At 71.6% G+C, this 45455-nt stretch carries 35 protein-coding genes and 1 tRNA gene; 24 read left to right on the forward strand and 12 right to left on the reverse strand.

The window, feature by feature from the left end:
* Positions 1-4: 4 nt before the first annotated feature.
* Positions 5-196 carry a DUF2795 domain-containing protein gene (locus tag DLJ58_RS09895; protein ID WP_124855029.1) on the reverse strand — a complete coding sequence of 64 codons (192 nt, stop codon included), beginning with the start codon at positions 194-196 and terminating at the stop codon, positions 5-7.
* 128 nt (positions 197-324) lie between these two features.
* On the opposite strand from DLJ58_RS09895, the gene DLJ58_RS09900 reads away from it, so the two are divergent.
* The gene (locus tag DLJ58_RS09900; protein WP_124855031.1) at positions 325-1581 is read left to right on the forward strand and encodes an erythromycin esterase family protein; all 1257 of its coding nucleotides are present in this window, start codon (positions 325-327) and stop codon (positions 1579-1581) included.
* A 99-nt stretch (positions 1582-1680) separates the two neighbouring features.
* Here DLJ58_RS09900 and DLJ58_RS09905 read toward each other — a convergent pair whose 3' ends face one another.
* The 3 genes from DLJ58_RS09905 to DLJ58_RS09915 form a co-directional block, all read right to left on the reverse strand.
* Positions 1681-3882: an MMPL family transporter gene (locus DLJ58_RS09905; protein ID WP_124855033.1), complete on the reverse strand. Its 2202-nt coding sequence runs from the start codon at positions 3880-3882 to the stop codon at positions 1681-1683.
* Positions 3882-4469 carry a TetR/AcrR family transcriptional regulator gene (locus tag DLJ58_RS09910; protein WP_124855035.1) on the reverse strand — a complete coding sequence of 196 codons (588 nt, stop codon included), beginning with the start codon at positions 4467-4469 and terminating at the stop codon, positions 3882-3884. Before DLJ58_RS09910 ends, DLJ58_RS09905 begins: the two co-directional genes overlap by 1 nt.
* Positions 4470-4569: 100 nt before the next feature.
* The gene (locus tag DLJ58_RS09915; protein ID WP_244218864.1) at positions 4570-5004 is read right to left on the reverse strand and encodes a winged helix-turn-helix transcriptional regulator; all 435 of its coding nucleotides are present in this window, start codon (positions 5002-5004) and stop codon (positions 4570-4572) included.
* A gap of 74 nt (positions 5005-5078) precedes the next feature.
* On the opposite strand from DLJ58_RS09915, the gene DLJ58_RS09920 reads away from it, so the two are divergent.
* From DLJ58_RS09920 to DLJ58_RS09940, 5 genes are all read left to right on the forward strand, one after another.
* Positions 5079-6563, forward strand: coding sequence for an MFS transporter (locus tag DLJ58_RS09920; protein ID WP_244218865.1), 1485 nt, complete (start codon positions 5079-5081; stop codon positions 6561-6563).
* A gap of 31 nt (positions 6564-6594) precedes the next feature.
* A complete protein-coding gene (locus DLJ58_RS09925; protein WP_124855048.1) occupies positions 6595-7554 on the forward strand; it encodes a DNA polymerase domain-containing protein in 960 nt (319 codons plus the stop codon).
* A gap of 98 nt (positions 7555-7652) precedes the next feature.
* Complete coding sequence (locus DLJ58_RS09930) at positions 7653-8102, forward strand: helix-turn-helix transcriptional regulator (RefSeq protein ID WP_124855050.1); 450 nt, start codon at positions 7653-7655, stop codon at positions 8100-8102.
* A 5-nt stretch (positions 8103-8107) separates the two neighbouring features.
* Positions 8108-8518, forward strand: coding sequence for a VOC family protein (locus tag DLJ58_RS09935; protein WP_208740974.1), 411 nt, complete (start codon positions 8108-8110; stop codon positions 8516-8518).
* A 29-nt stretch (positions 8519-8547) separates the two neighbouring features.
* On the forward strand, positions 8548-10929 hold the full coding sequence (locus DLJ58_RS09940; protein WP_124855054.1) for an ATP-binding cassette domain-containing protein: 2382 nt from the start codon (positions 8548-8550) through the stop codon (positions 10927-10929).
* A gap of 15 nt (positions 10930-10944) precedes the next feature.
* Here the strand turns inward: DLJ58_RS09940 and DLJ58_RS09945 are convergent, their stop codons facing one another.
* Positions 10945-11571 carry a TetR/AcrR family transcriptional regulator gene (locus DLJ58_RS09945; protein WP_124855056.1) on the reverse strand — a complete coding sequence of 209 codons (627 nt, stop codon included), beginning with the start codon at positions 11569-11571 and terminating at the stop codon, positions 10945-10947.
* Positions 11572-11694: 123 nt separating this feature from the next.
* On the opposite strand from DLJ58_RS09945, the gene DLJ58_RS09950 reads away from it, so the two are divergent.
* Positions 11695-13830: an ABC transporter permease gene (locus tag DLJ58_RS09950; RefSeq protein WP_244218866.1), complete on the forward strand. Its 2136-nt coding sequence runs from the start codon at positions 11695-11697 to the stop codon at positions 13828-13830.
* A 57-nt stretch (positions 13831-13887) separates the two neighbouring features.
* On the opposite strand, the gene DLJ58_RS09955 is transcribed toward DLJ58_RS09950, so the two are convergent.
* Positions 13888-14313: a VOC family protein gene (locus DLJ58_RS09955; protein ID WP_124855058.1), complete on the reverse strand. Its 426-nt coding sequence runs from the start codon at positions 14311-14313 to the stop codon at positions 13888-13890.
* Positions 14314-14421: 108 nt separating this feature from the next.
* Here DLJ58_RS09955 and DLJ58_RS09960 point away from each other — a divergent pair, with 108 nt between their 5' ends.
* A complete protein-coding gene (locus DLJ58_RS09960; protein WP_124855060.1) occupies positions 14422-15444 on the forward strand; it encodes a helix-turn-helix transcriptional regulator in 1023 nt (340 codons plus the stop codon).
* A gap of 9 nt (positions 15445-15453) precedes the next feature.
* Here DLJ58_RS09960 and DLJ58_RS09965 read toward each other — a convergent pair.
* The 4 genes from DLJ58_RS09965 to DLJ58_RS09985 form a co-directional block, all read right to left on the reverse strand.
* A tRNA-Arg gene (locus tag DLJ58_RS09965) sits at positions 15454-15528 on the reverse strand.
* Positions 15529-15620: 92 nt separating this feature from the next.
* Positions 15621-16316 carry a winged helix-turn-helix domain-containing protein gene (locus DLJ58_RS09970; RefSeq protein ID WP_091405941.1) on the reverse strand — a complete coding sequence of 232 codons (696 nt, stop codon included), beginning with the start codon at positions 16314-16316 and terminating at the stop codon, positions 15621-15623.
* Positions 16317-16738: 422 nt separating this feature from the next.
* The gene (locus DLJ58_RS09980; RefSeq protein WP_124855062.1) at positions 16739-17407 is read right to left on the reverse strand and encodes a DUF305 domain-containing protein; all 669 of its coding nucleotides are present in this window, start codon (positions 17405-17407) and stop codon (positions 16739-16741) included.
* Positions 17408-17415: 8 nt separating this feature from the next.
* Entirely contained in the window at positions 17416-18225 is an 810-nt protein-coding gene (locus DLJ58_RS09985; RefSeq protein WP_124855064.1) for a DUF3105 domain-containing protein, read from the reverse strand.
* Between the two features lie 97 nt (positions 18226-18322).
* Between DLJ58_RS09985 and argS the strand changes: the two genes are divergently transcribed.
* The 10 genes from argS (at position 18323) to DLJ58_RS10035 (ending at position 36690) form a co-directional block, all read left to right on the forward strand.
* Positions 18323-19990: an arginine--tRNA ligase gene (gene argS / locus DLJ58_RS09990; RefSeq protein WP_124855066.1), complete on the forward strand. Its 1668-nt coding sequence runs from the start codon at positions 18323-18325 to the stop codon at positions 19988-19990.
* Between the two features lies 1 nt (position 19991).
* Positions 19992-21377 (forward strand): diaminopimelate decarboxylase, encoded by a 1386-nt coding sequence (gene lysA / locus DLJ58_RS09995; RefSeq protein ID WP_124855068.1) that lies wholly within the window; start codon positions 19992-19994, stop codon positions 21375-21377.
* A gap of 8 nt (positions 21378-21385) precedes the next feature.
* Complete coding sequence (locus tag DLJ58_RS10000; RefSeq protein ID WP_208740978.1) at positions 21386-22696, forward strand: homoserine dehydrogenase; 1311 nt, start codon at positions 21386-21388, stop codon at positions 22694-22696.
* Between the two features lie 139 nt (positions 22697-22835).
* A complete protein-coding gene (thrC, locus tag DLJ58_RS10005; protein ID WP_112625875.1) occupies positions 22836-23885 on the forward strand; it encodes a threonine synthase in 1050 nt (349 codons plus the stop codon).
* Positions 23886-24027: 142 nt separating this feature from the next.
* Entirely contained in the window at positions 24028-27303 is a 3276-nt protein-coding gene (locus DLJ58_RS10010; protein WP_124855072.1) for an efflux RND transporter permease subunit, read from the forward strand.
* Positions 27304-27461: 158 nt separating this feature from the next.
* Entirely contained in the window at positions 27462-28280 is an 819-nt protein-coding gene (locus DLJ58_RS10015) for a polysaccharide deacetylase family protein (protein ID WP_124855074.1), read from the forward strand.
* A gap of 11 nt (positions 28281-28291) precedes the next feature.
* A complete protein-coding gene (locus DLJ58_RS10020; RefSeq protein ID WP_124855076.1) occupies positions 28292-29536 on the forward strand; it encodes an MFS transporter in 1245 nt (414 codons plus the stop codon).
* A gap of 64 nt (positions 29537-29600) precedes the next feature.
* Positions 29601-30545 carry a homoserine kinase gene (gene thrB, locus DLJ58_RS10025; RefSeq protein ID WP_124855078.1) on the forward strand — a complete coding sequence of 315 codons (945 nt, stop codon included), beginning with the start codon at positions 29601-29603 and terminating at the stop codon, positions 30543-30545.
* A 297-nt stretch (positions 30546-30842) separates the two neighbouring features.
* Positions 30843-32996, forward strand: coding sequence for a transcription termination factor Rho (gene rho / locus DLJ58_RS10030; RefSeq protein ID WP_124855080.1), 2154 nt, complete (start codon positions 30843-30845; stop codon positions 32994-32996).
* A 199-nt stretch (positions 32997-33195) separates the two neighbouring features.
* On the forward strand, positions 33196-36690 hold the full coding sequence (locus DLJ58_RS10035; protein ID WP_124855082.1) for a phosphodiester glycosidase family protein: 3495 nt from the start codon (positions 33196-33198) through the stop codon (positions 36688-36690).
* 44 nt (positions 36691-36734) lie between these two features.
* Here DLJ58_RS10035 and DLJ58_RS10040 read toward each other — a convergent pair whose 3' ends face one another.
* Positions 36735-37631: a phosphatase domain-containing protein gene (locus tag DLJ58_RS10040; protein WP_124855084.1), complete on the reverse strand. Its 897-nt coding sequence runs from the start codon at positions 37629-37631 to the stop codon at positions 36735-36737.
* 275 nt (positions 37632-37906) lie between these two features.
* On the opposite strand from DLJ58_RS10040, the gene rpmE reads away from it, so the two are divergent.
* Together rpmE and prfA are read left to right on the forward strand one after the other, a co-directional pair.
* A complete protein-coding gene (rpmE, locus tag DLJ58_RS10045; RefSeq protein ID WP_030333150.1) occupies positions 37907-38131 on the forward strand; it encodes a 50S ribosomal protein L31 in 225 nt (74 codons plus the stop codon).
* A 133-nt stretch (positions 38132-38264) separates the two neighbouring features.
* Positions 38265-39353 (forward strand): peptide chain release factor 1, encoded by a 1089-nt coding sequence (prfA, locus tag DLJ58_RS10050; RefSeq protein WP_091405908.1) that lies wholly within the window; start codon positions 38265-38267, stop codon positions 39351-39353.
* Positions 39354-39395: 42 nt separating this feature from the next.
* Here the strand turns inward: prfA and DLJ58_RS10055 are convergent, their stop codons facing one another.
* Positions 39396-40940: a GGDEF domain-containing protein gene (locus DLJ58_RS10055; RefSeq protein ID WP_124855086.1), complete on the reverse strand. Its 1545-nt coding sequence runs from the start codon at positions 40938-40940 to the stop codon at positions 39396-39398.
* Positions 40941-41013: 73 nt separating this feature from the next.
* On the opposite strand from DLJ58_RS10055, the gene prmC reads away from it, so the two are divergent.
* The 4 genes from prmC to DLJ58_RS10075 all read left to right on the forward strand — a co-directional run bounded on the left by prmC (position 41014) and on the right by DLJ58_RS10075 (position 45438).
* The gene (gene prmC, locus DLJ58_RS10060; RefSeq protein WP_124855088.1) at positions 41014-41961 is read left to right on the forward strand and encodes a peptide chain release factor N(5)-glutamine methyltransferase; all 948 of its coding nucleotides are present in this window, start codon (positions 41014-41016) and stop codon (positions 41959-41961) included.
* A complete protein-coding gene (locus tag DLJ58_RS10065) occupies positions 41961-42608 on the forward strand; it encodes an L-threonylcarbamoyladenylate synthase (RefSeq protein WP_091406475.1) in 648 nt (215 codons plus the stop codon). Before prmC ends, DLJ58_RS10065 begins: the two co-directional genes overlap by 1 nt.
* Positions 42609-43220: an arsenate reductase/protein-tyrosine-phosphatase family protein gene (locus tag DLJ58_RS10070; RefSeq protein WP_124855090.1), complete on the forward strand. Its 612-nt coding sequence runs from the start codon at positions 42609-42611 to the stop codon at positions 43218-43220.
* Positions 43221-43326: 106 nt separating this feature from the next.
* Positions 43327-45438, forward strand: a complete 2112-nt coding sequence (locus tag DLJ58_RS10075; protein ID WP_124855092.1) for a transglycosylase domain-containing protein — start codon at positions 43327-43329, stop codon at positions 45436-45438.
* Positions 45439-45455 lie beyond the last annotated feature (17 nt).

Below are 45455 nucleotides of genomic sequence, written 5' to 3' on the forward strand. Positions count from 1 at the left end.
GGGTTTAGGTGGGGGTGGTTAGGGCGGCGTTCAGCTCGTCGGGGGAGTTGAACTGCTCGGGTGGTAGGGCCTGGAGCATCTGCAACATCGCCGTGCTGGCCCCGTTCTCCTGACCCCAGCGGATCAGGTCCTCGCGGGAGACCGGGTAGTCGAGCCCGGCAAGGTACTCCTGCAACTGAACCCCGGTGACGGTCATGTCGGCCGGCTACCCGCTCGCGGTGGTCGTACACCGGCTTGGTTGGGGCCTACGACGGCCCGGCGGCCGGCGTGTCGGCCCGCGAGGCGCGCACGGTTTGCCGCAGCAGCGGCCGGGTAGCCGCTGGCATGCTGGTTCAGCGGCTCGGCGCGCCGAGCGATTTCGACCCGTTGCTGGAGCGCGTTCGGAACGCCAGGGTGGTGATGATCGGCGAATCCACCCACGGCAGTTACGACTACTACCGGTTGCGCGAGCAGCTCACCCGCCGGTTGATCGCGGAGTGCGGTTTCTCCTTCGTCGCCGTGGAGGGTGACTGGCCCGACTGCGACCGGGTGCACCGTTCGGTGACGGCCGCGCCGGGCGGCGCGCTCGAACCGCAGGTCGCACTCAACCAGTTTGAGCGATGGCCGACCTGGATGTGGGCCAATGCCGAGGTGGCCCGGTTCGCCAGCTGGCTGCGTGCCTGGAACGTGGAGCGGCCGGAGGAGCAACGGGCCGGATTCCACGGGCTCGACGTGTACAGCCTCTGGGAGTCGATGCAGGCGATCTTCGACTACCTGGGGGAGGAGGACCCGAAGTCGCTGGAGGCGGCGCAGGACGCGTACCGGTGTTTCGAGCCGTACGGCAAGAGGGTCGAGGAGTACGGCGCGGCCAGTCGGTTCGTCTCCGCCCGGTGCGAGGAGGAGGTCGTCCGGTTGCTCGCCCGGACCCGCGAACACGCCCTCTCCGACGGCCCGGACCGCTTCTCGGCCTGGCAGAACGCGGAGGTGGTGGCCGGCGCCGAGCGGTACTACCGGGCGATGGTGGCCGGCGGGCCGGACTCGTGGAACATCCGCGACACCCACATGCAGGACACCCTGGACCGGCTGCTGGACCGCTACGGTCCCAACGCCCGGGGCATCGTCTGGGCGCACAACACGCACGTCGGGGATGCGCGGGCCACCGACATGGCCGCCGACGGGATGATCAACATTGGTCAGTTGGCCCGGGAGCGGCACGGCGAGGACGCGGTGGCCCTGGTCGGCTTCGGCAGCTACCGGGGCACGGCGATCGCCGCGCCCCGCTGGGGTTCGCCGCCCGAGGCGATGGTGGTGCCGCCGGCCCGGGAGGGGTCGATCGAGCGGCGGCTGCACGAGCTGATGCCGGAGCGGGCGGTGCTGATCTTCGGCGGTGACGACCAGCCGGGCTGGGTCACCGAGACCGTGGACCACCGGGCGATCGGGGTGGTCTACGACCCGTCGTTCGAGTCCTGGGGCAACTACGTGCCGACGCGGCTCGGCGACCGGTACGACGCCTTCATCTGGTGTGACGACACCACCGCACTGCACCCGCTACCGGTCCCGGCTGCCCCCGGCGAGATGGAAACGTACCCGGCCGGGGTCTGACCCGGACCCGTTGCGTCGATCATGGAGTTGTGGTGCCCGACCGATGCCCCGGACCGGGGCACGGCAGACACCACAACTCCATGATCGACCGGGTGGGCGTCAGACCCTCGTGGGGGTCCGGTCGTCCAGGTGTTCGCGCAGGCCCTCGCCCTCGATGTCCACGTTGGGCAGGGCGCGGTTGAGCCAGCGGGGGAGCCACCAGGCGCGGTCGCCGAGCAGGGACATCACCGCCGGGACGATGGTCATCCGGACCACGAACGCGTCGATGGCCACGCCGATGGCGAGCGCGAAGCCCATCGACTTGATGATCGGGTCTTCGAGGAACACGAAGCCGCCGAAGACGGACATCATGATCAGCGCGGCGGCGGTGACCACCCGGGCACCGTGGCCCATGCCGCTGATCGTGGCCTCACGCGCGGTCTCGCCGTGCACGAAGTCCTCCCGCATCCGGGAGACCAGGAACACCTCGTAGTCCATGGCCAGGCCGAACAGGATGCCGATCAGCAGGATGGGCAGGAAGCTGACCAGCGGGGCCGGGGTGTCCAGACCGACCAGGTCGGCGAGGTGGCCCTGCTGGAAGATCGCCACCGTGATGCCGAACGTGGCGGCCACCGTGAGCAGGAAGCCCAGCGCCGCCTTGAGCGGCACCAACAGCGAGCGGAACACCAGCATCAGCAGCAGCACCGAGAGCCCGACGACCAGCAGCAGGTAGATCGGCAGCGCGTCGGAGAGCTTCTCCGAGACGTCGATCCCGATCGCGGTGGCGCCGGTGAGCAGCACCTCGGCGCCCTTGACCCCGCCGACCGCGTCGCGGACGTCGTGCACCAGGGTTTCGGTGGCCTCGTCGGTTGGGCCGGTCTTCGGCACCACGCCGAGCAGCGCGGTCCGACCGTCCGGGCTCAGCTGCGGCGGTGCCACGGCGAGGACGTTCTCGGTGCGCTGGATCATCGCGGTCACCTGCGGCACCGCGGCCGCGGTCGCCTGCGCGTCGTCGCCCGCCACGACCACCGCGAGCCGACCGGTGAAGCCCGGACCGAAGCCCTCGGTGGTCAGGTCGCTCGCCACCCGGGCCGGTGAGCCCTCGGTCGCCGTGCTGGCGTCCGGCAGGGCCAGCCGCATGTCCGGCGTGGGCAGCGCGAGCAGGCCCAGGCCGAGCAGCGAGACCAGGATGACCGGGACCCGGAAGCGGGTGACGAACCGTGCCCAGCGGAAGCCGAACCCGGAGCGATCCTCGACCGGCAGCGTCTCTTCGCCCACCGGCTCACCTGGCGCGGCGGAGTCGACCGTGGAGCGCAGCCGGCGCGGAAGCACCCGGTTGCCGGCGAAGCCGAGCAGCGCGGGCTGGAGGGTGATCGCCACGAGCACGGCGATGGTGACCGTACCGGCGGCGGCGAGACCCATCACGGTGAGGAATGGAATGTTCACCACGGCCAGGCCGGCGAGCGCGATGACCACGGTGGCGCCCGCGAAGACGACAGCCGAGCCGGCGGTGCCCACCGCCCGGCCGACCGCCTCCTCCGGGGACAGACCTTCGAGCAGGTTCTGTCGGTGCCGGGAGGTGATGAACAACGAGTAGTCGATGCCGACGGCGAGGCCGAGCATCAGCGCCAGGATCGGCGCGGTGCTGGTCAACTCGATGACACCGCTCAGCGCGAACAGACCGGCCATGCCGACGCCCACGCCGATCAGCGCGTTGAGCATGGTCATGCCGGCGGCGACCAGTGAACCGAACGTGATGATCAGGACGATCGCGGCGACCAGTACGCCGAGCGCCTCGGTGGAGCCGATCTCCGGCTCACCGCCCAGCACCTCGCCACCCGGGGCGACCTGCCAGCCCTTCGCCTCGGCGGCGGCGCCGACCTCCTCGTACGCGGTGCGCTGCTCGTCGGTCACCTCGTCGCCGCCGGTGGCGAACTGAACCTGGACCAGCGCGTACCGGCCATTGGGCGAGACCGCGCCGACCTGGAACGGGTTGACCGCGCCGACCACGCCGGGCAGTGTCGAGGCCTCCTGGACCAGCTCCTGCACCACGGCCTGGCCCTCGGGCGTGGCCAGTTGACCGTCTGCCGGCGCCTTGACCGCGATGGAGCCGGTGGCACCACTGGCCGCCGGGAACTGGTCGGCCAGCAGGTCGAGCGCGCGCTGGCTCTCGGTGCCGGGCATGGTGAAGTTGCTCGCCGTCGGGCCGCGCAGGGTCGCAGCGGCCAGGCCGGCAACGACGAGTACGACGAGCCAGAGCGCGACGACGAGCCGTCGCCGGCGCAGCGCGCCCCGGCCGAGCCGGTAGAGCAGGGTGGCCATCAGGAGTCCTTGTCCTCGGTCGTGGGTGGATGGGGCATGAGCGTGTCGACGGGTTCGACGGCCCGCCGGACGAGGGTGAGCAGGGCGGAGCGCAGGTCGTCGTCGGGAATGTCGACGAAATCGGCGCACGCCTCGGGAATGCCGGCCAGCAGCACCAGTGCCGTGATCCGGTCGACCGGCCGGTCGGAGTGGCCGGCCAATGCGGCTCGCAGGCGTTCGGAGATCTGCTGGATGTGTGCGAAGGCCGGCTGGCAGAGCAGCTCTGTGAACTCGCCGCGCAGCAGCGCGATCTCACCGCGGAACCGGACCGCGAGGTCGACGAAGCCGACGGCGGCTGCCTGCTGGGCGACCGCGCCGGTCAGCCCGGTGAGCTGATCGTCGAGGTCTTTCAGCACCGCGATCGCAGGGGCCATCAGCTCGGCGAGCAGGGCTTCCTTGTTGGCGAAGTGGTAGAGGACGGTCGCCTTGGAGCAGCCGACCTCGCGGGCGATGTCCTGGAGCGAGGTGCCCCGGTAACCGGTCACCGCGAACAACCGCGCCGCCGCGGCGAGGATCTCGTCGTGCGTCTCGGGTACTGCTCTGGCCATCACCGGTACACCTCCGCAAACCAGCATGCCTGACCGATCGGTCAGACCCTGACCGATCGGTCAGATGGAAGCGGTGGCGTTCACCACACCCCCGGCCGGTTTATCCGGCGTGCTGGGCGTCGTACCTGGTCCGCGCCTCGGCGATGGCCCGGCGGTGCCGCTCGGCCCAGCTGGTCAGCGCGACCAGCGACTCGTAGAGCTCCAGCGCCATCGGGGTGGCGGTGTATTCGACCTTGGGCGGGACGGTCGGGTAGACCGTGCGGTGCAGCAGACCGTCCCGTTCCAGGTTGCGCAGCGTCAGCGTGAGCATCCGGCGGCTGATGCCCTCGATGTGCCGTTCCAGTTCGGTGAAGCGCACCGGCCCGTGCGAGGCGGCCACGAGGATGCCGATGCTCCACTTGCCGCCGACCCGGTCGAGCACCTCGCGGACGGTGCACGCCCGGGCCTGGCCCGGGGTGAACGGCACGTTCTCGGCCGCGCAGGTCAGCTCGGCCTTGACCAGCGCGGACACATCGCTGTTCCTCTGGGACATCAAAGTGCCTCCTTCCGCTCCGGTTCATGGTCACAGACGATGACCTCGGTAACAAACCGTGCACCAAGGAGGGTTTCGTGGAGCGTGTCGTCCCATCCCGTTGGCCGGCGTTGCTGGTGCTCTGCGCCGGCAGCCTGATGATCATCCTGGATGGCACCGTCGTCGCGGTGGCACTGCCCGCCATCCAACGCGACCTGGGCTTCAGCGCCGCCGGCCTGGCCTGGGTGGTGAACGCCTACCTCGTCGCGTTCGGCGGGCTGCTGCTGCTCGCCGGCCGGCTCGGTGACCTGCTGGGCCGCCGCAGGGTCTTCCTGGCCGGCGTCGCGCTGTTCACGCTGGCCTCGCTGGCCTGCGCGGTCGCCACCGGGCCGGCCCTGCTGGTGGGCGCGCGGTTCGGGCAGGGCGTCGGTGGCGCGTTGGCCATGGCGGTCAGCCTCGGCATGATCGTCCGGCTCTACCCCGAAGCGGCCGAGCGGGCCCGCGCCATCGCCGTCTTCAGCTTCACCGGCGCGGCCGGTGCGTCGGTCGGCACAGTCGCCGGAGGGGTGCTGACCCAGGCCGCCGGGTGGCGGACGATCTTCCTGGTCAACGTGCCGATCGGGGCGGCCATCCTCATCGCTGCCGTCCGCCGGCTCCCGGCCGAACGGGGGATCGGCCTGCGCGCCGGCCTGGACCTGCCCGGCGCGCTGCTCGCCACCGCCGGTCTGATGGCCACCGTGTTGGGCATCGTCGGAACGGGAGAGCACGGCTGGACCAGCCCTCGGACGCTCGGCGCGATGGCCCTCGCGGCGCTGCTGCTCACCGGCTTCGCGCTGCGCCAACGTGTGGCGGCGGCCCCGCTGGTGCCGCCCCGGGTGCTGCGCGTCCCGGGTCTGGTGGCGGCGAACGCCGTGCAGTTCCTCATGGTCTGCGCGTACTTCGGGTTCCAGTTCCTGCTCGCCGTGGAGCTGCAACTGGTGCTGGGGTTGGACGCTGCCGCGACCGGCTGGGCCTTCCTGCCCACCCCGGTCGTGATCGCCGTGGTCTCGCTCGGCCTGGCCGGTCGGCTGATCGCCCGCTTCGGTGCCCGGATGGTCCTGCTGGTCGGGCTCGGCCTGGCGACCGTCGGCTTCCTCCTGCTCGCCCGGCTGCCCGCCGACGGCGCCTACGTCGTGGACGTGCTCCCCGCGATGTTGATCTTCGGGGTGGCCGGCGGTCTGACCCTGCCGGCGGTCACCACACTGGCCATGGCCGGCGCGACCGACACCGACGCCGGGCTCGCCTCCGGGCTGGCCAACACCACCCAACAGGTCGGCGGAGCGGTCGGCCTGGCCGCGCTGGCCACCCTGGCCGCCACCCGCAGCGACGGGCTGCGGGCCGCCGGCTGGGCCGAGACCGCAGCGCTCGCCGGCGGCTACCGGACCGCGTTCGCCGTGGCCGCCGGTCTGGTGGCCGCCGCGTGGCTGGTGGCGCTGACCACAGTGCCCCGACGCGCGGCCGGGCCGTCGGCGGCCACCGATCCGTCGGGCCCGGCCGGGGTGGGTGCCGGAACTGATCCGTACCGAAGCGCCGCGTCCAGTTGACCGACGGCAGCGAGGCCGGGAGGGTGGTCGGGTGAGCGAGGCTGACGAGACCCGGGACGGCGTGGCCCTGACCAACCTGGACCAGCCGCTGTCCGACCGCGACGACGCCACGAAGCGTGACCTGGTCGACTACCTCGACGCGGTCCGGGACCGGCTCCTCCCGCAGCTCCGGGGCCGACCCCTGTCGGTGATCAGGGTCCGCCCCGGCCAGCCGCCGTTCATGCAGAAGAACCTGCCCCGCTACACCCCGGACTGGGTCCGCCGGGCGCCGGTCTGGGCGGAGGCGTCGCACCGGGAAATCTCGTACGCCCTCTGCGACGACCGCCGCACCCTGCTCTGGTTCGCCAACCAGCGGGCGGTGGAGTACCACCCGACGCTGGCCACCGTGGCGGATCTGCACCGGCCGACCCACCTGATCCTCGACCTGGACCCGCCGGACGGCGACGGGTTCCGCGCGGCGGTCGACGCCGCCCTGCTGGTCCGTCAGGCGCTCGCCGACGCCGGCCTTACCGGCGCCGTCAAGACCAGCGGCGCCAAGGGCGTGCACGTCTTCGTCCCGGTGACCGACGAACCAACAGCCGAGGAGTTGGCCGCCGCCACCCGGGCGCTCGCCGTCCGCGCCGAGCGGCTCGACCCGGCGCTGGCCACCACGGCGTACATCAAGGAGGACCGGGGTGGCCGGGTCTTCGTGGACGCCACCCGGGCGGGCGGGGCGACCGTGGCCGCCGCGTACAGCCCTCGGCTGCGCCCGGGGATGCCGGTCTCGTTCCCGGTCGACTGGGCAGACCTGACCGAGGTGACCCCCGCCGACTTCACCATCCGGACCGCGCCCGCACTGCTCGCCGACGGCGACCCGTGGGCCGCGCTGATGCCGGCCCCGCAGTCGCTCCCCGCCGATCTGGTCGCCGAGGGCCGGACCATCCCGGTGGCCCGGGTGCAGGCCATGCACGAGGGGAAGCGCCGGGCCCGCGCCCGCCGCGAGGCCGGCTGACCGGCTCGTCGGCCCGGCCCGTGCTCGCCCCCGGCTCGAGACCCCGCTCGCGCCCGGCGGGCGGCCGATTGTCGGTGGGTTGTGGCACGATTTCGCAGGTGAGTAGCAGAGCCGACGCGACCCAGCGACTGGCCGACCTGGCGCGGCTGCGCCGGGTCCGCGACCGGATCGACCGGGAGTACGCGTCTCCGTTGGACGTGGAGGCGCTCGCCCGTGGCGCGCACATGTCGGCCGGGCACCTCAGCCGTGAGTTCCGGCTCGCCTATGGCGAATCTCCGTACAGCTACCTGATGACCCGACGGATCGAGCGGGCGATGGCCCTGTTGCGCCGTGGCGACCTGAGCGTCACCGACGTCTGTTTCGCTGTCGGTTGTTCGTCGTTGGGCACCTTCAGCACCCGCTTCACCGAGCTGGTCGGTGTGCCGCCCAGCGTCTACCGGCGGCAGGCGGCGCAGGCGACGGCGGGGATGCCGTCGTGCGTGGCGAAACAGGTGACAAGACCGGTCAGGAATCGAGAAGCGCGGGCCACCGAGCCGCAACTAGCGTGACCAGCATGGACATCACCATTCACTCCAGTTTCCTTCCGCACACCGATCCGGAGGCCTCGCTGGTCTTCTACCGCGACATCCTCGGCTTCGAGGTCCGCCTCGACGTCGGGTACGAGGGGATGCGGTGGATCACGGTCGGGCCGCCCGGCCAGCCCAGCACCGCCATCGTCCTGCACCCGCCGGCCGCCAACCCCGGCATCACCGACGACGAGCGGCAGACCATCCTTGAGCTGATGGCCAAGGGCAGCTATTTCGGCGTCAACCTGGCCACCACCGACCTCGACGCCACCTTCGCCAAGATCGAGGCCAGCGACGCCGAGGTCGTCCAGGAGCCGACCGAGCAGCCGTACGGCGTGCGCGACTGTGCCTTCCGGGACCCCGCCGGCAACATGATCCGCATCCAGGAAGTGCGCTGAGTCCTGCGCGCCCGACAGATGGAGACACGATGAGCACGGCAACCCAGCCGTCCGCGCCGCACGTCGCCGACAGCCACGACCTGATCCGGGTGCAGGGCGCGCGGGTGAACAACCTCAAGGACGTCAGCGTCGAGATCCCGAAGCGGCGACTGACGGTGTTCACCGGTGTCTCCGGCTCCGGCAAGAGCTCGCTGGTGTTCGGCACCATCGCGGCCGAGTCGCAGCGGATGATCAACGAGACCTACAGCGCCTTCGTGCAGGGCTTCATGCCGACGTTGGCGCGGCCCGAGGTCGACCTGCTGGATGGCCTGACCACGGCGATCATCGTGGACCAGGAGCGGATGGGTGCCAACTCCCGCTCCACCGTCGGCACCGCCACCGACGCCAACGCGATGCTGCGCATCCTGTTCAGCCGGCTCGGGCAGCCGCACATCGGCTCGCCCAACGCCTACTCCTTCAATGTCCCCTCGGTGAAGGCGACCGGGGCGATCACCGTCGATCGTGGTGCCGGCAAGACGAAGACCGAGAAGGCGACCTTCAACCGTCTCGGCGGCATGTGCCCACGGTGCGAGGGCATGGGTGCGGTGACCGACATCGACCTGTCGGCGCTCTACGACGACAACCTCTCGCTCAACGAGGGCGCGATCACCATCCCGGGTTACAGCATGGAGGGCTGGTACGGCCGGATCTTCCGTGGCTGCGGCTACTTCGACCCGGACAAGCCGATCGCCAAGTTCAACAAGCGGGAGCTGCACGACCTGCTCCACCGGGAGCCGACCAAGATCAAAATCGACGGGATCAACCTCACGTACGCGGGCCTGATCCCGTCGATCCAGAAGTCCTTCCTCGCCAAGGACATCGACGCGTTGCAGCCGCACATCCGCGCCTTCGTGGAGCGCGCGGTGACCTTCACGACCTGCCCCGAGTGTGCCGGCACCCGGCTCAGCAAGGAGGCCCGGTCGTCGAAGATCAAGGGTAAGAACATCGCCGACGCGTGCGCGATGCAGATCAGCGACCTGGCCGCCTGGGTGCGTGGGATCGAAGAGCCGTCGGTGGCCCCGTTGCTGGCCGGCCTGCAACACCTCCTCGACTCGTTCGAGGAGATCGGCCTGGGTTACCTGTCCCTCGATCGACCGTCGGGCACCCTTTCCGGCGGTGAGGCGCAGCGCACCAAGATGATCCGCCACCTCGGCTCCTCGCTCACCGACGTCACCTACGTCTTCGACGAGCCGACGATCGGGCTGCACCCGCACGACATCCAACGGATGAACGAGCTGTTGCTCCAGCTACGCGACAAGGGCAACACAGTGCTGGTCGTGGAGCACAAGCCGGAGGCCATCGCCATCGCCGACCACGTCGTCGACCTCGGGCCCGGCGCGGGCACGGAGGGCGGGGCCGTCTGCTACGAGGGCACCGTGGAAGGTCTGCGGGCCAGTGGCACCATCACCGGCCGCCACCTCGACGACCGGGCGGCCCTCAAGGAGACGGTGCGGACGCCCACCGGCAAGCTGGAGATCCGGGGCGCCACGGCCAACAACCTCCAGGACGTGAACGTCGACGTACCCCTCGGGGTGCTCGTCGTCGTGACCGGCGTCGCCGGCTCCGGCAAGAGTTCGCTCGTGCACTCCTCGATTCCGGCCGGCGCGGGCGTGGTCTCGATCGACCAGGGCGCGATCCGCGGCTCACGGCGCAGCAACCCGGCCACGTACACCGGGTTGCTCGACCCGATCCGCAAGGCGTTCGCGAAGGCCAACGGGGTGAAGCCGGCGCTGTTCAGCGCCAACTCCGAGGGTGCCTGCCCGAGCTGCAACGGCGCCGGCGTCATCTACACCGACCTGGGAATGATGGCGGGCGTCGCCGCCCCCTGCGAGGACTGCGAGGGCAAGCGGTTCCAGGCATCGGTGCTGGAATACCGCTTCGGCGGTCGCGACATCAGCGAGGTGCTCGCGATGTCGGTGACGGAGGCCGAGAAGTTCTTCGGCGCCGGCGAGGCGCGTACGCCGGCGGCGCACGCCATCCTCGACCGGCTCGCCGACGTCGGGCTCGGCTACCTGAGCCTGGGGCAGCCGCTCACGACTCTCTCCGGCGGGGAGCGGCAACGGCTCAAGCTGGCCACCCACATGGCTGACAAGGGTGGCGTCTACGTGCTCGACGAGCCGACCACCGGCCTGCACCTGGCCGACGTGGAGCAACTGCTCGGCCTGCTCGACCGCCTGGTCGACGCCGGCAAGTCGGTGATCGTCATCGAGCACCACCAGGCGGTCATGGCGCACGCCGACTGGATCATCGATATCGGCCCCGGCGCCGGCCACGACGGTGGCCGGATCGTCTTCGAGGGCACACCTGCGGCCCTCGTCGCCGCCCGCTCCACCCTCACCGGCGAGCACTTGGCGGCGTACGTCGGCAGGTGAGCCCGTGGACGGCGATCAGCGCTCCGCTCGGCGTGGCCGGCTGATGGGGGCGCTGAGCATTCCGGTGATGGCGTCGACGAGGAAGTCGCCGACCTCGGGCCATCGGGGGTCTTCTCCGTTGCGTTCGGCGAGTGCCTCGACCTCGGCTGTCGCGGTGCTGACGATGCGGGTGATCAGGCGCGCCCGACCGGCGACCACGTCCGGGTCGAGGTGCCGTAGGCGCGCGGCCAGTGAGGCCCGCAGCTGTAGTGCCTGTGGCGTGGTGTCCTGGGCTTCCCGCATGAACGGCTCAGTGGCGGGGTTGTGCAGCACGTGATCGAGGAACCGGGCCCGCCAGCTCGGGCGCGGTAGCTGGTCGAGGACGCGCATGCTCGGTGCCACGAGACCGCGTATGTCGCCGAGGACGGAGTCCTCGGTTGGGGGCATGCCGGCGCGCACTTGCGCCACGTCGTGCACGTGGCGGGCCATCAGCGCCTTGAGCAGGCCCTCGCGCCCGCCGAAGTAGTAGCGCACCGCTGAGTGGTTGGTGTTGCCGGCCGCTTCGGCCACCCTGCGGTCGGAGACCTCGGCGACTCCCGACTCGGCGAACAGCCGCTCCGCCGCGTCGAGCAGCGCGGTGCGGGCCGCCTCGGACCGCCTCATGACCGGCCCCCTCGTGTCCTCGCCCGGATGTGACTCAGGTCAACCTAGCCGGATTCCCGCTCCCGGCATCCGCCGCCTACAGTTTGTAAGTCAGTTGGCGTACAAATATGAGCTGGAGCGTGCATGGATACCGAAGCCGTGATCGAGGCTGCCGACGTGGTGGACGGCCGCCCGCCCGGCGCGGACCGCAAGGAACAGATCATCCGAATGGTCGCCCTGTTCGTGATGCCGTTCCTCATGGTCACGATGATGTTCGCGACCTACATGTCGACCATGCACTCACCGCACCCCCGGGACATGCCGGTAGCGGTCGTCGGCAGCGGCGCCACGGCGCAGGCCCTCGTCGACGGGCTCAACTCGGGCGACAGCACCGAGGCCACGCTGGTGACCACCCGCGACGACGCCGTCGACCTGCTGCACGACCAGGAAGTCGCCGGTGCGCTCGTCCTACCCACCGACGGCAGCGCCAACGCGACCATCCTCACCGCCTCGGCGGCCGGAGCCTCGCAGAACGCCACCGTTCAGCAGTTGCTCGCGCCCGTGGTCTTCCAGAACAGCTTGCAGGCCACCACCGAGGACGTCGCACCGCTACCCGCGGGTGACTCGGCCGGCATCGCGGTCCTGTTCGCGGCGATGGGCATGATGCTGGCCGGTTACGTGCCACTGAGCATCATGGTGATGGGCGTCCCCCACCTGCTGCGGCTGCGACGGTTCCTGCCCGTGCTGGCCGGCTGGTCCGCGCTCACCAGCTCGATCATCTGGCTCATCCTCGGGCCCGTCGTGGGCGCCGTCGACGGCCACTACCTCACCTTCCTCGGCGTCGGCATGCTCGCCACCGCGGCCGTCGGCCTGGCCCAGCTGCTGCTCTCCAAGCTGATCGGGCCCCTCGCGGTGCTGCCCGGCATGCTGCTCTGGGTCGTGTTCGGCATGCCCGCGTCGAACCTGGCCCTGTCCGTGCACAACATGCCCGGGTTCTTCCAGTTCCTGCATGGCGTGCTGCCGCTCCCGGCGGCCGGTGAGGCGCTGCGCTCGGTCCTGTACTTCGACGGCAACGGTCTGAGCACCCACCTGATCGTCCTGGCTGTGTGGATCGTGGCCGCCCTCGCGCTCTGCCTCCTCAAGGAGCGCAGCGCGAGCGGGAACATGATCCCCGGCGTCCCGCCGATCACCGACCCCGACTCGAAGGCCCCCGCTCTGGCCGGCGGGCCGCCGCGCTCCAAGCGATTCCGGTACGTGGCCGCGGCGGGCTTTCCGCTGACCATCCTCGTGGTCGTCGTGGGTGCCATGGGGTTCTCCATGCACAAACCGCAACCGCACGACATCCCGGTCGTCGTGGTCGCCGCCGCCCCTGGGCAGGCTCAGCAGACCGCTGCCGGTCTCAACGCGCAGCTCGACGGCATCCTCGACGTCACCGTCGCCGACACGGTTGCCGAAGCCACCGAGCAGATCCAGTCCCGCGACGTGGTGGCCGCCTTCGTCCTGCCGTCCGCACCGGACACTCCGGCGACGCTGTACTCGGCGTCCGCCGCCAACGCCAGCCAACAGTCCGCGATCCGCGCGATCTTCCAGCCGATCACCGCGGCCCAGGGCCTCCCGCTGACGCTCACCGACGTGCAACCCCTGAGCGAGACCGACACCGGCGGCAGCAACAGCATGTACGTCGGCATGTCCTGGATCATGGCCGGGTTCCTGTTCCTGGCCGTCCTGCGCGGCGGTGCCCCGCACGTGCGCCGCCTGCGCCAGTTCCTGCCGCTGCTGGGCGGCTGGGCGATCGGCATGTCCGTCTGGCTGTGGTTCCTCTTCGACGTCCTCATCGGCGCGATCAGCGGCAACGCCCTGGAGACGATCGCCTACGGCGCCCTGACCATCTTCTCGGTCTCCCTCGCCACCGGAGTGCTCACCCGTACCGTCGGCCTGGCGGGCATCATCCCGATGATGGTGGTGCTGATGATGGCCGGCGTACCCGCCTCCGGCGGTGGCATGTCGGTGTACCTGGTCCCCGAGGTGTTCCGCCCCCTCCAGGACGTGCTGCCGTTGCCCGCGGCGGTCGACATCGCCCGATCGCTGCGGTACTTCGACGGCGTCGGCGTCGGGCAGAATCTGCTGGTCATCGCCATCTGGGGCGCCGTCGGGCTCGTCTTGAACCTCGTGATCGACCAGTGGCTCAAACGCCGCGAGCGCCGCTCGGACTCCGGCGGCCCGGACGCGGGTACGACACCCGGGACGGACCTGAGGTTGGTGCCGGCCGAGGCGCACTGAGCGGCACCGCAGCCCACCGCCGATCCCTCGTGATCGGCGGTGGGCTGTTCCTTCTGGTCAGGCAGGCTTGTACTCGACGGCGACGTCGAGCACCCAGGTGACGCCGAACGGGTCGGTGAGCATGCCGTAGAGGGGAGCCCAGCCGGCGGGCGCCAGGTCGACCAGGACGGTCGAGCCCTCGCTCAGCTTCTTCCAGTAGCCGGTGATCTCGTCTGCGTCGCTGCCCCGGACCGAGACGAAGAACGGGCTCTCGCCCTGGCTCCACGGCCGCGCCGACGGCACGTCGTACGCCATGATCTGGAAGCCCTCGGCGGACGTGACCTGACCCCACATGACCTGGTCGGCCTCGTCCGGGCTCTGCACGTTGTGGGCGTCGGCGTAGGTCACCGCGGCGAGGTCCCCGCCGAAGACGGACCGGTAGAAATCGAGGGCGGCCCGCGCGTTGCCCCGAAGGTTGATGTGCGCGACGGTGTTGATGCTCATTGCTGCTCCTCGTGTGACGTGACCGGTGGCTGGTGCCCCGGGTGCAGCGCCGACGATGGCAGGGGTAGCGGTCAGGTTGTGTCCGCTACCTGGGGCAGACTCGGATGAATGGCCACGACCTCCGCGAGACTGCTGTCGCTGCTCTCGCTCCTCCAGGCCCGACGTGACTGGCCGGGCGGCCTCCTGGCCGAGAGGTTGGACGTGAGCCCGCGAACGGTGCGACGCGACGTCGACCGGCTGCGCGAACTCGGCTACCCGATCAGCGCCTTCAAGGGGCCGGACGGCGGGTACCGGCTCGACGCCGGTGCCCAACTGCCACCGCTGCTGTTCGACGACGATCAAGCCGTGGCCATCGCCGTCGCACTCCAGGTGGCAGCCCTCTCCGGGGCGGACATCCAGGAGGGCGCGGCGCGAGCGCTGAACACCATGCGGCAGGTCATGCCCAGCCGACTGCGGCACCGCATCGACGCTCTCCGGGTCACCGCCGTCGGACAACCCACCACCGGGCCGGACTCCCCGGTCGACCCCACCGTGCTGACAGCCATCGGCGCGGTCGTCCACGCCCACGAGGTTCTGCGCTTCGACTACGCCTCGACGAGCGCCGCCACCCACGCGACGCCGCGCCGCGTGGAGCCCCACCACCTCGTCACCTGGAAGGGGCTCTGGTATCTCGTCGCCTGGGACCTCGACCGGGACGACTGGCGAACCTTCCGTTGTGACCGGGTCAGCCCGCGTACCCCGACCGGACCACGCTTCACCCCACGACAACCACCCATGGGAGACGTGGCCACGTACGTCACGGGCCGCTTCCGAGGTTCCACCGACAGCTCAGCGTGGCCCTGCGTGGGTGAGGTCATCCTCGACCTTCCCGCCAGCGTCGTCGCCGCGTACACCCGCGACGGGCTCGTCGAGGAACTCGGCCCGGACCGCTGCAGGCTCGTACAGGGCTCCTGGTCCTGGGTCGGCCTCGCAGCCGCGCTCGGCAGGTTCGACGCGGACATCGAGGTGATCAGTCCGGTCGAGCTCAAGGCCGCCTTCGCGGGACTCGCCCGCCGCTACGCCGACGCGGCCGGAAACACAAAACCGGGCGCGTGGAGGCTGTATCCCCCTGCACCCGGCAGTGTCGTGTGAAACTTTTCCTGGTGCCCCCGGCAGGATTCGAACCTGCGCCCCCGCCTCCGGAGGGCGGTGCTCTATCCCCTGAGCTACGGGGGCTCAGCGACTGGAGAAGACTAGCAAACCTCCTCCGTGTACGCCGAATCGGTATCGGGTGAGCCGATCGTGTCGGTAACCGGCCCACCCGGTGCTCAGGCCGCCGCGATCGCCCGCCCGCAACTGGGCAGCGGGTGCAGGACGATTCGCCGAGGGAGCCGGCGCGGCCATTCGTTGCGCGGCCAGGAGCCGTCCACGATCAGGTGGACGGTGCGCTGCTCCTCGCCGCTGAGCCGCAGCACGAAGTCGCGGGGGAGCGGCGGGTCCACCGTCGGTGTGGTGATCATGAAGCGCACCCGACCGCGGGACGAGACAGCGGAGATCACGTCGGCGGCCGGCATGGTGCCGCGCAGCCGGACCCGGCCGATCCAGTAGACCTCCGCGAGGTGCTCCTGGGCGGCCCGGGTGATCCCCGGGTACTCGCTGCGGACCCAACGCTCGACCGCGCTGACGCAGAGCCCGCAGGCCCGCTCGCGCGGCTCCCGCGGACCCAACCCCCAGGCCCGCAGGTACGCCCCGACCGCGCCAGTGTCCAGCGGCAGCTCGAAGCGCCGCTGGATGAGCGTGGTGAGGCTCTGCCGCGTCCACAACTCCTCGTCCAGGCCGAACTCGTCGGGATGGACGCCCCGCAGCGTGTCGATCAACTCGAGTTCCTGTTCGCGGCTGAGCATTCCCGGCTCGCCCTGCCGCTGTCCGCGACGGACGGCTGCCACCGCCCCGTCACCGCCAATGGTGTGGCGTCGGCACCAGCTGGTGACCGAACGCCGTGCGTCTCTGAGTGCAACCCCCACGTCTTGGGCAACGAGCCCGAATCGCAACTGGTCACGATATGTGGGGAGAAAACTCTCTAAGCAACGTAATCGCCCGTGCCTCGCGATTGCCCTACAACGGACAAACAAGGGCACTAAGGGCGCGAGCCAACAGGCCGGCCCTTGATCGACTCGGGTTCCTGGAAGTCGGGGTGTCCCGCCCCTGTCGACACCCCAGTTTCCTGAAACCCGAGTCGATCATGGGCGGTGCCGGGCGCGGGCGGGGGTGGGCATGGGCATGGGCGCCGGGCGTGGGCCGATCATGGTCGGGGTGGTACGAGCACGGGCCGATCATGGTCGGGGTGGTACGAGCACGGGCCGATCATGGTCGGGGTGGTACGAGCACTGGCCCGCGCCCCGCCATCGTGTGGCGGTGACGCGGGCCCGGTGTGCCCGTGGGTTGGTCAGCCCTTGGCCTGCGCCTGGAGCTGCCGGAGGTTGTTCAGTTCCGTCTGCTGGGTGGCCTTCATGGTGTTCGCCACCCGCAGCACCTCGTCGTTGTCGGTCTCGCCGAGGGCCGCGTCGATCATGTGGATGCCGCCCAGGTGGTGGTCGTACATCAGGGTCAGGAACTGCCGGTCGACCTCGATGCCCTGAGCGTTGCGCAGGGCGGTCATCTGTTGCGGCGTGGCCATGCCCGGCATCAGGCCGTCCTTGACGGTGGCCCCGTCGGACATCCACGACATCGGCGGCTTCGACCCGGTCGGGCTGAGGCCCCATTCGCGCAGCCAGGTCTGCATCGCGCCGATCTCGCCCTGCTGCCCGGTGGCGATGTCGACGGCGATCTGCCGCACCTCTGGGAGAGTCGCCGACCGGTACGCGATCAGGCTCATCTCCACCGCCTGCGCGTGGTGGGTCGTCATGTCCCGGGCGAAGCCCGCCTCGACCGAGGCGTCACCGGGTCGGGTGATCCGTGGGGTGAGCAGACCGCCCGCGTACCCGAGGAGGAGACCCACCACCAGCATGATGGCGAGCGCCAGCACGCCGTAGCGCGATGCCGGGGCCCGGCCGCCCTCGTCCGGGGCGGCCGGGGTCTCGTCGTACTCGCTGTCGGTGGTTGCCGGAGCGGTCATTGCCGTCCTTACTGGGTGGGCTGCTGCTGGAGCTCACGCGGCGTGGTGCCGGTGGCGGTGATACCCGTGTTGCAGAGCGCCGTCGGGCCCTCGACGGAGGCGTTCACCCGCAGGTCCTTGATGAAAGCGTCGATCCGCGAGTCGTCGGCGTTGTCGACCTTGAGCTGGTAGCCCCAGGCCTGCAGCGAGATCGGCTTGTCCAGGCCCTCGTACGGGCTCATCAGCATCTTCTCGACGCCGCGCACCTTGCCGGCGAGCTTGTCAACCTGGTCCTGGGGCAGATCGGGGCGGTAGGTGATCCACACCGCGCCGTGCTCCAGGCTGTGCACCGCGTGCTCGCTGGCGATCGGGGCGTCGTACACGTCGCCCATGCAGTTCTGCCAGGCGGCGTTGTGCGCCCCACCCACCGGCGGCGAGTAGTTCCAGGTCAGCGGGCCCGACTTGTGCGACTCGTACTTCAGGCTGTCCGGGTCGGACTTGCGGATGTTGGCGATGCCGTCGATGGCGTTGGCCCGCTTGTCCCACGGCTTGGCGCCCTGGAACGACGCCCAGGCGCCGTACCCGATGATGCCGGCCGCGAGCACGCCCACCGCGACGAAGAGCGCGATCGGACCCCAGGCGCGGCCCTGGCTCACCTTGACCGGGGTGACCGGCTTGCGCGGGCCCTTTCCACCGGCCCGGGGGGAGCCTGCCGGCTTGCCCGTCGGCTTGCCGGAACCGGCCTTGGCGCCGGACGCCGGCCGGCCCGCGGCCGGCTTCTTGCCGGTGCTGACCACGGTCGGGCGGCGCTCAGGGCCACCTGGGGTGCTGATGCTCATCGTGCCTCGTCAAGTCGGTCGGTCAGGGGAGTGGCGGGCCGGATGACGCGCAGGGGAGCCGCCGAGTGCCCGAGTCTACCCCCGATAACATGGCAGGGTGACTCCTGCAGAACTAGCCTCGGTCGTCCTTGCCGCCGCCCACGCCGTCTTCGAGCAGCGTGGGCTCGACCGCGGCGCGTTGCCGGCGAGCACTGTGGTGGAGCGACCGCGCAACCCCGAGCACGGCGACTACGCCTCGACGCTCGCGCTGCAGTTGAGCAAGAAGGTGGGCGTCCCGCCCCGGGAGCTGGCGACCGCCCTGGCCGACGAGCTGGGCCGGGCACCAGGGGTCAAATCGGTGGAAATCGCCGGGCCGGGCTTCCTGAACATCCGACTCGACGCTGCGGCGGCCGGTCAGCTCGCGCGGGTGATCGTCGAGGCCGGCGCGGAGTACGGCCGCAGCGACCGGCTCGCCGGCGAGAAGATCAACCTGGAGTTCGTCTCGGCCAACCCGACCGGGCCGGTGCACATCGGCGGGGTCCGCTGGGCGGCCGTCGGTGACGCGCTGAGCCGGCTGCTGCGGGCCACCGGTGCCGACGTCGGCACGGAGTACTACTTCAACGACGCCGGGTCGCAGATCGACCGGTTCGCCAGGTCGCTGCTCGCCGCTTCCAAGGGTGAGCCGGCGCCGGAGGACGGCTACGGCGGGGCGTACATCGCCGAGATCGCCACCGAGGTGCAGGCCCGCCGCCCGGAGGTGCGCTCGCTCGACGACGACGCCGCCCAGGAGGTCTTCCGGGTCGAGGGTGTCGCGCTGATGTTCGACGAGATCCGCTCCTCGCTGCGTGACTTCGGGGTGGAGTTCGACACCTACTTCAACGAGAAGGATCTGCACGACCGGGGTGAGTTGGATCTCGCGTTGAACCGGCTGCGCCAGCAGGGGCACCTCTACGAGTCCGAGGGTGCCACCTGGCTGCGCACCACCGACTTCGGCGACGACAAGGACCGGGTGCTGCGCAAGTCCAACGGCGAGTGGACGTACTTCGCCGCGGACTGCGCCTACTACCTGGACAAGCGCGAGCGCGGCTTCGAGCGGGTCGTGATCATGCTGGGAGCCGACCACCACGGCTACATCGGCCGGATGAAGGCGATGGCTGCCTGCTTCGGTGACGACCCGGAGCGCAACCTGGAGATCCTCATCGGGCAGCTGGTCAACCTGCTGCGCGACGGCGCCCCGATGCGGATGAGCAAGCGGGCCGGCACGGTGATCACCCTGGAGGACCTGGTCGAGGCGATCGGCGTGGACGCCTCCCGGTATGCGTTGGCCCGCTACTCCAGCGACTCCCCGATCGACATCGACATCGAGCTGTGGACCCGGGCGACCCGCGACAACCCGGTCTACTACGTGCAGTACGTGGCGGCCCGGACGGCGGGCGTGGCCCGCAACGCCGCCGAGGTGGGGCTGGTCCCGGGCGACGGGGACGCGTTCCGTCCCGAGTTGCTCGACCACGAGAAGGAGAACGAGCTGCTCAAGGCGCTCGCCGAGTTCCCCGCTGTGGTGGCCACGGCCGCGGAGCTGCGGGAGCCGCACCGGGTGGCCCGTTACCTGGAGGAGAGCGTCGCCGCCTCCTACCACCGGTTCTACGACAACTGCCGGGTGCTGCCGCTGGGCGACGAGGAGGTCACCGACCTGCACCGTGCCCGGCTGTGGCTCAACAACGCCACCCGCACGGTGATCGCCAACGGCCTGCACCTGCTCGGCGTCTCCGCTCCCGAGAGGATGTGACATGCGGGCTCATGAGGCTGGTGCCCTGCACGCGGACATCAGCAAGCAGGGGCCGGCCTGGCTGCGTACCCCGGAGGACGTCAACGCCCTGATGCCGGCGCTGTGGCCGCGCAGCGTGACGCGGGGGGCCGACGGCGCGGTCGCCGTCGCGGGCCTGAGCGTCCGCGACATCGCGGCCGAGTTCGGCACCCCGGTGTACGTCTTGGACGAGGCCGACCTGCGCTCGCGCTGCCGCGACTTCCGGGCGGCCTTCCCGACCGAGGACATCTTCTACGCGGGCAAGGCGTTCCTCTGCCGGGCGGTGGTCAAAATGATCGCCGAGGAGGGCCTGCACCTGGACGTCTGCACCGGAGGGGAGCTGGCCACCGCGTTGTCGGCCGGGATGCCGCCGGAGCGGATCGGCTTCCACGGCAACAACAAGTCGGTCGCCGAGCTGGGCCGGGCGCTGGACACCGGGGTGGGCCGGATCATCGTCGACTCGTTCACCGAGATCGACCGGCTCACCGCGCTGGCCCGCGAGCGCGGGGTCCGGCCCCGGGTGCTGGTCCGGGTCACGGTGGGCGTCGAGGCGCACACCCACGAGTTCATCGCCACCGCCCACGAGGACCAGAAGTTCGGCTTCTCGCTGGCCGGCGGTGCCGCCGCGAACGCCGCCTTCAAGATCCTCGACGAGGACGTGCTGGAGCTGCGCGGTCTGCACTCGCACATCGGCTCGCAGATCTTCGACGCCAGTGGCTTCGAGGTCTCGGCCCGTCGGGTGCTCGCCCTCCAGGCGCAGATCCGTGACGCGCGCGGGGTGGAGCTGCCCGAGTTGGACCTGGGCGGCGGCTTCGGCATCGCGTACACCACCCAGGACGACCCGGCGACACCGCAGGATCTGGCCAAGCGGCTTCGCAAGATCGTCGACTCGGAGTGCGCGGCGGAGAACCTGGCCGTGCCGCACCTGTCGATCGAGCCGGGCCGGGCCATCGTCGGGCCGGCCGTGTTCACCCTCTACGAGGTCGGCACGGTCAAGGACCTCGACGGCCTCCGGACGTACGTCAGCGTCGACGGCGGGATGAGCGACAACATCCGCACCGCCCTGTACGACGCGTCCTACTCGGCGACGCTGGCCTCGCGGGCCTCGACCGCGCAGCCGTTGCTCGCCCGCGTGGTGGGAAAGCACTGTGAGTCCGGGGACATCGTGGTGAAGGATGAATTCCTGCCCGCCGACGTGCAGGCCGGAGATCTTGTCGCGGTGCCCGGCACCGGTGCCTACTGCCGGAGCATGGCCAGCAACTACAACCACGTGCCCCGGCCACCGGTGGTCGCGGTACGCGACGGCCAGGCGCGCCTGATCGTCCGGCGGGAAACCGAAGAGGACCTGCTCGCTTTGGATGTGGGATGACGTCACCTGTGCGCTTGGCGCTGCTCGGCTGCGGCACTGTCGGCCAGGAGGTGGTCCGGCTGCTGCACGAGCAGTCGGCCGACCTCACCGCGCGGATCGGCGCTCCGCTGGAGATCGCCGGCATCGCCGTCCGTCGGCTCGGCCGCGACCGGGGTGACCTGCCGGTTGACGAGGACCTGTTCACCACCGACGCGCTCGGCCTGATCAAGCGCGACGACGTGGACGTGGTGATCGAGGTCATCGGTGGCATCGAGCCGGCCCGCAGTTGGCTGGTCGAGGCGCTGCGCGCCGGTAAGAGCGTGGTCACCGCCAACAAGGCGTTGCTCGCCGAGGACGGCGTGGCCCTGCACGAGGCGGCGGCCGAGGGCGGCGGCGACCTCTACTACGAGGCGTCAGTGGCCGGGGCCATCCCGCTGCTGCGCCCGTTACGGGAGTCGCTGCACGGCGATCGGATCAACCGGGTCACCGGCATCGTCAACGGCACCACCAACTTCATCCTCTCCGCGATGGACGCGACCGGCGCCGGCTTCGCCGAGGCCCTCGAAGAGGCCACCGCCCTGGGGTACGCGGAGGCCGACCCGACCGCCGACGTGGAGGGCTTCGACGCGGCGGCGAAGGCGGCGATCCTCGCCTCGCTGGCGTTCCACACCCGGGTCGGCGCGGCCGACGTGCACCGCGAGGGCATCACCGAGGTGACCGCCGCGGACATGGCCAGCGCCCAGGCGATGGGCTGCACGATCAAACTGCTCTGCATCGCGGCCCGGGGTGTCGACCCCACCGGCCGGGAAACGGTCAGCGTCCGGGTGCACCCGGCGATGATCCCGCGCAGCCACCCGCTGGCCAGCGTCGGGGACGCGTTCAACGCGGTCTTCGTGGAGGCGGACGCGGCCGGACAGTTGATGTTCTACGGTCGGGGCGCCGGTGGCGCGCCCACCGCCAGCGCGGTGCTCGGTGACGTGGTCGCGGTGTCCCGCAACCGGCTCGCCGGGGTGCGCGCGGCCAGCGAGAGCGCGTACGCGGACCTCGCGGTCCGGCCGATGGGTGAGGCGTTGACCCGCTACCACGTGAGCCTCGACGTGGCCGACCGCCCGGGTGTGCTCGCCTCGGTGGCGAGTGTGTTCGCCCGGCACGACGTGTCGATCGCGACAGTGCGGCAGGGTTCGGCGGGCGGGCCAGCGGGCCGCGACGGCGACGCCGAGCTGGTCATCGTCACGCATGTGGCACCGGACGCCGCGCTCGCCGCGACCGTCGGTGAGCTGCGCGGTCTGGACATTGTCCGGTCGGTGACGAGCGTGCTGCGGGTCGAGGGCGACGCCTGAGTCGTTGCATCATCGACGGGACGGCTCGCGCGTCCCGCCAGGTGGGTAAGCCGGGGTGTGCCATTGACCACTTCAGCAGGCTGGTCCAAGGTGGCCCTGACAATCGGGTGGGCGCGGCGGTAGAGGCGAGGAGAGCGACATGTGGCGGGGTCTGATCGAGGCGTACCGGGATCGGCTGCCGGTCACCGCGGCCACGCCGGTCGTCACGCTGCACGAGGGCAACACCCCGCTGTTGCCGGCGCCGGTGCTGTCCGCCCGGCTCGGTTGCGACGTGCACCTCAAGGTTGAGGGCGCCAACCCGACCGGCTCCTTCAAGGACCGGGGGATGACCCTCGCGGTGTCCAAGGCGGTCGAGGCCGGCAACAAGGCCATCATCTGCGCCTCCACCGGCAACACCAGCGCCTCCGCCGCGGCGTACGCGGCCCGGGCCGGGTTGACCTGCGCCGTGCTGGTGCCGCAGGGCAAGATCGCGCTGGGCAAGCTGGCCCAGGCGCTGGTGCACGGCGCGAAGCTGCTCCAGGTGAACGGCAACTTCGACGACTGCCTCGCGACGGCCGCCAAGCTCGCCCAGGACTACCCGGTCGCGTTGGTCAACTCGGTCAACATCGACCGGCTGCACGGCCAGAAGACCGCCGCCTTCGAGATCGTCGAGGCGCTCGGTGACGCGCCCGACATCCACTGCCTGCCGGTCGGCAACGCCGGCAACATCTCCGCGTACTGGATGGGATACGCGGAGGAGTTGGCCGCCGGCGCCACCACCCGCACCCCGAAGATGTACGGCTTCCAGGCCGCCGGGGCGGCCCCGATCGTGACCGGCCAGGTGGTGCCGGAGCCGTCGACCATCGCCACCGCGATCCGGATCGGCAACCCGGCGAGCTGGACCAAGGCGTTGGATGCCCGGGACGCCTCCGGTGGCCTGATCGCGTCGGTGACCGACCGGGAGATTCTCTCCGCGTACCGTCTGCTCGCCCGTGAGGTGGGGGTCTTCGTCGAGCTGGGCAGCGCGGCCAGCGTGGCCGGCCTGTTGCAGCAGGCCGCGGCGGGCGCGGTGCCGCCCGGTTCCACTGTGGTCTGCACGGTGACCGGCCACGGGCTGAAGGACCCGGAATGGGCGATCTCCACCGCGCCGGCGCCGGTGACCATCGCGAACGACCCGCTGGCCGCGGCGCGCGCCCTCGACCTGGCCTGAGCGCGCCGCCGTCCGGGTGGTGATCGACGGCGGGTAGCTGGACGGCGCGACGGCCACGGGGGCGGCGGGGGTCGGGGTATGCGAGTCCGGCACACTTTCGGGTATCCCCGCCCGCATTCTCGTTCAGGAGTGAACCAGGCCGATGTCGCTGCTCGCCAGATTCAGCCTCGCCAACCGAGGGCTTGTCGCCCTCATCGCGGTGGTGATTACGGCGTTCGGAGCGTTCGCCGTGCCATCGCTGAAGCAGCAACTGCTGCCGTCGCTCGAATTCCCGGCCGCGTTCATCGTGGCTCCCTACCCCGGTGCCGGCCCCGAGATCGTCGAGTCGCAGGTCACCGAGCCGATCGAGAACGCCCTCCAGGGCATCCCGGGGCTGGACCAGGTCACCTCCACGTCCCGCGAGGGCTCGGCCACCGTCCAGGTGATGTACGAGTTCGGCACCGACCTGGACGACGTGGTCAACAAGATGCAGACCGCGCTGAGCCGGATCGACTCCCAGCTGCCGGAGGGCGTCGACCCGCAGGTCATCGCCGGTAGCACGGACGACCTTCCGGCGGTCGTGCTGGCCGCGACCGGCGCGGGGGACGAACGGGCGCTGGCCGAGAAGCTGCGTACGGCGGTGGTGCCGGAGCTGGAGGGCGTCGAGGGGGTTCGCACGGTCGAGGTGACCGGCACCCGCGATGACATCGTGCTGGTCACCCCGGACCCGGCGAAGCTGGCCGCGGCGAAGGTCCAGCCGACGGCGATCGGTGCGGCGCTGAAGACCAACGGCGTGGCGGTTCCCGCTGGGGCGGTGACCGACGGCGCGCTGTCCCTTCCGGTGCAGGTCGGCACGCCGATCGCCACCCTGGAGGACCTGCGCGGCATCGTGGTGTCCCCGGGCGCTGCGCCCGTGCGTCTCGGTGATGTGGCGAGCGTCGAGCAGCAACTCGCTCCGGCCACCGCGATCACCCGGACCAACGGCAAGGACAGCCTCGGCATCGCGGTCACCGCCGCGCCGGACGGCAACGCGGTGCAGATCTCGCACGATATCCGCGACCGGCTCGACGACCTGAAGGACACCTCCGGCGCGGAGCTGACCGTGGTCTTCGACCAGGCACCGTTCGTCGAGAAGTCGATCGAGTCGCTGACCACCGAGGGCCTGCTGGGCCTGGTGATGGCGGTCATCGTCATCCTGGTCTTCCTGCTGTCGGTGCGCTCGACGGTGGTCACCGCCGTCTCCATCCCGCTCTCCGTGCTGGTGGCGCTGATCGCCCTGTGGATCGGCGACTACTCGCTCAACCTGCTCACCCTCGGTGCGCTGACCATCGCGGTCGGCCGGGTGGTGGACGACTCGATTGTCGTGTTGGAGAACATCAAACGACACCTGGAGTACGGCGAGGAGAAGCGGCACGCCATCATCACCGGCGTCCGCGAGGTGGCCGGCGCGGTGACCGCGTCCACCCTCACCACCGTGGCGGTGTTCGCGCCGATCGCGTTGGTCGGCGGGTTCGTGGGCCAGCTCTTCGCGCCGTTCGCGATCACCGTGACGGTGGCCCTGCTCGCCTCGCTGCTGGTGTCGCTGACCGTGATCCCGGTCCTCGCGTACTGGTTCCTCAAGCCGCGCGGCGGCACCGCCGACGACGAGGCGGTGCGGCGCGGCGCGGAGGAGAAGGAGCTGCGCAGCCCGTTGCAGCGGGCCTACCTGCCGGTGATCGGGTTCGCCACCCGCAAGCGGTCGACCCGCTGGATCACCGTCGGGCTCGGCCTGCTGGTGCTCTTCGGCACCTTCGGCCTCGCGCAGAAGTTGGAGACCAACTTCCTGGACGACTCCGGCCAGGACACCCTCAACATGAGCCAGGAGCTGCCGGCCGGCAGTGGCCTCGCGGCCACCGACGCGGCGGCCAAGCAGGTCGAGTCGGTGCTGTCCCGTACCGAGGGCGTGGAGACGTACCAGGTGACCGCCGGCGGCGGGGACAACCCGTTCGGGGGCGGCGGCAACAACATCGCGACCTGGTCGCTGGCGCTCGACGGCGACACCGACGCGAAGCAGATGCGTGAGGTGTTGCGCGAGGAGTTCGACAAGCTCGGCACCGGTGTGGGTGAGATCAGCTTTGGCGGCGGGCAGGAGGCGTCGACCAGCCAGCTGGAGGTGATCGTCCAGGCCACTGACCCGGAGGTGCTGACCCGGGCCGCCGAGGAGGCCCGTACGGCGATGGCCGGTGTGCCGGACGTCGAGGATGTCACCACCAGCCTTGCCTCGCAGGTGCCGCGGGTCGACGTGACCGTCGACCGGGTCGCGGCCGGTCGGGCCGGGCTCACCGAGGCCGCCGTGGGGCAGCTCGTGTCGCAGGCGTTCCGGGGAGCGCCGCTGGGTCAGGTCACGCTCGACGGCCAGCAGCAGAACGTGGTGCTGCGGCTGGGTACGCAGCCGCCGATGTCGGTGGAGCAGTTGCGTGCGCTGCCGGTGGGGCCGGTCAAGCTGGGCGACATCGCGGAAGTCACGCAGGGCGAGGGGCCGCAACAGGTCAGCCGAATCGACGGTGAGCGCAGCGTGTCGGTGACCGGCGCCGCGACCGGCTCGAACCTGGGTGCGACGAGCCAGGAGTTGCAGAAGCGGCTGGACGGCATCAACGTGCCGGGTGCGAGCTTCACCATCGGTGGTGTCAGCGCCGACCAGGCGGACGCGTTCGGTGATCTGGGCCTGGCGGTGCTGGCCGCGATCGCGATCGTGTTCCTGATCATGGTGGCCACGTTCCGCAGCCTCACCCAGGCGCTGATTCTGCTGATCTCCATCCCGTTCGCAGCGACCGGCGCGATCGGCCTGCTGCTGGCCACCGGGACGCCGCTCGGCGTGCCGGCGCTGATCGGCGTGCTGATGCTGGTCGGCATCGTGGTGACCAACGCCATCGTGCTGCTCGATCTCGTCAACCAGTACCGCGCGCAGGGCATGGGGGTCCAGGAGGCGGTGGTCGAGGGTGGCCGACGCCGGCTGCGCCCGATCCTGATGACGGCGGTGGCGACCATCTTCGCGCTGCTGCCGATGGCGTTCGGGTTGACCGGTGAGGGTGGCTTCATCTCTCAGCCGCTGGCGGTCGTGGTGATCGGTGGTCTGCTCAGCTCGACGCTGCTCACCCTGATCCTGGTGCCGACGCTGTACACGATGGTGGAGCACACCAAGGAGTCGCTGCGGGGTCGGCGCGCACGGCGGCGCTCCGGAGGGTCGGCGGTGACCACGACGGAGACCGACGAGGTGCCAGCGCCGAACCAGGTCGCGGTGCCGAGCGGGGCGCCCGCCCCGGTCGCGGCCGAGGGCGTGCAGCCGGCCGGGCGACCCGCGCCGTCGGCCGCGTTGGTGGAGGGCACGGACCAGTTCGAGGTGCTGCGGCTGCCCCGTAGCCGCACCTCGCCGCTGCCTCCGGCGGAGCCGACCGAGTAGGTCGCAGCGCGGTTCGGAACGCCCCCGGCGGATTTCCGCCGGGGGCGTTCCAGGCTCATCCGACTGAAGACACTCCGACTCGACGACCCCACACTTTGCGTAACTTCTTGCATACTCCTCGTAGGCAGGTGGGGTGTGGGTGAAGCGAGGGCAGGCGGATGGCCGAGGGCGCGCGCGGGTGGGGGCGACGCGACCTGCTGCGCCGTGGCCTGCTGGTGGCGGGCGGTGTGGCCATCGGCGCCGGGACGTCGGAGGCGTGGCGGGTCACCCATCGTCGGATACCGATCGCCGGCGGCCCCGCCGGCACCACCCTCGGTAACGGCCAGCAGGACGTCGGCTCCGGCGCGCTGGATGTCGTCTGGTCGGGGCAGACCAACCAGCGCCTGGTGGCCCTCACCTTCGACGACGGCCCGGCACCACAGTGGACTCCCATGGTGCTCGACACCCTGGCCCAGCACCGGGTGCCGGCCACCTTCTTCATGGTCGGGGCGCAGGTCCGCCGGCACGCCGACGTCGTCCGCGACCGGCTCGCCGGGCACGAGGTGGGAAACCACAGCTGGGAGCACCGGGACCTGGCCGAACTGGACGCCGCCGAGGCGTACGACGACCTGCGCCGCAGCCACGACGCGATCGCCGACCTGACCGGGGTGCCGCCCGCGCTCCTCCGCCCGCCGTACGGTCACCTGGGCGGGGCGGTGCTGCACGCGGCGGCCCGGCTGGACTATCGCCTGGTGCTCTGGTCGTTGCAGATGGTGGAGCGCGAGTTCCCCGACGATCCGGCCGGTCACGCCCGACGGATCGTGGCCGAGGTCCGACCGGGAACGATCGTGCTCGGCCACGATGTGGGGGCGCGCCGGCGGCTGGTCGCACTGCGGGGGCTGACCGACATGATCAACGGGCTACGGTCGCGCGGCTACACCTTCGTCACGGTCTCGGCGCTGCTGGGAGCGCGTATGGCTGCGACGACGACCAGGTAGGGTCGCGCTCCGTGGCGTCCACCCTCTCGGTTCTGACCGGCAATCGGAGCTTCCGCAACCTGTTCCTCGCCGAGTTGGTGGTCTTCGGCGCCGACTGGTTCGTCATGGTGCCGCTGCTGGTGCTGCTGCCGCACCTGACCGGCAGCGGAGTCTGGGGCGCGCTGGTGTTGGCGGTGGACACCGGCATCGTGGCGTTGCTGCTGCCGTACACCGGCACGATCGCCGACCGCTTCGACCGCCGGAAGGTCATGATCGCCGCGAACGTGGCCGCGCTGGCGGGTGTACTGCTGCTGCTCGGCGTGCGCAACGCCGGAACGGCCTGGCTGGCGCTGGTCGCGATCGGCGTGGTGGCGGTCGCCAAGGCGTTCTACTCGCCGGCCGCCCAGGCCGCGCTGCCCAACGTTCTGGAGCCGCACGAACTCGCCGCGGGCAACGCCGTCGCCGGCTCGGCCTGGGGCACCATGACCGTGGTCGGTGCCTCGCTCGGCGGCGTGCTCAGCACCGCTGCCGGCCCGTACGTCTGCTTCTGGGTGGCGGCGGCGGGCCTCGCGATGGCCGCGGCCATCGCCACCCGGATCCGCCGGCCGTTGCAGGCGCCCCGGGATGCCGACCAACCGGCCCAGCGGACCTGGTCGGCGGTCCGCGAGGCGCTCGGCTACATCGGTCACCGCCCGCGGGTGCTCGCGCTGGTCACGGTCAAGTCCGCAGTGGGCCTGGGCAACGGCGTGTTGACCGTGTTTCCGCTGCTGGCCGGCGTGTACGGTGTCGGCCCGCTCGGCGCCGGCCTGCTCTTCGCGGTACGTGGCGCGGGAGCGTTGGTGGGGCCGATCCTGATGCGCCGGGTGTTGACCAACCGGGCCTGGCTGCTGCCCGGGCTCGCGCTGTCCATGTCGCTCTACGGCCTGTCCTACCTGGGCACCTCGGTGGTGCGATGGTTTCCGCTGGTGCTGCTGCTGGTCTTCGTGGCGCACTTCGCGGGTGGCAGCAACTGGGTGATGTCGAACTTCGCCCTTCAGGGCGAAGTTCCGGACCGGTTGCGGGGCCGAGTCTTCGCCACCGACATGATGCTGGCGACGCTGGCGATCTCGGTGAGTCAACTGGCGGTGGCCCTGGTGGTGGACTCGGTCGACGAACGGGTCGTGCTCGCCGGCTGCGGCCTGATCACCCTCGTGTACGCGGTCGGCTGGCGGATCGCCACCCGCAGGCTGTCGCTCACCGATCCGGCCGTCGAGCCGGTCCCGGACCCGGCCGGCTGAATTCGGCGGTCCCAGGCAGCGGGCGCGGGACCGGTTCGTCGGTCCCGACCCCTAGCATGAGCGCGTGCCGACGAACTTCACCGCCGAGCCGGTCCGGGTCCGCGTCCCGGCGACCAGCGCCAACTTGGGCCCGGGCTTCGACGCGCTGGGTCTCGCCCTCGGGCTCTACGACGACGTGGCCGCCGAGGTCGCCTCGGGCGGTGTCCGGGTGACAGTGACCGGGCAGGGCGCCGGTGAGCTGCCGGACGACGACCGGCACATGGTGGTGCGGGCCATGCGCGCCGCGTTCGACGTGCTCGGGGCCCACCCCGCGGGGCTGAGCGTGGAATGCGTCAACCGGATCCCCCAGGCGCGTGGGCTGGGCTCCTCGTCCGCCGCGATCGTCGCCGGGGTGCTGCTGGCCCGCGCCCTGGTCGTCGATGGGGAGCACCGCCTCGACGACGCCGGCGCGCTGCGGCTGGCCGCCGAGATCGAGGGCCACCCCGACAATGTGGCGCCGTGCCTGCTCGGCGGTTTCACGGTGGCCTGGTCCGAGCCGGGCGGCGCCCGGGCGGTCTCCCTGCCGGTCGCCGCCGCGGTGCGGCCCACTGTTTTCGTTCCGGCGGAACGCGGTTTGACCGCGACCGCGCGGGCGGCTCTGCCGGCAACCGTGCCGCACGGTGACGCCGCGTTGACCGCCGGGCGGGCAGCACTGCTGGTGCACGCGCTCACCACGGACCCGACCCTGCTGCTGCCGGCCACCGTCGACCGGCTCCATCAGGATTACCGCGCAGCCGGGATGCCAGGAACGTCTGCCCTGGTCAGAGCGTTGCGAGCGGCCGATGTGGCAGCTGTGGTCAGTGGGGCGGGGCCGACTGTGCTGGCGCTCAGCCAGCCTCCAGCGGGCTTCCCAGTGGGAACAGACTGGGAGATCTGGCAGTTACCGATAGACGTCAGCGGCGCGCGGGTCGCACGGGGTAGACTTGGACACGCCGAGCGGGACCCTGTTGCCGCAGGTCGGAAGAGTTGATTACGCTCTAGACCTAGCACAGCCGCGAAGCACGCGATCTCCTGCGGGGCGGCGCACCCCCGAAGCTCTCGGCGGTCAGCCCGTCTACCCCTGCCAAAGGCCCACGCCGCACCGCAGTTTCCACAGGTCGCCGCAGACGGCGAGACCTGCTCACCGACGTTGGTGAGTCGGGATACCGACCGGCTGCTGTGTCACAGACTCCCGCGACGCGTCCTTGCGAGGCGGGTGCACCGAGGCCGCCCGGCCACCTGAGCTCCGACTCCGGGCAGTCCCGGCCTTATCGAGGGAAGGAATCCATTGAGCGACACCACCGACGTGACGTCGGATGTTTCCAACGTCGCTGGCGATGCCACCGCCGCCGCTCCCGCCCGTCGTCGGCGTAGCGGCACCGGTCTGTCGGCGATGCTGCTGCCAGAGCTGCAGAGCCTGGCTGCGTCGCTCGGCATCTCCGGCACGGCTCGCATGCGCAAGGGCGAGCTGATCGCCGCGATTTCCGAGCGGCAGGGCGGCAACGCCGCCGGGACCCCTCGACCACGGGCCGAGGTCGCGGCCGCGGCCGCCCCGACCCGTGAGGGGGTGCGCGCCGAGGTGCGGGAGACCGCCGACCGGCCGGCAGCCGAAGGACGCGGTGCCGAGCAGGCGCCGGCCGAGCCGGCCGCCGGGACCGAGGGCCGTAGTCGCACCCGGCGGAGCCGGACCGCAACGGCGGAGGCTCGTACCACCGAGGCTCGCCCCGCTGAGGAGCGTGCGACCGAGGCGCGTGCGACCGAGGCGCGTGCGACCGAGGCGCGTACCGACGAGGCGGAAGCCGGCGAGCGGGCCGACCGTGGCGAGAACCGCCGCGACCGGGCCGAGCGTCCGGAGCGCGCCGAGCGTGCCGACCGTGGCGAGCGTGCCGACCGTGGCGAGCGTGCCGACCGGGGCGAGCGGGGCGATCGTGCCGACCGGGGCGATCGTGCCGAGCGGGGCGATCGTGCCGAGCGTTCCGACCGGGGTGAGCGAGCCGAGCGCAACGACCGGGGCGAGCGTTCCGATCGTGGCGAGCGGGCCGAGCGCAACGACCGGGGCGAGCGTTCCGACCGGGGTGAGCGGGCCGAGCGCAACGACCGACCCGACCGCGGTGACCGCAACGACCGCAACGACCGCAACGACCGTGGTCAGCGTGCCGAGCGGGACAGCGACGACGACGACGAGGGCGGCGGCCGGCGTGGCCGGCGCAGCCGTTTCCGGGACCGTCGCCGTGGCCGTGGCGAGCGCACCGAGACCGGTGCCGACACCGGCGGGCGTGAGCCGCAGGTCAACGAGGACGACGTGCTCGTCCCGGTGGCCGGCATCATCGACGTGCTCGACAACTACGCCTTCGTGCGGACGACCGGTTACCTGGCCGGCCCGAACGACGTGTACGTCTCGATGTCCCAGATCAAGAAGTACGGCCTGCGCCGCGGTGACGCGATCACCGGTGCGGTGCGGGCGGCCCGAGAGGGCGGCAACAGCGGCGACCAGCGGCGCGACAAGTACAACCCGCTGATGCGGCTGGACACGATCAACGGGATGGAGCCGGAGGAGGCCCGGCGTCGTCCGGAGTTCTACAAGCTCACCCCGCTCTACCCGCAGGAGCGCCTGCGGCTGGAGACCGAGCCGCACATCCTGACCACCCGGGTCATCGACCTGGTCATGCCGATCGGCAAGGGCCAGCGGGCACTCATCCAGTCTCCGCCCAAGGCGGGTAAGACGATGGTGCTGCAGGCGATCGCGAACGCGATCACCCGCAACAACCCGGAATGCCACCTGATGGTGGTGCTGGTGGACGAGCGGCCTGAAGAGGTCACCGACATGCAGCGGTCGATCAAGGGCGAGGTCATCGCGGCCACGTTCGACCGTCCGCCGCAGGACCACACCACGGTGGCGGAATTGGCCATCGAGCGGGCCAAGCGCCTCGTCGAGCTTGGACACGACGTCGTCGTGCTGCTCGACTCGGTGACCCGGCTCGGTCGGTCGTACAACCTGGCGGCGCCGGCCAGCGGCCGGATCATGTCGGGTGGTATCGACTCCACCGCGCTCTACCCGCCGAAGCGCTTCCTCGGCGCGGCCCGCAACATCGAGAACGGCGGGTCGCTGACCATCATCGCCACGGCGCTGGTGGAGACCGGGTCCATGGCGGACACGGTCATCTTCGAGGAGTTCAAGGGCACCGGCAACGCCGAGTTGAAGCTGGACCGGAAGATCGCCGACAAGCGGACCTTCCCGGCCATCGACATCAACCCGTCCGGTACGCGTAAGGAAGAGGTCCTGCTCGCACCGGAAGAGCTGGCCATCATCCACAAGCTCCGGAAGGTGCTGCACTCGCTGGACTCGCAGGCGGCGATGGATCTCCTGCTGGACCGGCTCAAGCAGTCCCGCACGAACATCGAGTTCCTGATGCAGATCGCGAAGTCGACGCCGGGGGAGTAACCATCCCCGGGTGACGACGAAGGGGCACGGCCATCGCGGCCGTGCCCCTTCGTCACGTCCCCGGGGCCCGACACCCCGCGGTCGGCGGGAGCCACAGCGGGGTGGGAGTTGATGCCCGCGCTGTGAGGTAGTGGAATTTTCCTTCGGTTCAGTCGACAGGTATTGAAACTTCTATTCATTGCCGGGTTGACTGTGGTCCATGCGTACCCGCAGACGATCCGCCCGCCGCACCGGCGTCCTGCTGCTGACGCCGCTGCTCGCCCTGGCCCTGTCGCCGCCGGCCACCGCCGCGCCCACCATCGACCCGCCCACCGTGGCCTCATCGTCAGTGGCCTCACCCACCATCGCCGAGGACGCGCCGCCCGCGTCCTCCCGCCCGGCCGGCTCGGTCAGCCTGGCGGCCGCCCCGACGGTCGCGACCGCCCCGACCGCCGTCGCTGCTGGCCTGGAGCCGGCCGGTGGGCTGGAGACCACGAAGGCCACCCGGCCGGTCGCGCCGGGTGTGCAGCTGACGTCCTTCGACCGGTACGACGCCGAGGGCTGGCTGCGCGCCGACGCGCTCACCACCGACCTGGCCGGCGGCTCCACCGTCGACTACGTCAACTCCGGTGCGGTCAGCCGAGCCGAGCCGCTGCGAAAGGCGGTGGACCAGTCACGCGCGGTCGCCGCGGTCAACGGCGACTTCTTCGACATCAACAACTCCGGCGCCGCCCAGGGCGTCGGCGTCCGGAACGGCGAGCTGATCCAGTCCGGGGTCAGCGGTCACCGCAACGCGGTGGCGGTCACCACGAACGGGCTCGGTCGGGTGATCGAGGTGAACTTCGACGGCAGCGCCACCCTGCCCACCGGGCCGGTTCCGCTGACCCAGTTCAACAACATGGTGCAGGCCGACGGCATCGGCGCTTTCACCGAGCTGTGGGGGACGTACTCCCGGCAGCGTGCGGTGGAGGGCGCGGCCCGGGTGGTCGAGGTCACCGTGACCGGCGGTCGGGTGGCCTCGGTGGGAAGCGTGGCCGGTAGCGGCCCGATCGTCGGGGGCAGCACCGTGCTGCTCGGCCGCGATCTCGGCGCGGACGCGCTGGCCGGCCTGCGCCCCGGTGACCCGGTGGCGGTGGCCTGGCGGCCGAAGCCCTCCGACGGCAGCACCCTGCACGCGGCGGTCGGGGGCGGCAACGTCCTGGTCCGCGACGGCGTCGTGCAGAGCATCGCCGACCCGACCCTCGCCCCTCGCACCGCCGTCGGTTTCAGCGCCGACGGTCGAAAGATGATCATGCTGACGGTGGACGGCCGTCAGGTCGACAGCCGCGGCGTGACGCAGACCGAGATGGGCCGGATGATGGCCGAGCTGGGCGCCCACCACGCGCTCAACCTGGATGGTGGCGGATCGTCCACGCTGCTGGCCCGGGAGCCGGGCGCGCCGGCCGTGCAGGTGGAGAACGGCCCCTCCGACGGCAGCGAGCGGGCCGTGCCCAACGGCCTGGCCATCTACGCGCCGAAGGGCAGCGGGCGACTCACCGGCTACTGGGTCGAGACGGCCAGCGACCCCACCGCCGCTCCGGGTGTCTCACCGGTGCGAGGTGGGCGACCCGACCGGGTCTTCCCGGGGCTGACCCGCACCCTCACCGCATCCGGCTACGACGAGACGTACGGCCCGGCGGCCGGCGCCCCCACCTGGCGGGCGACCCCGGCGGTACGTGGTCGGGTCGACCGTGACGGCGTGTTCCACGCCGGGGCACCGGGGGCCAGCACGGTCACCGCCGCACGGGGGCGGGCCACCGGCTCGCTGAACCTCACGGTGCTCGGCCCGCTGGCCCGGATCGGCGCCACCGCGCCGCGGGTCGGGCTGACCGGCCGGGACGGTAACGCCCTGGTCGGCGTGGTCGGGTACGACGCCGAAGGCAACACCGCGCCGATCGAGCCGGCCGATTTCACCCTCGACTACGACCGGGACCTGCTGCGGATCACCCCCACCGGGGACGGCAACCTGTCCGTCGCCGCGTTGCGGGACACCGGCTCGGGACTGGTGACCGTTCGCGTCGGACGCACGAGCGTGGTCCTGCCGGTCACCGTCGGGCTGACCGACGTGCCGGTCGCGGGTTTCGACGACGCCGCGTCCTGGCGGTTCAGCCAGGCCCGCGCCAGCGGGTCGGTCGCGCCCGCGCCAGGGCGCACCGGCACCGGCCTGCGCATGTCGTACGACTTCGGCCAGTCCACCGGCACGCGGGCCGCGTACGCCGACCCGCCCGCCTGGATCGAGGTGCCCGGTCAGCCGCAGGCCTTCGGGATGTGGATCCACGGCAACGGCACCGGGGAGTGGCCCAGCCTGCACCTGCACGACGCCCAGGACACCCAGCACGTGCTGCGCGGCCCGCTGATCACCTGGACCGGCTGGCGGTACGTGGAGTTCGCGGTGCCGGCCGGGGCGCAGTACCCGGTGCGGGTACGCCGCTTCTACGTGGCCGAGACGAACGCCGCGGCGCAGTACACCAGCGAGGTGATAATCGACGACCTGGTGGCGAAGGTGCCCCCGACGGTCGACGTGCCGGAGGTGGCCCCGCGTACCGATCGGGTGGTGGTCCGCGACGGCACTGTGGACGGCGCGCCGTGGCGGTTCGCGGTGCTCTCCGACGCCCAGTTCGTCGCCGCCGACCCGGACAGCGACCTGGTCGCCCAGGCCCGGCGGACGTTGCGCGAGGTGCGGGCGGCCCGGCCGGACTTCCTCCTGATCAACGGTGACTTCGTGGACACCGCCTACCCGGCCGACTTCGCGCTGGCCCGGCGGATCCTCGACGAGGAGTTGGGCGACGCGCTGCCCTGGTACTACGTGCCCGGCAACCACGAGATCATGGGCGCCCCGATCAGCAACTTCGCGGCCGTGTTCGGTGCCACCTCTCGGGTGTTCGACCACAACGGCACCCGGTTCGTCACGCTGAACTCCTCCACCGGGACGCTGCGCGGCGGGGGCTTCGACCAGGTGCGGATGCTCCGCGAGACGCTGGACGCGGCGGCCACCGACAGGCGCGTGGGTTCGGTCGTCGTCCTGCACCACCACCCGCCGCGCGACCCCAGCCCGGCGCAGGCCAGCCAGCTCGGCGACCGCAAGGAGGCGGCGCTGCTGGAGCAGTGGCTGGCCGACTTCCAGCACCGCACCGGCAAGGGCGCGCTGTTCGTGGGCGGGCACGTCGGCACCTTCCACGCCGACCGGGTGGACGGGGTGCCGTACGTGATCAACGGCAACGCGGGCAAGACGCCGTCCACCCCCGCCGACCAGGGCGGCTTCACCGGTTGGACGGAGTTCGGCGTGGACCCGGTCACCCCGGCCGAGGCCGACCGGGCCCGCCGCAACCCGCTCGCCGAGGGCCCGCGCTGGGTGGACGCGGAGTTCCACGCGCACGCCGACCGCCTCACGGTGGCCGCCCCGGCCACCGTCGCGGTCGGCACCCCCGCGGCGGTCACCGCCACGCTGACCCAGCCCGGCGGGCGTACGGTCCCGGTGGCCGCGCCGGTCAGCGCCGACTGGTCGGCCTCGCCGGGAGTGCACGTCGGCTCGGCGGCCGGGGTGCGCCCCTGGCACACCGCCCGATTCGACCCGGCCACCGGCACCCTGACGGCACTACGGCCCGGCGCGCCGATACGACTGACGGTCGAGGTCAACGGCGCCCGTGCCGAGGCCACCATCACCGTCACCGGGTGAACTGTCCGGACGGGCCCCCAACGCGCGGGGCCCGTCCGGACACCTCAGAAGTCGCCGTCGGCCACCTGGAAGACGGTGAGACCGAGGGATCGCCACATCTGGACCACCTGGACACGGTCGTCGAAGACGCCGGCCACCCGGTAACGGTCCCGGATCTCCCGGTCGTAGATCTCCCGCTTGACGATCGAGTCCTTCCGGGAGTCGCCGACGGCCCGCAGGTGCAGGCCCAGGTAGGGCACTCGTACGTGCCGGGCCAGCCACGCCTCGGTGGCCGCGCGGGCGGAGGCGTCCCGCCCAGAGCAGAAGACCACCCCGTACCCGGCCGCGTGCATCGCCCGGACCGCCGCGATCACCGCCGTGTTCGGCTCGTCCTGGCCCACCCGGGTCATGTCGTACGGGCTGCGGGAGACGGCCAGCGCGACGGTGCCGTCGATGTCCACCAGGACGATCTCCGGTGGCTCGGTCGACGGCGGGTGCACCACGGCGGGGCGTCCGCTGCGCGCCTGCGGCACCGGCAACGGCAACTCCCGACCCTCCAGGTACCGCTCGTGCAGCCGGCGGATCGCGTCCGCGCCGACCTGCTCGGCGGCCGGCCGGGCGGCGTCGCGGCGCAGGCACTCGTCCAACGGCACGTCGGTGAAGTCGTGCACCTCGAAGTCCGCGCCGTGGCGGGCCGCCAACTCGGCCCAGTCACGCAGCGTCCGTGAGCGCAGGTTGGTGTCGTCCACGCAGACGTCCGCGCGGGCCCGCAGCAACGCCTCGACCTGAGCCCGCTGGACGACGGTCACCTGGGCCTCGGCCCACTGGGTGAACAACCGTTCACCGTGCAGCATCCGGCGCAGATCGTCCCTGTTGACCCGGACCACGGAGGGCTGGAGCGTGCGGGCGAACGTCGTCTTGCCCGAGGCGGGCAGTCCCCGGGTGGCGATCAGGCGGGTCATCGACGCACCTCCGGCTCGACGGACGTACCCCGGCCGGGGTACCTGACGGCGATCCGCCGGGTGCGCGAATGCCCCGCCGGGCGGCGGGAATGCGGACGGGTAGGCACGTGTTGACGATGCCGGACGAGGTGTGCGGCCCGACTACCGGGTCGGCTCAGGCCCATGGCACACTGGTCAATCGGCCACCGGTTCCGGTTCACGCCCGAGCCCGTCGCGTACGGCGCGACGAGCGATGACGGCGACCCGGCGACCACCAACGAGAGGACCGAGGCGACATGAAGGCAAACATCCACCCGGAGTACGTGACCACCGAGGTCAGCTGCTCCTGTGGCAACACGTTCACGACCCGCAGCACCGCCAAGGGCGGGGCGATCCACGCCGAGACCTGCAGCGCCTGCCACCCGTTCTACACCGGTAAGCAGCGCGTTCTCGACACCGCCGGCCGGGTCGCGAAGTTCCAGCAGAAGTACGCCAAGGTTCAGGCCAAGAAGGCCAAGTAACTCCTCGTTCGGCGCCCGCGTCCGGTTTTTCGCCGGACGCGGGCGCCGTCCGTTTTTTCCTCCGTTTCCGCCCGGCCGCTGGCCCCCCGGCCCCGGCCCGGTCGTCGCGCACCGTCGAAGGAGCATCCGCAGCATGAGCAGCGAGCGTCTGGCCGGCCTTCTCGACGAGTACGCGGAGCTGGAGAAGCGCTTGGCCGATCCGGCCATCCACGCCGACCAGGCCACCGCGCGCAGGGTCGGCCGCCGGTACGCCGAGCTGGTGCCGCTGCACAAGGCCGCCGACGAGTTGGAGCAGGCCCGCGCCGATCTGGCCGCGGCTCGCGAGCTGGCCGCCGAGGACCCGTCCTTCGCGGCCGAGGCGGACGCCATCGCCGGGTCCCTGCCGGTGCTGGAGGAGCGGCTCGCCGAGCTGCTCATTCCGCGTGACCCGCACGACGCCAAGGACGTGATCGTCGAGATCAAGGCCGGTGAGGGTGGCGAGGAGTCGGCGCTGTTCGCCGGTGACCTGCTGCGGATGTACACCCGGTACGCGGAGCGGCACGGCTGGGTCACCGAGGTGATCGACGCGCAGGATTCCGACCTCGGCGGGGTCAAGGACGTCTCCCTGGCGATCAAGACCAAGGGTGTGCCGGACGGCGGCAACGGCGTCTGGTCGCGCCTCAAGTGGGAGGGCGGCGTGCACCGGGTGCAGCGCGTCCCGGTGACCGAGTCGCAGGGCCGGATCCACACCAGCGCCGCCGGTGTGCTGGTGTTGCCGGAGGCCGAGGACGTCGACGTCACCATCGACCAGAACGAGCTGCGCATCGACGTGTTCCGCTCGTCCGGTCCGGGTGGCCAGTCGGTGAACACCACCGACTCGGCGGTGCGGATCACCCACCTGCCGACCGGCATCGTCGTCTCCTGCCAGAACGAGAAGTCCCAGCTGCAGAACCGGGAGCAGGCGATGCGGATCCTGCGGGCCCGGCTGCTCGCCGCCGCCCAGGAGCAGGCCGACGCCGCCGCCTCGGACGCGCGCAAGGCGCAGGTGCGTACCGTGGACCGCTCGGAGCGGATCCGCACCTACAACTTCCCGCAGAACCGGATCACCGATCACCGGATCGGCTACACCGCGTACAACCTGGATCTGGCGCTCGGTGGCGAGTTGGACGGGGTGCTGGACGCCCTCACCGAGGCCGACCGGGCCGCCCGGCTCGCCGGCGACACCGAGCTGACCCGCCGCTGACCGCGGCACCGAGCCGCAGCGCGCCTCGACGCCAGCCGGGGGTCAGCTCGCGCGGGGGCGGGTCTTGGCGCGGAGCATCTCGCGGTCGGCCTGCTCGAACGCGACGCTGAGCGCGTCGCGCAGCCCGCTGCCACCGGAGACCTCGGCGAAGCCGATGCTGACCCCGACCGGGGTGCCGGGGACCAACGACTCCCAGTCCTCTTGGCGGACCGCGGCCTCGATCCGGCGGGCCACCTCGGCGGCCTCGGTCATGCCGGTGTCCGGCAGCACCACCACGAATTCGTCACCGCCGTAGCGGGCCACGAAGTCGCCCCGGCGCATCACCCGGTTGATCACACCGGCGATGCGTTGCAGCACCAGGTCGCCCGAGTGGTGCCCGTGCCGGGTGTTGACCGCCTTGAAGCCGTCCAGGTCGCAGACGCCGATCACCACTCGATCGCCACGGGTGACCACGGCCGTGATGTAGCGCTCCAACCGGCGGCGGTTGGGCAGCCCGGTGAGCGGGTCGGTCAACGCCTCGCCCTCGAAGCGTGCCGCCTCGCGGCGCATCTCCTCGTGGTCGATGCGGGCGGCGATGCCGTCGATGTAGACGTCGCGCAGCCGGTCGTTGCGCTGCGCGGCGAGCCGGAACGCCAGCCGGTCGGCCCGGTGCGCCGCCAGATGGTCCCCGGCGCGGGTCAACGCGATGCTGCGCAGCCGGGCCGGCTCGGCCGCCCCGAGCGTCTCGTTGGAGACCTGGACGGTGTCCAGTCGGGCGACCGCCTCGATCGGCCGACCGTCGGCGACGGCGAGGCACACTTGCCCGAGTTGACGCAGGTCGCGGGCGCGGGCGCTGTCCCCGCCGTGGGTGATCAACCGGGCCGGCTCGGGGCCTTCGGTCGCCACCTGGTCGCCGAGCGCGGCCTGTCGAGCGGCCGCGTAGCCGTATGCGGCGAGGCTGCTCGGGCGTAGCTGGCCGGCCCGCCCGGCGCGGACGAAGCGGGTCAGGTCGGCGGCCACGTCCCGGAGCACCCGCAGGCAACCGTCGCTGTCGCCGTTGTGGTCCAGGGCCACGGCGTTGCGCAGCCGGATGCCGGGGGCGGCGAACGTCTCCTCCGGGATCCCGGCGGTCAGCCCGAGCTGCCGGGCCCGCTCGATGGCCCCCAGGGCGTACCCGTGGAAGCTGAGGTAGCTGTAGGCCATGGCCAGGTCGTGCCAGCCCCAGGCGGTGTCCCGGTCCGGGTCGGCGACGGCGCCCAGCGCCCGGGCCGCCCGGACGAGGTGCATGACGCAGCGGTCCAGTGCGCCCTGATGGTGCGCGGCGAGCGCAGCGAGAGCGTTGAGGTGACCGTGCAGATAGGGCTCGGCGAGGTCGCGGACCGCCGCCGACGCCTCTTCGATGGCCCTGGTGAACTCCGCGGTCCGACCGAGATTGATCAGCGCGGAGAGCCGCTGCACCATCGCGTCCGCTCGCGCCGCCGGGTCGTCGGTGGTGCGGATCACACGCTCCAGCAGGACGTACGCCTCCGCGGAGCGGCTGGCCTCCTGCAACGCCCGGGCGTGCGTCAGGGCGTCAACCTGGTCATCGACCCGGTCGAGCCAGCCCACCCGTCAACCTCCTGTCGTGCGCGCCTGGGCGCACCTGTTCGTCACGCCGCCGACGACGCTTCATGATTATGTCGTGAGTACTTTGCCGCAACACCCCCCCGAAGGGACAGGCCCCATCCGGCCGTCCGCCGCGGTGGCCCGCGCGGCCCGCGCGCTCGCCGCCGCCGGAGTCGGTTCCGCCCGGGTGGAGGCCGAGTTGCTGGCGGCGTACGTGCTCGGGGTTCCCCGGGGTCGGTTGGCTCTCGCCGACGACCTCAGCGACGACCAGCTGGTGCGGCTCGACGAGTTGACGCGTCGCCGCGTCGCGCGCGAGCCGTTGCAGCACCTGACCGGTCGGGCCGGGTTCCGGCACCTGGAGCTGTCGGTCGGCCCGGGTGTCTTCGTGCCCCGACCGGAGACCGAGCTGTTGGCCGGCTGGGGTGTCGAGCAGGCCCAGGGACGGCCCGACCCGGTGGTGGTGGACCTGTGCAGCGGCTCGGGCGCGATCGCCCTGGCGGTGGCTCAGGAACTGCCGGGAGCGCGGGTGATCGCGGTGGAGCGGTCCCCGGCGGCGCTGGCCTGGTTGCGGCGCAACGCGGCGGAGCGCGCCGAGGCGGGGGACCGGCCGATCGAGGTGGTCGAGGCCGACGTGACCGCGCCGGACCTGCTGGCGGAGCTGGTGGGCCGGGTGGACGTGCTGCTCTGCAACCCGCCGTACGTGCCGGACGACGTGGTGGTCCCGCCGGAGGTGGCCGGGCACGACCCGGCGGAGGCGGTCTTCGGCGGCGCGGACGGGCTGGTGGTGATCCGGCCGGTCGTCGCCCGGGCGGCGGTGCTGTTGCGCCCGGGGGGCGTGTTCGGCGTGGAACACGACGACACACACGGCGCGGCGGTGCCCGGGCTGCTCGCCGAGGACGGCGGTTTCACCGCTGTCGCGGAGCATCTGGACCTCACCGGGCGTCCCCGCTACGCGACCGCGTCCCGACGGGCGGACGGCCAGCACGCCCCGATCGGGGCGGCGTGGCAGACTGACTCCTCGTGATGCTCTACGACTGCCGGTCGCCCGCCGATCGGGACCGCGGCATCGCTGCGGCGATCGAGGCGGTCAAGAACGGCGAGCTGGTCGTTCTCCCGACGGACACCGTGTATGGGATCGGCGCGGACGCGTTCACCCCGTACGCGGTGAAGGCGCTGCTCGATGCCAAGGGCCGGGGCCGGCAGATGCCCCCGCCGGTGCTGATCGGCTCGCGGCACACCCTGGACGGGTTGGTCTTCTCGCTGCCCACGGCCGCACGGGACCTCGTGGAGGCGTTCTGGCCGGGTGCCCTGACGATCGTGGTCGAGCACTCGCCGAGCCTTCAGTGGGACCTGGGCGACAAGACCGGCACGGTCGCGGTGCGGATGCCGCTGCACCCGGTGGCGTTGGAGGTGCTGCGCGAGACCGGCCCGATGGCCGTCTCGTCGGCCAACAAGACCGGCCAGCCGGCCGCGGTCACCGCCGACGAGGCGCGTGACCAGCTCAGCTACTCGGTGCGGGCCTATCTGGAGGCCGGCCCCTGCCCGGACCCGGTGCCCAGCACGATCGTGGATCTGACCGGTGAGGTGCCGCAGCTGCTGCGGGCCGGGGCGATCCCGCTGGAGAAGTTGCGCGACGTGGTCCCGGATCTCGTCGACGGTCGGGCGGTCTGAGTGCCCCCGTTCACTGTTCTGCACGTCTGCATGGGCAACATCTGCCGCTCGCCGATGGCGGAGCGGCTGCTCGCCCTGGCGGTGCGGGAGCGGCTGACCCGGCGTTCGCAGGACCCGGCCCAGGCCGAGGAGCTGGTGCACACCCACAGCGCCGGCACGGGTGGCTGGCACGCGGGCGAGGAGATGAACCCGCCGGCGGCACGGCAGGTCACCGGCCGTGGTGGGGACGTGGAGGGGTTCGCCGCGCGCAAGCTGCGTTCGGACCACATCGACGCCGCCGACCTGGTCCTGACCGCCACCGCCGACCAGCAGGAGTACGTGGTGGCGCTTCGTCCGGACGCGGCGGCCCGCACGTTCGTGCTGGGCGAGTTCGGCCGGCTGCTGGCCGCCGTGGACGCCGCCGCGCTGCCGCCGGGTGACGCCACCCCGGAGGCCGTGTACGCCCGGGGGGTGGCCCTGGTGGCGGCGGCTCACGACGCGCGGCTGGGCGCTTCGGCGTTGACCACCGATGATCTGGACGACCCGTGGGGTCGTGGCGACCAGTGCTTCAGCCGGGTCGCCGACGAGATCGAGGAGACGGTCCACCCGCTGGCCGGCGCGCTGCTGCCCTGAGCGTGGTGCGAGTTTCCTCCGGGTTTGGGGAAAACCCAGGGCTTAAGGGGCATTCCGGGTCATTCTGAACGGGTCCTAGCGTGACCGGCTCCTGCGGGGAGAGCTGATGATCCGGGCCCAACTCGACAAACTGCTGACCGTGGTGATCGCCGGAGTGCTGGCCGGGTTGGTGCTGGCCGTTGCCGCCCTACCCGCGGCCCTGGTCTTCGGGATCGGCTTCAGTGCCCTGTCGACGCCGTACTCGGAGCTGCCGAACACCCTCCGGACGCCGCCCACCGCGCAGCGCTCCAACCTCTACGCCAACGACGGCACCACCCTGATCACCTCCTTCTATCAGGAGGACCGGGTGGACGTGCCGCTGCACGAGGTGGCCCCGGTGATGCGCCAGGCGATCGTGGCCGCCGAGGACGTCCGGTTCTACCAGCACAGCGGGGTCGACCTGCGGGGCGTGGTGCGCGCGTTCACCGTCAACAAGCGCGACGGCCAGACCCGGCAGGGTGCCTCCACGCTGACCATGCAGTACGTCCGCAACGTGCTCAGCAACGACCCCCGACTGACCGAGACGCAGCGGGACGCCGCCACCGAACTCACCACCGTCCGCAAGCTCCAGGAGATGCGGTACGCCCTCGCGTTGGAGCGGGAACTCGACAAGGACGAGATCCTGACCCGCTACCTGAACATCGCCTACTTCGGCGCCGGGGCGTACGGCATCGCGGCGGCCAGCAAGCGGTACTTCTCCCGCTCCCCGGCCGAGCTGACCCTGGCCCAGGCGGCACTGCTCGCCGGTCTGGTGCGTTCGCCGGACAGCGACGATCCGATCAACGGCGACGCCGACAGCGCGGTGGCCCGGCGGTCGTACGTGTTGGAGCGGCTGGTGGAGACGGGGCAGGTGCCGGCGGACGCGGCGGCGGCGGCACGTGCCGAGCCGTTGCAACTGCGGCCCAGCGAAACCCCGAACGACTGCACGGGTGTGCCCGACGCGCACAACGACTGGGGCTTCTTCTGCGACTGGTTCACCCGCTGGTGGAGCAGCCAGTCCGCGTTCGGGGCGACCGCCGACGAGCGGCAGCGCACGCTGCGCCGCGGCGGGTTCTCCATCGTGTCGTCGCTGGACCCGGGGGTGCAGCGGGCCACCACCGAGCAGGTGTTGAAGATCTACCCGACGACCAGGCCCGAGGCGGTGCCCACGGCGGTGGTGCAACCGGGCACCGGGCGGGTGCTGGCGATGTCGGTGAACCGGGCCTACAGCGTGGCGGACAACCCGGTCGGGCAGAAGAACCGCCCGAACACCGTCAACCAGTTGGTCGCCGGCGGCGGCGCGATCGAGGGCTACCAGGGTGGCTCCACCTTCAAGCTCTTCACCCTGCTGGCGGCGCTGGAGGCGGGCCTGCCGCTGTCCACCGACTTCGTGGCGCCGACCCAGTTGCTCACCCGCTTCCCGGTGACCGGGGCGGCGAGTTGCGACGGACGGTGGTGCCCGGCGAACGCCAACCCGTCGTCGATGGACGGCCCCCGCACCATGTGGAGCGCGTTCGGCCGCTCGGTGAACACGTACTTCGCTTGGCTCACCGAGAAGGTCGGCGCCGACCGGGTGGTGGAGATGGCCGAGCGGCTCGGCATCGTGCTGCGGGCCGAGTCCGACGCCAAGCTGGCCCGCTACGGGGCGAAGGACTGGGGCCCGTTCACCCTGGGCGTGGCGGCGACCACCCCGTTGGACCTGGCCAGCGCGTACGCCACGGTGGCGGCCGAGGGGACCTGGTGTGCGCCGCTGCCGGTGGTCTCGATCACCGACTCGGGCGGGCGGCCGGTCGACGCCGCCAAGCCGGACTGCCGACAGGTGCTCGACCCCGACGTGGCGCGGGCGGCCACCGACGCGGCCCGCTGCCCGGTCGGCGACCAGTCGATGTACGGGCGCTGCGACGGCGCCACCGCACCCGGGTTGCGGGCCAAGCTCGGCCGTCCGGTGGCGGGCAAGACCGGCAGTTCGGAACGGTACGAGACGGAGACGGTGGTGGCGTTCACGCCGCAGCTCGCGGTCGCCTCGATGGCCGCGAACCCGGACGATCCCCGGGACGCGGTCGGTCAGGCGGTGCAGGCCCAGATGGTGAACGCGGTCGGCGAGGTGCTCGCCTTCGCCCTGCGCGACCAACCGGTCCGCGACTTCGTCCCGCCGAGCGAACGAGCCGCCTTCCAAACCCAAGCGCAAGCCGGCAACTGACCCCCACCCCACCCCAC

The sequence above is a fragment of the Micromonospora arida genome, assembly GCF_003857035.1.
Lineage (GTDB): Bacteria > Actinomycetota > Actinomycetes > Mycobacteriales > Micromonosporaceae > Micromonospora > Micromonospora arida.

What these genes read in the sequence shown, in the direction of transcription:
- DLJ58_RS09895 (WP_124855029.1), bottom strand. Translation starts at nt 196, where the DNA reads ATGACCGTCACCGGGGTTCAGTTGCAGGAGTACCTTGCCGGGCTCGAC.
- DLJ58_RS09900 (WP_124855031.1), top strand. Translation starts at nt 325, where the DNA reads ATGCTGGTTCAGCGGCTCGGCGCGCCGAGCGATTTCGACCCGTTGCTG.
- DLJ58_RS09905 (WP_124855033.1), bottom strand. Translation starts at nt 3,882, where the DNA reads ATGGCCACCCTGCTCTACCGGCTCGGCCGGGGCGCGCTGCGCCGGCGA.
- DLJ58_RS09910 (WP_124855035.1), bottom strand. Translation starts at nt 4,469, where the DNA reads ATGGCCAGAGCAGTACCCGAGACGCACGACGAGATCCTCGCCGCGGCG.
- DLJ58_RS09935 (WP_208740974.1), top strand. Translation starts at nt 8,108, where the DNA reads ATGGACATCACCATTCACTCCAGTTTCCTTCCGCACACCGATCCGGAG.
- DLJ58_RS09940 (WP_124855054.1), top strand. Translation starts at nt 8,548, where the DNA reads ATGAGCACGGCAACCCAGCCGTCCGCGCCGCACGTCGCCGACAGCCAC.
- DLJ58_RS09945 (WP_124855056.1), bottom strand. Translation starts at nt 11,571, where the DNA reads ATGAGGCGGTCCGAGGCGGCCCGCACCGCGCTGCTCGACGCGGCGGAG.
- DLJ58_RS09950 (WP_244218866.1), top strand. Translation starts at nt 11,695, where the DNA reads ATGGATACCGAAGCCGTGATCGAGGCTGCCGACGTGGTGGACGGCCGC.
- DLJ58_RS09955 (WP_124855058.1), bottom strand. Translation starts at nt 14,313, where the DNA reads ATGAGCATCAACACCGTCGCGCACATCAACCTTCGGGGCAACGCGCGG.
- DLJ58_RS09960 (WP_124855060.1), top strand. Translation starts at nt 14,422, where the DNA reads ATGGCCACGACCTCCGCGAGACTGCTGTCGCTGCTCTCGCTCCTCCAG.
- DLJ58_RS09980 (WP_124855062.1), bottom strand. Translation starts at nt 17,407, where the DNA reads ATGACCGCTCCGGCAACCACCGACAGCGAGTACGACGAGACCCCGGCC.
- DLJ58_RS09985 (WP_124855064.1), bottom strand. Translation starts at nt 18,225, where the DNA reads ATGAGCATCAGCACCCCAGGTGGCCCTGAGCGCCGCCCGACCGTGGTC.
- lysA (WP_124855068.1), top strand. Translation starts at nt 19,992, where the DNA reads ATGCGGGCTCATGAGGCTGGTGCCCTGCACGCGGACATCAGCAAGCAG.
- thrC (WP_112625875.1), top strand. Translation starts at nt 22,836, where the DNA reads ATGTGGCGGGGTCTGATCGAGGCGTACCGGGATCGGCTGCCGGTCACC.
- DLJ58_RS10010 (WP_124855072.1), top strand. Translation starts at nt 24,028, where the DNA reads ATGTCGCTGCTCGCCAGATTCAGCCTCGCCAACCGAGGGCTTGTCGCC.
- DLJ58_RS10015 (WP_124855074.1), top strand. Translation starts at nt 27,462, where the DNA reads ATGGCCGAGGGCGCGCGCGGGTGGGGGCGACGCGACCTGCTGCGCCGT.
- DLJ58_RS10035 (WP_124855082.1), top strand. Translation starts at nt 33,196, where the DNA reads ATGCGTACCCGCAGACGATCCGCCCGCCGCACCGGCGTCCTGCTGCTG.
- DLJ58_RS10040 (WP_124855084.1), bottom strand. Translation starts at nt 37,631, where the DNA reads ATGACCCGCCTGATCGCCACCCGGGGACTGCCCGCCTCGGGCAAGACG.
- rpmE (WP_030333150.1), top strand. Translation starts at nt 37,907, where the DNA reads ATGAAGGCAAACATCCACCCGGAGTACGTGACCACCGAGGTCAGCTGC.
- prfA (WP_091405908.1), top strand. Translation starts at nt 38,265, where the DNA reads ATGAGCAGCGAGCGTCTGGCCGGCCTTCTCGACGAGTACGCGGAGCTG.
- DLJ58_RS10065 (WP_091406475.1), top strand. Translation starts at nt 41,961, where the DNA reads ATGCTCTACGACTGCCGGTCGCCCGCCGATCGGGACCGCGGCATCGCT.
- DLJ58_RS10075 (WP_124855092.1), top strand. Translation starts at nt 43,327, where the DNA reads ATGATCCGGGCCCAACTCGACAAACTGCTGACCGTGGTGATCGCCGGA.